At 41.5% G+C, this 53,163-nt stretch carries 58 protein-coding genes, 1 tRNA gene and 3 pseudogenes; 44 read left to right on the forward strand and 18 right to left on the reverse strand.

Going from position 1 to position 53,163, the window contains the following annotated elements:
- The first annotated feature begins 297 nt into the window (after nucleotides 1–297).
- Nucleotides 298–1,746, forward strand: a complete 1,449-nt coding sequence (locus EWV60_RS02590; protein WP_287230711.1) for a tetratricopeptide repeat protein — start codon at nucleotides 298–300, stop codon at nucleotides 1,744–1,746.
- A gap of 150 nt (nucleotides 1,747–1,896) precedes the next feature.
- On the opposite strand, the gene EWV60_RS02595 is transcribed toward EWV60_RS02590, so the two are convergent.
- From EWV60_RS02595 to EWV60_RS02605, 3 genes are all read right to left on the reverse strand, one after another.
- Nucleotides 1,897–2,337: a DUF4164 family protein gene (locus EWV60_RS02595; RefSeq protein ID WP_287230713.1), complete on the reverse strand. Its 441-nt coding sequence runs from the start codon at nucleotides 2,335–2,337 to the stop codon at nucleotides 1,897–1,899.
- A 320-nt stretch (nucleotides 2,338–2,657) separates the two neighbouring features.
- Nucleotides 2,658–3,248 carry a PAP/fibrillin family protein gene (locus EWV60_RS02600; RefSeq protein WP_002747500.1) on the reverse strand — a complete coding sequence of 197 codons (591 nt, stop codon included), beginning with the start codon at nucleotides 3,246–3,248 and terminating at the stop codon, nucleotides 2,658–2,660.
- Between the two features lie 179 nt (nucleotides 3,249–3,427).
- On the reverse strand, nucleotides 3,428–3,991 hold the full coding sequence (locus tag EWV60_RS02605; RefSeq protein ID WP_287230717.1) for a bilin-binding protein: 564 nt from the start codon (nucleotides 3,989–3,991) through the stop codon (nucleotides 3,428–3,430).
- Nucleotides 3,992–4,140: 149 nt separating this feature from the next.
- On the opposite strand from EWV60_RS02605, the gene rseP reads away from it, so the two are divergent.
- From rseP to EWV60_RS02620, 3 genes are all read left to right on the forward strand, one after another.
- Nucleotides 4,141–5,232 (forward strand): RIP metalloprotease RseP, encoded by a 1,092-nt coding sequence (gene rseP, locus EWV60_RS02610; protein ID WP_287230719.1) that lies wholly within the window; start codon nucleotides 4,141–4,143, stop codon nucleotides 5,230–5,232.
- Entirely contained in the window at nucleotides 5,232–5,888 is a 657-nt protein-coding gene (nth, locus tag EWV60_RS02615; RefSeq protein WP_024970627.1) for an endonuclease III, read from the forward strand. The genes rseP and nth overlap by 1 nt, the downstream gene beginning before the upstream one ends.
- Nucleotides 5,889–6,090: 202 nt before the next feature.
- Entirely contained in the window at nucleotides 6,091–6,699 is a 609-nt protein-coding gene (locus tag EWV60_RS02620) for a rhomboid family intramembrane serine protease (RefSeq protein WP_287230723.1), read from the forward strand.
- Here EWV60_RS02620 and EWV60_RS02625 read toward each other — a convergent pair.
- Nucleotides 6,696–7,022 (reverse strand): hypothetical protein, encoded by a 327-nt coding sequence (locus EWV60_RS02625; protein ID WP_002735315.1) that lies wholly within the window; start codon nucleotides 7,020–7,022, stop codon nucleotides 6,696–6,698. The genes EWV60_RS02620 and EWV60_RS02625 overlap by 4 nt on opposite strands.
- A gap of 161 nt (nucleotides 7,023–7,183) precedes the next feature.
- Between EWV60_RS02625 and EWV60_RS02630 the strand changes: the two genes are divergently transcribed.
- Nucleotides 7,184–7,726 (forward strand): NADPH-dependent FMN reductase, encoded by a 543-nt coding sequence (locus EWV60_RS02630; RefSeq protein WP_287230728.1) that lies wholly within the window; start codon nucleotides 7,184–7,186, stop codon nucleotides 7,724–7,726.
- On the opposite strand, the gene folB is transcribed toward EWV60_RS02630, so the two are convergent.
- Complete coding sequence (folB, locus tag EWV60_RS02635; RefSeq protein WP_002735328.1) at nucleotides 7,713–8,069, reverse strand: dihydroneopterin aldolase; 357 nt, start codon at nucleotides 8,067–8,069, stop codon at nucleotides 7,713–7,715. The two genes, EWV60_RS02630 and folB, sit on opposite strands and share 14 nt — an antisense overlap.
- Nucleotides 8,070–8,228: 159 nt before the next feature.
- Here folB and EWV60_RS02640 point away from each other — a divergent pair, with 159 nt between their 5' ends.
- From EWV60_RS02640 to EWV60_RS02660, 5 genes are read left to right on the forward strand one after another with little or no spacing between them, the layout of a single operon-like run.
- Entirely contained in the window at nucleotides 8,229–9,149 is a 921-nt protein-coding gene (locus EWV60_RS02640; protein WP_002735442.1) for a glycosyltransferase family 2 protein, read from the forward strand.
- Nucleotides 9,150–9,163: 14 nt separating this feature from the next.
- Nucleotides 9,164–10,123, forward strand: coding sequence for a GDP-mannose 4,6-dehydratase (locus EWV60_RS02645; protein WP_287230731.1), 960 nt, complete (start codon nucleotides 9,164–9,166; stop codon nucleotides 10,121–10,123).
- Nucleotides 10,124–10,125: 2 nt separating this feature from the next.
- A complete protein-coding gene (locus tag EWV60_RS02650) occupies nucleotides 10,126–10,935 on the forward strand; it encodes a glycosyltransferase (RefSeq protein WP_287230733.1) in 810 nt (269 codons plus the stop codon).
- Nucleotides 10,936–10,964: 29 nt separating this feature from the next.
- Nucleotides 10,965–11,942, forward strand: a complete 978-nt coding sequence (locus EWV60_RS02655) for a glycosyltransferase family 2 protein (RefSeq protein WP_287230736.1) — start codon at nucleotides 10,965–10,967, stop codon at nucleotides 11,940–11,942.
- A 33-nt stretch (nucleotides 11,943–11,975) separates the two neighbouring features.
- Complete coding sequence (locus tag EWV60_RS02660) at nucleotides 11,976–12,530, forward strand: phycobiliprotein lyase (RefSeq protein ID WP_002755752.1); 555 nt, start codon at nucleotides 11,976–11,978, stop codon at nucleotides 12,528–12,530.
- Nucleotides 12,531–12,672: 142 nt separating this feature from the next.
- On the opposite strand, the gene metK is transcribed toward EWV60_RS02660, so the two are convergent.
- Complete coding sequence (metK, locus tag EWV60_RS02665) at nucleotides 12,673–13,923, reverse strand: methionine adenosyltransferase (protein WP_024969368.1); 1,251 nt, start codon at nucleotides 13,921–13,923, stop codon at nucleotides 12,673–12,675.
- 325 nt (nucleotides 13,924–14,248) lie between these two features.
- On the opposite strand from metK, the gene pcrA reads away from it, so the two are divergent.
- The 6 genes from pcrA to EWV60_RS02695 all read left to right on the forward strand — a co-directional run bounded on the left by pcrA (nucleotide 14,249) and on the right by EWV60_RS02695 (nucleotide 19,424).
- Entirely contained in the window at nucleotides 14,249–16,570 is a 2,322-nt protein-coding gene (gene pcrA / locus EWV60_RS02670) for a DNA helicase PcrA (protein ID WP_002755756.1), read from the forward strand.
- Between the two features lie 377 nt (nucleotides 16,571–16,947).
- Nucleotides 16,948–17,382 (forward strand): CAAD domain-containing protein, encoded by a 435-nt coding sequence (locus tag EWV60_RS02675; protein ID WP_024969366.1) that lies wholly within the window; start codon nucleotides 16,948–16,950, stop codon nucleotides 17,380–17,382.
- An 890-nt stretch (nucleotides 17,383–18,272) separates the two neighbouring features.
- Entirely contained in the window at nucleotides 18,273–18,506 is a 234-nt protein-coding gene (locus EWV60_RS02680; RefSeq protein WP_002737131.1) for a hypothetical protein, read from the forward strand.
- Between the two features lie 116 nt (nucleotides 18,507–18,622).
- The gene (locus EWV60_RS02685; protein ID WP_002737783.1) at nucleotides 18,623–18,826 is read left to right on the forward strand and encodes a type II toxin-antitoxin system HicB family antitoxin; all 204 of its coding nucleotides are present in this window, start codon (nucleotides 18,623–18,625) and stop codon (nucleotides 18,824–18,826) included.
- Nucleotides 18,823–19,029 carry a type II toxin-antitoxin system HicA family toxin gene (locus EWV60_RS02690; protein WP_002737289.1) on the forward strand — a complete coding sequence of 69 codons (207 nt, stop codon included), beginning with the start codon at nucleotides 18,823–18,825 and terminating at the stop codon, nucleotides 19,027–19,029. Before EWV60_RS02685 ends, EWV60_RS02690 begins: the two co-directional genes overlap by 4 nt.
- A 107-nt stretch (nucleotides 19,030–19,136) precedes the next feature.
- Complete coding sequence (locus tag EWV60_RS02695; protein ID WP_079210089.1) at nucleotides 19,137–19,424, forward strand: shikimate dehydrogenase; 288 nt, start codon at nucleotides 19,137–19,139, stop codon at nucleotides 19,422–19,424.
- 54 nt (nucleotides 19,425–19,478) lie between these two features.
- Here the strand turns inward: EWV60_RS02695 and EWV60_RS02700 are convergent, their stop codons facing one another.
- From EWV60_RS02700 to EWV60_RS02720, 5 genes are all read right to left on the reverse strand, one after another.
- Nucleotides 19,479–20,720 (reverse strand): P-loop NTPase fold protein, encoded by a 1,242-nt coding sequence (locus EWV60_RS02700; RefSeq protein WP_123231150.1) that lies wholly within the window; start codon nucleotides 20,718–20,720, stop codon nucleotides 19,479–19,481.
- The gene (locus tag EWV60_RS02705) at nucleotides 20,717–22,630 is read right to left on the reverse strand and encodes a tetratricopeptide repeat protein (protein ID WP_287230748.1); all 1,914 of its coding nucleotides are present in this window, start codon (nucleotides 22,628–22,630) and stop codon (nucleotides 20,717–20,719) included. The genes EWV60_RS02700 and EWV60_RS02705 overlap by 4 nt, the downstream gene beginning before the upstream one ends.
- Nucleotides 22,631–23,150: 520 nt before the next feature.
- Entirely contained in the window at nucleotides 23,151–24,776 is a 1,626-nt protein-coding gene (gene groL / locus EWV60_RS02710) for a chaperonin GroEL (RefSeq protein WP_002755764.1), read from the reverse strand.
- Nucleotides 24,777–24,822: 46 nt separating this feature from the next.
- Nucleotides 24,823–25,134: a co-chaperone GroES gene (groES, locus tag EWV60_RS02715; RefSeq protein ID WP_002737272.1), complete on the reverse strand. Its 312-nt coding sequence runs from the start codon at nucleotides 25,132–25,134 to the stop codon at nucleotides 24,823–24,825.
- 684 nt (nucleotides 25,135–25,818) lie between these two features.
- Nucleotides 25,819–27,087 (reverse strand): DNA methyltransferase, encoded by a 1,269-nt coding sequence (locus EWV60_RS02720; RefSeq protein WP_287230751.1) that lies wholly within the window; start codon nucleotides 27,085–27,087, stop codon nucleotides 25,819–25,821.
- Nucleotides 27,088–27,269: 182 nt separating this feature from the next.
- Between EWV60_RS02720 and EWV60_RS02725 the strand changes: the two genes are divergently transcribed.
- From EWV60_RS02725 to EWV60_RS02735, 3 genes are all read left to right on the forward strand, one after another.
- Nucleotides 27,270–28,541 carry a dihydroorotase gene (locus EWV60_RS02725; RefSeq protein WP_287230754.1) on the forward strand — a complete coding sequence of 424 codons (1,272 nt, stop codon included), beginning with the start codon at nucleotides 27,270–27,272 and terminating at the stop codon, nucleotides 28,539–28,541.
- A gap of 84 nt (nucleotides 28,542–28,625) precedes the next feature.
- Nucleotides 28,626–29,798, forward strand: a complete 1,173-nt coding sequence (locus tag EWV60_RS02730; RefSeq protein WP_287230756.1) for a DNA-methyltransferase — start codon at nucleotides 28,626–28,628, stop codon at nucleotides 29,796–29,798.
- A 14-nt stretch (nucleotides 29,799–29,812) separates the two neighbouring features.
- Entirely contained in the window at nucleotides 29,813–29,989 is a 177-nt protein-coding gene (locus EWV60_RS02735) for a PDDEXK family nuclease (protein WP_004160009.1), read from the forward strand.
- Nucleotides 29,990–30,303: 314 nt separating this feature from the next.
- On the opposite strand, the gene EWV60_RS02745 is transcribed toward EWV60_RS02735, so the two are convergent.
- On the reverse strand, nucleotides 30,304–30,516 hold the full coding sequence (locus EWV60_RS02745; RefSeq protein ID WP_002737353.1) for a DUF2839 domain-containing protein: 213 nt from the start codon (nucleotides 30,514–30,516) through the stop codon (nucleotides 30,304–30,306).
- Nucleotides 30,517–30,672: 156 nt separating this feature from the next.
- Between EWV60_RS02745 and EWV60_RS02750 the strand changes: the two genes are divergently transcribed.
- The 5 genes from EWV60_RS02750 to EWV60_RS02770 all read left to right on the forward strand — a co-directional run bounded on the left by EWV60_RS02750 (nucleotide 30,673) and on the right by EWV60_RS02770 (nucleotide 36,502).
- The gene (locus EWV60_RS02750) at nucleotides 30,673–31,908 is read left to right on the forward strand and encodes an LL-diaminopimelate aminotransferase (protein WP_287230761.1); all 1,236 of its coding nucleotides are present in this window, start codon (nucleotides 30,673–30,675) and stop codon (nucleotides 31,906–31,908) included.
- A gap of 95 nt (nucleotides 31,909–32,003) precedes the next feature.
- Nucleotides 32,004–32,840 carry a metallophosphoesterase gene (locus tag EWV60_RS02755; RefSeq protein WP_004160005.1) on the forward strand — a complete coding sequence of 279 codons (837 nt, stop codon included), beginning with the start codon at nucleotides 32,004–32,006 and terminating at the stop codon, nucleotides 32,838–32,840.
- A 461-nt stretch (nucleotides 32,841–33,301) separates the two neighbouring features.
- The gene (locus EWV60_RS02760) at nucleotides 33,302–35,131 is read left to right on the forward strand and encodes a tetratricopeptide repeat protein (RefSeq protein ID WP_287230765.1); all 1,830 of its coding nucleotides are present in this window, start codon (nucleotides 33,302–33,304) and stop codon (nucleotides 35,129–35,131) included.
- Complete coding sequence (locus EWV60_RS02765; RefSeq protein ID WP_287230766.1) at nucleotides 35,131–36,228, forward strand: glycosyltransferase family 4 protein; 1,098 nt, start codon at nucleotides 35,131–35,133, stop codon at nucleotides 36,226–36,228. Before EWV60_RS02760 ends, EWV60_RS02765 begins: the two co-directional genes overlap by 1 nt.
- Before the next feature lie 187 nt (nucleotides 36,229–36,415).
- Nucleotides 36,416–36,502, forward strand: a tRNA-Ser gene (locus EWV60_RS02770).
- Nucleotides 36,503–36,630: 128 nt separating this feature from the next.
- Here the strand turns inward: EWV60_RS02770 and mfd are convergent.
- Nucleotides 36,631–40,140: a transcription-repair coupling factor gene (gene mfd, locus EWV60_RS02775; RefSeq protein ID WP_287230769.1), complete on the reverse strand. Its 3,510-nt coding sequence runs from the start codon at nucleotides 40,138–40,140 to the stop codon at nucleotides 36,631–36,633.
- 599 nt (nucleotides 40,141–40,739) lie between these two features.
- On the opposite strand from mfd, the gene EWV60_RS02780 reads away from it, so the two are divergent.
- From EWV60_RS02780 to EWV60_RS02825, 10 genes and pseudogenes are all read left to right on the forward strand, one after another.
- Entirely contained in the window at nucleotides 40,740–41,687 is a 948-nt protein-coding gene (locus EWV60_RS02780; RefSeq protein WP_287230772.1) for a metal ABC transporter solute-binding protein, Zn/Mn family, read from the forward strand.
- 10 nt (nucleotides 41,688–41,697) lie between these two features.
- Nucleotides 41,698–42,393, forward strand: coding sequence for a metal ABC transporter ATP-binding protein (locus EWV60_RS02785; protein WP_002744560.1), 696 nt, complete (start codon nucleotides 41,698–41,700; stop codon nucleotides 42,391–42,393).
- A 209-nt stretch (nucleotides 42,394–42,602) separates the two neighbouring features.
- A complete protein-coding gene (locus tag EWV60_RS02790; protein ID WP_271937630.1) occupies nucleotides 42,603–42,830 on the forward strand; it encodes a type II toxin-antitoxin system HicA family toxin in 228 nt (75 codons plus the stop codon).
- A gap of 2 nt (nucleotides 42,831–42,832) precedes the next feature.
- On the forward strand, nucleotides 42,833–43,054 hold the full coding sequence (locus EWV60_RS02795; protein WP_061431100.1) for a type II toxin-antitoxin system HicB family antitoxin: 222 nt from the start codon (nucleotides 42,833–42,835) through the stop codon (nucleotides 43,052–43,054).
- A gap of 175 nt (nucleotides 43,055–43,229) precedes the next feature.
- Nucleotides 43,230–43,465 (forward strand): annotated as a pseudogene (locus tag EWV60_RS02800) (DUF1214 domain-containing protein).
- Between the two features lie 50 nt (nucleotides 43,466–43,515).
- Nucleotides 43,516–43,674, forward strand: coding sequence for a hypothetical protein (locus EWV60_RS02805; protein ID WP_159251811.1), 159 nt, complete (start codon nucleotides 43,516–43,518; stop codon nucleotides 43,672–43,674).
- 14 nt (nucleotides 43,675–43,688) lie between these two features.
- Nucleotides 43,689–44,057: a hypothetical protein gene (locus EWV60_RS02810; RefSeq protein WP_287230781.1), complete on the forward strand. Its 369-nt coding sequence runs from the start codon at nucleotides 43,689–43,691 to the stop codon at nucleotides 44,055–44,057.
- A 191-nt stretch (nucleotides 44,058–44,248) separates the two neighbouring features.
- Nucleotides 44,249–44,533 (forward strand): hypothetical protein, encoded by a 285-nt coding sequence (locus EWV60_RS02815; protein WP_287230784.1) that lies wholly within the window; start codon nucleotides 44,249–44,251, stop codon nucleotides 44,531–44,533.
- Nucleotides 44,534–44,994: 461 nt separating this feature from the next.
- Nucleotides 44,995–45,261: a DUF4258 domain-containing protein gene (locus tag EWV60_RS02820; protein WP_287230785.1), complete on the forward strand. Its 267-nt coding sequence runs from the start codon at nucleotides 44,995–44,997 to the stop codon at nucleotides 45,259–45,261.
- Complete coding sequence (locus EWV60_RS02825; RefSeq protein WP_002792612.1) at nucleotides 45,251–45,454, forward strand: DUF2283 domain-containing protein; 204 nt, start codon at nucleotides 45,251–45,253, stop codon at nucleotides 45,452–45,454. The genes EWV60_RS02820 and EWV60_RS02825 overlap by 11 nt, the downstream gene beginning before the upstream one ends.
- A 390-nt stretch (nucleotides 45,455–45,844) precedes the next feature.
- Here the strand turns inward: EWV60_RS02825 and EWV60_RS02830 are convergent, their stop codons facing one another.
- Both EWV60_RS02830 and EWV60_RS02835 read right to left on the reverse strand, forming a co-directional pair.
- Nucleotides 45,845–46,804, reverse strand: coding sequence for a hypothetical protein (locus EWV60_RS02830; protein ID WP_287230787.1), 960 nt, complete (start codon nucleotides 46,802–46,804; stop codon nucleotides 45,845–45,847).
- Nucleotides 46,805–46,822: 18 nt separating this feature from the next.
- Nucleotides 46,823–47,977: an AAA family ATPase gene (locus EWV60_RS02835; protein ID WP_287230789.1), complete on the reverse strand. Its 1,155-nt coding sequence runs from the start codon at nucleotides 47,975–47,977 to the stop codon at nucleotides 46,823–46,825.
- 257 nt (nucleotides 47,978–48,234) lie between these two features.
- Here EWV60_RS02835 and EWV60_RS02840 point away from each other — a divergent pair.
- The 6 genes and pseudogenes from EWV60_RS02840 to EWV60_RS02860 all read left to right on the forward strand — a co-directional run.
- Nucleotides 48,235–48,330: pseudogene (locus EWV60_RS02840) on the forward strand (DUF29 family protein); the annotation flags it as partial.
- A 180-nt stretch (nucleotides 48,331–48,510) separates the two neighbouring features.
- A complete protein-coding gene (locus EWV60_RS02845) occupies nucleotides 48,511–48,768 on the forward strand; it encodes a DUF4160 domain-containing protein (RefSeq protein ID WP_002792623.1) in 258 nt (85 codons plus the stop codon).
- On the forward strand, nucleotides 48,722–49,060 hold the full coding sequence (locus EWV60_RS02850; RefSeq protein WP_002737024.1) for a DUF2442 domain-containing protein: 339 nt from the start codon (nucleotides 48,722–48,724) through the stop codon (nucleotides 49,058–49,060). Before EWV60_RS02845 ends, EWV60_RS02850 begins: the two co-directional genes overlap by 47 nt.
- 173 nt (nucleotides 49,061–49,233) lie before the next feature.
- Nucleotides 49,234–49,356, forward strand: a pseudogene (locus tag EWV60_RS23350) (DUF1214 domain-containing protein); the annotation flags it as partial.
- Nucleotides 49,357–49,545: 189 nt separating this feature from the next.
- Nucleotides 49,546–49,746 (forward strand): hypothetical protein, encoded by a 201-nt coding sequence (locus EWV60_RS02855; protein WP_287230796.1) that lies wholly within the window; start codon nucleotides 49,546–49,548, stop codon nucleotides 49,744–49,746.
- A 98-nt stretch (nucleotides 49,747–49,844) separates the two neighbouring features.
- Nucleotides 49,845–50,246 (forward strand): hypothetical protein, encoded by a 402-nt coding sequence (locus EWV60_RS02860; protein ID WP_287230798.1) that lies wholly within the window; start codon nucleotides 49,845–49,847, stop codon nucleotides 50,244–50,246.
- 311 nt (nucleotides 50,247–50,557) lie between these two features.
- On the opposite strand, the gene EWV60_RS02865 is transcribed toward EWV60_RS02860, so the two are convergent.
- The 3 genes from EWV60_RS02865 to EWV60_RS02875 form a co-directional block, all read right to left on the reverse strand.
- On the reverse strand, nucleotides 50,558–50,944 hold the full coding sequence (locus EWV60_RS02865) for a type II toxin-antitoxin system VapC family toxin (protein WP_287230801.1): 387 nt from the start codon (nucleotides 50,942–50,944) through the stop codon (nucleotides 50,558–50,560).
- Entirely contained in the window at nucleotides 50,934–51,167 is a 234-nt protein-coding gene (locus tag EWV60_RS02870; protein ID WP_002755783.1) for a hypothetical protein, read from the reverse strand. The genes EWV60_RS02865 and EWV60_RS02870 overlap by 11 nt, the downstream gene beginning before the upstream one ends.
- A gap of 67 nt (nucleotides 51,168–51,234) precedes the next feature.
- On the reverse strand, nucleotides 51,235–51,441 hold the full coding sequence (locus tag EWV60_RS02875) for a hypothetical protein (protein WP_287230803.1): 207 nt from the start codon (nucleotides 51,439–51,441) through the stop codon (nucleotides 51,235–51,237).
- A gap of 32 nt (nucleotides 51,442–51,473) precedes the next feature.
- Between EWV60_RS02875 and EWV60_RS02880 the strand changes: the two genes are divergently transcribed.
- From EWV60_RS02880 to EWV60_RS02895, 4 genes are all read left to right on the forward strand, one after another.
- The gene (locus EWV60_RS02880) at nucleotides 51,474–51,707 is read left to right on the forward strand and encodes a hypothetical protein (RefSeq protein ID WP_004159839.1); all 234 of its coding nucleotides are present in this window, start codon (nucleotides 51,474–51,476) and stop codon (nucleotides 51,705–51,707) included.
- Nucleotides 51,704–52,045 (forward strand): type II toxin-antitoxin system PemK/MazF family toxin, encoded by a 342-nt coding sequence (locus tag EWV60_RS02885; protein WP_287230807.1) that lies wholly within the window; start codon nucleotides 51,704–51,706, stop codon nucleotides 52,043–52,045. Before EWV60_RS02880 ends, EWV60_RS02885 begins: the two co-directional genes overlap by 4 nt.
- 128 nt (nucleotides 52,046–52,173) lie before the next feature.
- Entirely contained in the window at nucleotides 52,174–52,581 is a 408-nt protein-coding gene (locus tag EWV60_RS02890) for a GIY-YIG nuclease family protein (RefSeq protein ID WP_287230809.1), read from the forward strand.
- Between the two features lie 3 nt (nucleotides 52,582–52,584).
- A complete protein-coding gene (locus tag EWV60_RS02895) occupies nucleotides 52,585–52,791 on the forward strand; it encodes a hypothetical protein (protein ID WP_002736760.1) in 207 nt (68 codons plus the stop codon).
- Nucleotides 52,792–53,163 lie beyond the last annotated feature (372 nt).

Here is a 53,163-nt window from a genome sequence, read left to right on the forward strand (position 1 = left end):
TCCATTTTTTTGCTTACCTCCACCTTAATTCCTTCTTTCAAAACTATACCTATCAATCGTTTCCCCTTTTTTTAAGTTTCTTCTCTTTTTGTTAAGAAAGATCTGACTAATGGATAGCCTTGATAAGGGAGGTGCGGATCCCCCTTTGATCCCCCCTTGATAAGGGAGGTGCGGATCACTCCTTGATCCCCCCTTGATAAGGGGAGTGCGGATCACTCCTTGATCCGTAGGGTTGATTCATGAATCAACCCTACCTAATGGGGGTATCTGACAGTTTTTAACAGCTATCCACTTATTATGAATAATGAAACATCTTCAATTATTGACCAAAATGAAAGAGAATACGAAGGTTTAATCGTGTCTCTAGAGGCAAATCAAGAGAGATTAAATATATTGATTTGTGTGTGTGATCAGGAAAAATTGCGAGAAGAAATCATCGATCGCTATAGCAAAGAATTAGAACCAGTAATCCCTTGTTATCGGATTGATTTAGATCAAAAAGAACCGAGTTTAAGAGCAGCCATTGCTAGTTTAGTCTCCAGAAAACCAGAGTTATTACAAAGCAAAAATGCCGTGATCACAACCACAGGAGTGGAAAAATTACACTCGATCGAATGGCAACAGGAAAAATCGGAACTAGATAAATTTTTTGGTTATCTGCAATGGACAAGGGAAGGACTGCGAGAATTTCCCTATTCCATCGTTCTTTGGGTAACAAGCACAGTGGAAGTAAATTTACGCAAAAAGTCCCCCGATTTTTGGAGTTGGAGAAAAGGAGTTTTTCGCTTTATTTCTCCTCCAAGTAACTTTTTACCTTGTCAGGAAATTTTACCAATTTTACAATCTTTTGACGAAATTAATATAGACAAAGATATTCCTTTTATCTCTAAAGAAGACTTGTTAGAACTAATCGAGCAAATCGAGGTAAATAAAGGCAAAAAAGAGCCAAGACTAGCGAGTTTATATGCCAGTTTAGCTAAGATTTATAACCTTCGTTTATTATATCGATCGCCATTGGTAGATTATCGTCAGGAACAACAGCTTGCGATCGAGTATTATCAAAAAGCGATCAATTTACAAAAAGAGTTAAATCTAGAACTTGATTTAGTTGCGAGTCTCGACTCATTAGCAGGTATTTACTATTTTCTAGGAGAATACCAAAAAGCGATCGAGTTTTATCAACAGTCCTTAGCAATCTTTCAGAAAATCGGAGATCGCTGGGGAGAAGCAGATTCTTACAATAATTTAGGCAATGCTTACCGTTTCCTAGGAGAATACCAAAAAGCGATCGAGTTTTATCAACAGTCCTTAGCAATCTTTCAGGAAATTGATGATATAAGGGGAGTAGCGTATTGTTACAATAATTTGGGCAATATTTACAATTACCTAGGAGAATACCAAAAAGCGATCGAGTTTCATCAACAGTCCTTAGCAATCAAACGGGAAATCTCTGATATAACAGGAGAAGCTTATTCCTATCTAGGTTTGGGGAATGTTTACGATTCCCTAGGAGAATACCAAAAAGCGATCGAGTTTTATCAAAAGTCCCTAGAAATCTTTCAGGAAATAGGGTATATCATAGGAGAACCAAAGACTCTGTTGAATCTGGGAGTTACCTACTATAAACTCAAACGTATATCGGAAGCGAAAGAAGCATATCTTCAAGCGCGGGAATTATATCAAGCATTGGGGTTAGCAGGATATGTTCAAAAGTGCGATCAGGCAATTCGGAGATTAGAAACCTGAAAATATCCCTTAATCGTTGCTTTTTTTCTGGGGGTGGTTAAGTTTCCTTTAGTTGTAAATTGGTTAGACATCCCTTATTTTTAACCTGAGTTTGACATCTGCTAATTTCCCCTCATAACTACCCTAAAGTGAGAAATTATAGTAATATTTCTAAGGATTACCAGAAACGAAAGAGCGCCATGCTGCTGTGCCGATCGCTCCTCCTAAAAGAATAATTAACGTCCAAACTTGATTTTTTTGGGTTCCTTCCACCTTTTCTAGTCTTCTATCCATCCCATCGACTTTCTCAGTTAGTTTTGCTTGTCCTACCTCTAGCTTAGTTAGCCGTTCGTCGATCTTATCAAATTTCTGGTTAAAATCCTTCTGTAGGCTGTCAAATTTCTGGTTAACATCTTGTTGCAAGGTGTCGATTTTTTGGTTAACTTCCTTCTGTAGGCTGTCAAATTTCTGGTTAACATCCTGTTGCAAGGTGTCGATTTTTTGGGTGACATCTCTTTGTAGGGTATCGATTTTTTGGTTAACCTCCTTGATGCTGTCTTTAATTTCCTTGAGGACAGATTCAAGACTATAAGTAACGGTTTCGTTAGACATTTTGGTAACATACTTGGGAGTAATGATAGTACAATAATTTGATTTTAATCCTAAATCTGGTTATTAGAAACTGATTACCTATTGCCTAGTATTTAGTCTTATGGTAATAAGTAGCTGGTTATAATTAAATTAAAAATGGATTTTAGGTTCGATCCCCCCTTAATCCCCCCTTGATAAGGGGGGTGCCGATCCCCCCTGCCCCCCTTGATAAGGGGGGTGCCGATCCCCCCTTAATCCCCCCTTGATAAGGGGGGTGCCGATCCCCCCTGCCCCCCTTGATAAGGGGGGATCTGACAACTTTTAACGCCTACCTACTTAAGTTAGGTTTTTTCCTTAGCGAGAATAAAGACGCTGCCCTCGCTGCCGCGGCCGATGCGGAGATCTTCATCGAGATAGGTGATATCGAGCCAACCTTTTTGTTCACGATTATTGAAGGAAAAATCGAGGGGAGGAAATTTTTTGCCACTTTCGATCGCGTCGATAAATTCTTGGGGAGAATGATAATTGAGAAAACGTTGCAGACCGAGGATCGAGCGCTCAAATTTGACCATGACCCGACGCTCGGATGTGGGTTCAAAGGTAGCGGCGACGATCACTGCTCCTTCTAACCAAGGTACGCCCGTAATTTCAGCAATATTGTAGAGTTTGGCCTTGTTCAGGTCAAGATATTGATAAATTTGCCCCAATTGAAAAAAAGGTAGGCGATCTAGTCCCAGAATGTCGCGGCTGCTGGTGAATAGTAAACGCCAATTGCCCCCTAATAGTTGTTTAACTTCGAGGGGATGAGGATGGGGATTGTGGTCCTCCAATTGTTCGATCGCCGCTAAAATCCGCACGCGGTCGCTTTCCGTGGCCAGGAGTCCGCGATTTCTACCAGCGATCAATTCTAGTAATTTCGCTTTGGCATCCATAGAATCTCCCTCATTTTATAAAGTACCTCGACCCGCCAGGCACTCGATCGAGGTTTTTGGCGGCCAGAAGAGGCCTACCCGCGCCGATGATTTCATGGGTTCAACGGAGTTTTAACCTCGGTGAGCGGCATTTTTAACTGTTGGCATCACTATTTTAACACGGATTAAATGCCTCGGTTTTAAAACTTTTTCATAACCGCAATTAAGTGATCAAAATAGGGAGTAATTGCGGTTTTTTCTGAGTCGCTAAAATAATCTAAACTGTATTGTTTTAAGGCTTCTAACCCCGAAATCATCGCCCCTAATGGTACTTGCAATTCTTGGTAAAGAAGACGCATATTTTCCAATCCCTCGGCACTGGTGTAGGGAATCTGCTGTCCGACGACACCGTAGGTAATACAACGTAAAAAGTTCCAGAAATCACGCCAACAAGCTTCGGCACGGTGGGGTGGATGAAGATCGCCTCCGGGTTGAAAAATGGTGGGAAATTGGCTTAATAAAGCCTGACGAGCGTTATCGACGATGCTATTAGCATTATCCCGCAGTTTTCGAGCTTGCTGACTAGAAACCAGTAAATCAGGCTCTAAATTGACGATAGTATCTAAATCACTATCATCGAGATAGCGAGTTTGATCATCCGCTTGTTGCCAAACAGCGATCGCTGCTTGCTGATAGGGCCAATTGGCGAAACTGATGATTCTCGCTTTTGGGATTAATTGCTGGGCGCGCTCACTCAAAGGCATCGATCGCTCTCCGTTGGGTCAGATTAGGCGGTTAAGATCACTTTTAGCATAAATGATCGAAAAATTAGCGATAACTAAAGATTTTTTGCAATCTGCTTGGGAGGATCGCTTACAATAAACAAAAGCTAAGTCATTATATTTTGATCATCATGTCAGTTTTAATAGCGATCGGTGTACTTGCCCTATTAATTGTCGTTCACGAATTAGGTCATTTTGCCGCTGCTCGTTGGCAATCTATCCATGTTAGTCGCTTTTCCATCGGTTTTGGTCCAGCTTTAGCTAAATATCAAGGTAAAGAAACAGAATACGCCCTCCGCGCCATTCCTTTAGGGGGTTACGTTGGTTTTCCCGATGACGATCCCGATAGTCAAATTCCTAATAACGATCCTGATTTATTACGAAATCGTCCTGTTTTCGATCGAGCTATCGTCATTAGTGCCGGGGTAATTGCTAATTTAATTTTTGCCTATTTTTTGCTTGTTACCCAAGTCGCTACGGTGGGTTTTCCCAAAATTAACTATCAAGAAGGGGTAATTATTCCAGAGGTTTTCACCTCGGAAAATTCCGTCGCTAAACAAGCGGGAATACAAGCAGGGGATATCGTACTTGCTATCAATGATCAGCCCCTTGGTGCTTCTCAGAATGCCATTATTGACTTCCGTGACATTATTCAATCTTCCCCCGATCAACCCCTAAAATTAACCATCAAACGCCCCACAGAAACTCTCGATTTAATCGTTACTCCGGAATTGGGAAGTGATGGTCAGGGTAAAATTGGGGTGAGATTGGCTCCTAACGGTGAAGAAACTCGCCTGAAAGCCGATAGTTTTGGTCAAGCTTTTAGCTTGGGTGCGGGTGAATTTCAACGATTAATTGTATTAACCGTGCAAGGTTTTGGGCAGTTAGTTAGTAACTTTAAAGACAGTGTTCAACAGGTAGCAGGACCGGTTAAAATTGTCGAATATGGAGCAGCAATCGCTCGTAATGATGCGGGTAATCTTTTTCAATTTGCCGCCCTAATTAGTATTAACTTAGCGGTGATTAATATTCTGCCTTTACCTGCTCTTGATGGTGGTCAGTTGGTATTTTTATTAATCGAGGCTTTAGTAGGTAAACCTCTCCCAACTAAACTGCAAGATAACATCATGCAAACAGGTCTAGTTTTACTCTTAGGATTAGGAGTTTTCTTAATCGTGCGCGACACGGCTAACCTAGCAGTTTTTCAGGATTTATTCCAGTGATGGCCCCTCGAAAAAAAACTCAGCTTCAACTGCGCGCCCTAGAGATTTTAAGCAACTTAAAGCAATTATATCCAGAGGCAACCTGTAGCTTAAATTATCAAACTCCCGTGCAGTTATTGGTGGCAGTTATTCTCTCGGCACAATGCACTGATGAGCGTGTAAATAAGGTAACTCCTGCTTTATTCGCCCGTTTTCCCGATGCTAAATCCTTAGCTTTTGCCGAGCGAGAGGAGTTAGAAACCCTGATTCGTTCCACGGGATTCTATCGCAATAAAGCTAAAAATATTCAGGGTGCTTGTCAAAAAATCCTCAAGGATTTTCAGGGGGAAGTACCCAAGACAATGGCGGAATTATTAACTTTACCCGGGGTAGCTAGAAAAACCGCTAATGTGGTACTTGCTCACGCTTACGCGATTATTGAGGGGGTGACAGTAGATACCCACGTTAAGCGCTTAAGTAATCGTTTGGGTTTAACTACTAATAACGATCCGGTGAAAATTGAACGGGATTTAATGGCTTTACTACCTCAACCGGATTGGGAAACTTTTTCTATTAGTATTATTTACCACGGCCGGGCGGTTTGTAAAGCAAGAAATCCCGCTTGTTTTTCCTGTCAATTAGCCCCTCTTTGTCCCACAGCAAACAGTAAACAGTAAACTGATAACTCACACCTGATAAGTAGGGAGGCACAATTATTTGTAGGATGGGTTAGCGGTAGCGTAACCCATGCAGGCGTTGGGTTTCATGCTTCAACCCAACCTAAGTTCATCTTATATTTAATTCCACCCACCTACTTAACTGGTAACTGAATCACTGATAACTGATAACTGATAACTGATAACTGATCTGGGGGCTATAATGGGAAAAAATAGCTCATCCATCAATCTTATGAGTCAAGGATCACGGCAAGAAATAAAAACCCAAGCAATAATCCTCGCTACTTTTGTGGCGATTTTTTGGCTGTTAGAGATTTTAGATCAATTTGTTTTTCGGGGCAGTTTAGACAATTTCGGGATTATGCCCCATCAAGTCATCGGATTGCGGGGTATTCTCTTTGCACCTTTCCTACACGGTAACTTTCCCCATCTTATTGCTAATACGGTTCCTTTTCTGATTCTCGGTTGGTTGGTGATGTTACAGGAAACCAGTGACTTTTTTATTGTGACCGGGTTGACTATGCTGGTGGGGGGGTTAGGAGTCTGGTTATTTGCCGTTCCCAGATCCATCCATATCGGGGCAAGTATCTTGATTTTTGGCTATTTAGGTTTTTTATTACTGCGGGGCTATTTCCAGAGAAATATTCCTTCTATACTCTTGTCAATTCTAGTCTTTTTACTCTACGGTGGCACAATTTGGGGCGTTTTGCCTTCCCGTCCGGGGATTTCTTGGCAAGGACATTTATTTGGCTTTCTAGGCGGGGTTTTAGCCGCCAAATTAATCGCCACCGAAAAGAAACATTATTCCTAAATGGGGGAACCTTCTATCTCGCTACATACTTCGTAAAAATCGGTGACAGGAGGTTTCGCAAATAGAGGAGCCATGGATTTCAGCAATAATTCATGGTCTTCGCTTTTATTGGCCTCCATATCATCGATTTTATCCCAGATGATTACGGCAATTCCTTCGTCGGTTCCGGGTTTTTGCAACAGAAAAGCCCCCTGGAATCCCGTAGAATAGGTGGAAACGGCCTTTTCGTAGAGTTTTTGGGCCTCGGAAAAACACCCCGGTTTAAATTCACCAATAGCCACATAGGCATATTTATGTTTGAGAAAATCGAGAAATTCTGGCATGGCAATCAGGGGAAATGGAATAAATCTTTCTTTCTATTCTCATTAAAACTTAGATCGATCGCTCTCTCCGCCCCATCGACATATTTTTTTAACTAAGCTTCCCCAATTGTCTCTTTTTTTTGTTAGCTTATATGTAGTCGTTATGAGTTCGTATAAATTCTATGATCAAAATCGTTGGTATTAATGGCAGTTTACGCAGCGGATCCTATAGTGCGATGGCGTTAGAAGTTGCTATCAGTCGAGTAGGGGCGTTAGGAGTAGAAACGGAGATAATTGACCTGAGAAAACTCTCTTTACCCTTCTGTAACGGGGGAGATGACTATTCTGACTATCCCGATGTGGCCCAAATGCAGCAAACGGTTAAATCGGCTGCGGGATTAATTTTGGCGACACCGGAATATCATGGCAGTGTCAGTGGTGTGATGAAGAATGCCCTAGATTTAATGAGTTTTGAGGAGTTATCGGGAAAGGTTGCCGGGTTAATCAGTGTTTTAGGCGGCCAATCCAATAGTAACGCCCTCAATGATTTAAGAATCATTCTCCGTTGGGTTCATGCTTGGGTAATTCCCGAACAAATTAGCTTAGGACAAGCGTGGAAAGTCTTCAACGAAGAAGGAAAAATCCTTGACGAGAAGCTTTCCCAACGTTTTGACGCTTTTGCTGAAAGTTTAGTCGATAATACGCGTAAACTCAAAGGGATCTAGTAATATCGATGGTGATTTTACCTGTGAAATGGGGAATTGGGGCGGCGGGTTTCGATAATTGTACTCTTACCTGTCGCACTCGATCGAGTTGTAGAATATCCTCAGCGATGACTGTGGCCAATTTTTCCACTAGGGCAAATTTGCCGGTTTCAATCTGGTGTTTGACAATTTCGATCGCCTGTCGATAATCTAGGGTATCTTCAATTGCGTCACTTTTGCCAGCAATGCTGATATCAACTTCGAGGGATAAATCTACCTCAAACCATTGACCTAAAACCTGTTCTTCAGCCAGATATCCTGTGTAACCGTAGGCACGAATTCCTGTAACGTGAATAGTATCCATAGATAGTTAAATTAAAAAACTGGTAGCGTTGGTCACAAATTGACGAGAAACTCTATAAGTAAAAAGCAATCTCGGAGTCTCGGAGTCTCCTCAAGCATTTTTACATTTTTGCAAAGGAATGTTAAGTTTTAGGGTATTGAATGAGTAACCTTGATAGCCATGGCTCCTAAAATAGCAGGGATTATCTGTACCCACAACCGCGATCACTACCTAGAAGGAGCGATCGATAGTCTTTTGGCGCAAACCTGCCCAGATTGTGAGATTTTAGTGGTTGATAACGCATCTACCGATAAAACCCGTCAAGTGGCCGAGTCGCGTCTGGGAGATGGGCGGCTAAAATATGTTTACGAACCTATTTTAGGGCTATCTACCGCCAGAAATCGCGGAGCGAAGGAAACTAGAGCGCCGATTTTAGCTTATTTGGATGACGATGCGATCGCTAGTCCTCAATGGTTGCAAATTCTGTTAAATGCCTACGAAAATAACGAAAAACTGGCAGTAGCAGGGGGAAAAGTCACTCTTATTTGGCCGCAAGGCTACAGTCAACCCAATTGGTTATCCGATCAGTTAGCAGGGGGTTTAGGGGCTTTCGATTTGGGCGACAATGTGGTATATATCAGCCAAGCGAATTTAACTCCGCGAGGGGTTAATTACTCAATTCGGCGAGATTTCTTGGGGAAGATTGGCGGTTTTGACCCTAATTTGGGAAGAATTGGCAAAAAACTTCTCTCTAACGAAGAATTATACACTACAGAACTGGCACTGGCCCAGGGATGGCAAGTGGGCTATTTTCCTGCAGCATTGGTGGAACACAATGTGGCTCCAGAAAGAATCAATCGTCAATGGTTTATGAGTCGCAGTTGGTGGCAAGGCATCAGCGAACACTACCGGGAAGAAGTGGCAGGAAGGACGGGATTGGCTCAATTTGGGCGAGGAGGTGAGCGTTTGGTGAGAGGATTGGTTAAATCTGTCAAATTTATCAATGATCCTGCTAAAAGCTTTGATAATCTGCTCTATGCCTATGGACAAATCGGTTATTTAAGCGAAGCCACCAAGGCCATGTTAACCCCTCAAAAGTAAATTATTGTAAATAAATGGGTAAAAAAGCCTTAATTTGTGGTATATCGGGGCAGGATGGAGCCTACCTAGCCGAATTACTGTTAAAAGCAGGCTATACGGTTTCTGGCACCTCCCGGGATGCTCAGATGTCCTCTTTTAGTAACCTGAAACGTTTGGGAATCAAGGAACAGGTAAAACTAGAATCAATGTCACTGAATGACTTTCGCAGTGTCCTACAGGTGTTAATTAAAATTCAGCCGGATGAGGTCTATAATTTGGCTGGACAAAGTTCTGTGGGTTTATCTTTTGAGCAGCCGGTGGAAACCTTAGAAAGTATTGCCACTGGAACCTTAAATCTTTTAGAAGCAATTCGATTTACTGGAGCAAAAATTAAATTATATAATGCCGGATCGAGTGAATGTTTCGGGGATATCGGCGATAATTATGCCGATGAAAATACCCCTTTTCGTCCTCGCAGTCCCTACGCTGTGGCCAAATCGGCGGCTTTTTGGGAAGTGGCTAATTATCGAGAAGCCTACGGAATTTTTGCCTGTTCAGGCATACTTTTCAATCATGAATCTCCCCTGCGTCCCGAGCGCTTTGTTACCCAAAAAATTATCGCTGCCGTGGCTAGAATTGCCCAGGGAAGTCCCGAAACTTTACACTTAGGAAATATGGATATTGAAAGGGATTGGGGTTGGGCGCCGGAGTACGTTGAAGCGATGTATTTAATGCTGCAACAGGAGCAACCCGATGATTACGTCATTGCCACGGGAAAAAGTTCAAAACTAGAGGATTTTGTCGCCACAGCTTTTGCTACTGTTGGTTTAAATTGGCAAGATCATGTAATTTCCGATCGAAGTTTATTAAGACCAACAGATTTAGCCATTAGTCGCGGTAATCCCCGCAAAGCTAAGGAAAAATTAGGTTGGCAAGCACGATACAAAATGACCGATATTGTCCGCATGATGGTGGAAAATCGTTTAGAGAAATAGCTATGAATATCTTAATGATTAGTTCCACCTTTCCCTATCCATCTCGCAAAGGAGGAACTCAGGGCAGAACTTTTAATTTACTCAAGTATCTAGGCAAAAATCATGATATTACTGTCATCGTTCAGTCTAATGCTGATGTTAGGGATGAGGAGGTAGATAAGTTAGGTAAATTTGTTAGTGAATTGGTAGTTTTTACCCGTCCTCAAGATGCCAAAACTGGAATAATTGCTAAACTCCAAAGATTAGCTCAATTGCTGCAACAAGAGATGCAAAACTGGATAGATAGGGCAGTTAAGAGTCAAAAATTCTCAGTAATTACCAGTGAACATAGTGTTAATGAAATTTATATTCGTCCTCAAGGACAAATTACTTACCCCGATACTACTTTAACTCTAGTCGGTGGTAATCCATCCCTAGAAGTGCAAGAATTAACTAAGTTAAAAGGAGTAATTGTAACGGGACGAGTACCATCAATGACCACCTATCTTCATCAGGCAACTATGGCAGTTATTCCCCTAAGAACAGGTTTTGAAATTTATTCCAAAACCCTAGAATCTATGGCTGCAGGGGTGCTGGTGGTGGCCAGCGATCGAGGTTTAGAAGGATTAACAGTGGCAGTAAATAATGTTCCTTTAGCATCCTTAATGGCTAATAGTATTGAGCAATATTGTACGGCGATTAGCAGTCTTTTTGAATCGGCAGAGTTGCGAGAAAAATTATCTAGAAATGCTCGCAAATTAATCGAATATAACTATACTTGGCAGCAAGCAGCAGGTAAGTACGAACAAGTTTTGACTGCTGACATTTGTTAGGTAATTTCTCTAGTTTTTTGTCAATTAATATGCTATCAAATCAAATACCAGTGAGAATATCTGTTGTTGTCCCTCTGTATAACGAACAAGAAAATATCGACGCTCTCTTTCGGCGACTTTTAGCGGTTTTAGAGGCACTAAATACCAGTTATGAGGTCATTTGCGTTAATGATGGTAGTCGTGACAATACTCTCAAAAATCTCGTGGAATATCATCAACTTTACCCACAAATTAAAGTGGTTAATTTATCGCGTAATTTTGGTAAAGATATCGCCATGTCAGCAGGAATTGATTACAGTCAAGGAATGGCAGTTATTCCTATTGATGCTGATTTACAAGATCCGCCAGAATTAATTGCCGAAATGATCGAAAAATGGCACGAGGGTTATGATGTGGTTTATGCTTCCCGTCGGGTTAGAATTGGCGAAAGTTGGTTTAAACGTTTCAGCGCAGAAGGTTTCTATCAAGTCATAAATAAATTAAGTCGGGTTTCTATTCCTCCTAATACTGGAGATTTCCGTTTAATTGATCGCCGAGTGGTAGAATCAATTAAAAAGATGCCCGAACGTCAAAGATTTATGAAAGGAATATTTGCTTGGGTGGGATATAAACAGACATCAATTTTATTTGATCGAGAACCCCGGTATCAAGGACAAACTAAATGGAATTACTGGAAATTATGGAATTTTGCCATTGATGGTATTACTTCTTTTAGTTTTTTACCTCTGAAAGTCTGGACTTATGTAGGATTGATCATTGCACTTGTTAGTCTTGTTTATGCTAGTTTTTTAATCCTCAGAACTATTATCTTCGGAATCGATGTACCCGGATACGCTTCTCTGATGGTTGCTGTCTTATTTTTAGGAGGAATTCAATTACTCACCCTTGGTATTATTGGCGAATATATTGGCAGGGTTTATGAGGAAGTAAAGGGTAGGCCACTTTATCTGGTTCGAGATTGTTATGGTTTTGAAAATAGGGAACAAATTAGTGATAAAATAACTTAAAATTAAGATACTGACAAGAGGAGAATTAAATCTATGAATACCGAAGTTTTTCAGCAATTTTTTGCCTATTGTGTCGGTAGTTGGCAAACTGAAAGAACCTATCATTATCTAGCTGCTCAAGAAGTGGAACGTTCCCGCACTGAATTTCTCATCCAACCCCTCACCAGGGAGATTAAACAGAAAGTTCTGACAGATAATCACTATGCTGATATTGCTGATTTAGAAACTATCCCCGGGTTTAATTTAGGTTTCTATACCATCTCGGAAAAAGGGGAAGAAGTACGACAAAATCTTAATCTTTTATTTGTGGTTAAAGCAGAAAATAATGGTTATTTAGAAGGGGATTATCTTCGTGATCGCGCCTACGAAGAAGCAAGACCAATTATCTCCGCTTTTCGCTTTGATTCCACCACCAGAGAGTTATTAATGACCACCAATTATACTCGCAGTGTTTCCGTGGATTCAATTACTTTAATTAATCCAGACCTGCGAATTCGCAAAATTATTAACTATCAACGTCCCCAGGAGGGGGAACCCTTAGAAAAAGTTCTCTTGGTCGGTTTTGGCGTTGAGTGTAAAGTCAGTTAAAAAAAATATTTCTTTTCCCCCCCCTTGATTCTCCAGTCAAGGGGAGATTTTATCAAGATTTTGTCCTTTACATCAAAAAAGGAATAAGGAATAGAGCCTTAAACTCTACTCCTCAATCAAAAATTGCAGTTAATTTCTAACCCTATACTACCACAGAAGTCAAAGCTTCTTTGAGGATAGCGGCTTTATCGGTCTTTTCCCAGGGTAAATCGAGATCATTGCGACCAAAATGACCATAAGCGGCCACATCTTGGTAAAAACGATCGCCTCTTTCACTGGGTAAACCGCGCAGATTAAAGGTTTGGATAATACCGGCCGGACGAAGTTCAAAGTATTTATTGATTAAGTCCAGAATCACATCATCAGCGACTTTGCCAGTGCCAAAGGTTTCCACGAAGAGACTCACCGGACGAGCTACCCCAATCGCATAACCCACTTGAATCTCGCACTTATCGGCCAAACCAGCAGCGACGATATTTTTGGCCACATAACGGCAAGCATAGGCCGCAGAGCGATCGACTTTGGTAGGATCCTTACCGGAGAAAGCACCGCCACCGTGACGAGAATAGCCACCGTAGGTATCGACGATAATTTTCCGTCCCGTTAATCCCGCGTCGCCTTGGGGTCCACCAATGACGAATTTTCCGGTGGGATTAACCAGATAACGGGTGTTGGCATCGGGTTTAATCTCTAAATCGCTGAAAACTGGCTCTACTACCGCTTTCCAGAGATCACTTTTAATCTTTTGTTGGACGAGATCATTATCAGTGATATCGCCGATAGTAGCATCGTGTTGGGTAGAAACAAGGATAGTATCGATACCCACGGGACGACCATTTTCATAAATGACCGATACTTGCGTTTTACCGTCGGGACGCAGATAGGACAGTTCACCGGTTTTTCTGACTGCCGCTAGACGGCGAGCGATGCGGTGGGCTAAACTAATCGGTAAGGGCATAAATTCGGGGGTTTCATTGCAAGCGAAACCGAAGACAATACCCTGGTCTCCCGCACCAATTTTATCGAGTTCATCATTGCTGAGAAGTTCGCGATTTTCCTGAGCAGCCGTGACCCCCTGGGAAATATCGGGAGATTGTTCGTCTAGAGCGACTAAAACGGTGCAACTATTCGAGGAAAAACCGTTATCGGCGTTGATATAGCCAATTTCAGCGATTTTCTTGCGAACTAAATCGACGAAATGAACCTGTGCTTTCGAGGTGATTTCACCGGTAATCAAGACTAACCCTGTATTGACAACCACTTCAGCCGCTACACGGCTGTGGTCATCTTGGGATAACAGAGCATCGAGAATGGTATCAGAAATCTGGTCACAAATTTTATCGGGATGTCCCTCTGTAACCGATTCGGAGGTGAACAAATAACGTTTAGACAAGTGATGTCCCTCACATGGTAGTACATTTGAACGCAAAAAGATTCCAAGAAATCTTTGATAATACAGTGTAACAGGGAATTTGTAGAGATCGAATATTTTCAATAAGAAACCGCCCGAACATTGTCCGGACGGAGTGTGGTGTGAGGAGTGAACGGAAACTTTCGTCTCCGCTAATTCCATTGTAGAGGACAACTTAGAATCTTGAACGACTTGAAACAAACTGGCCCAAAAAATTTTTATCTCTCGAAGGGGTTGACTAATGAGCGATACCTGTCTCGATGATGTAGCCTGAGTAATAGAGGTCGCAGAGCTATATGCCAAGATTATGACAGTCACAGCCGATTATTTAGAACAACTCAATCCTTCTCAGCGCATTGCTGTGGAGCATTTTTGCGGCCCCTTGTTGGTGGTTGCTGGAGCAGGATCGGGAAAAACTAGCGCTTTAACCTATCGTATCGCCCATTTGATCCGTCATCACGGGGTCGATCCGGAAAATATTCTCGCGGTCACTTTTACCAATAAGGCGGCCCGGGAAATGAAAACGAGAATTGAAAAAACTTTTGCTCAACAAAAAGCACAGGAAAAATACGGTCAAAGATTAGAACTTTTGGAAGAATACGAACAGAAAAAACTCTTTTCTCAAGTTTATCGGAATTATACTAAAAAACTCTGGATTGGAACTTTTCACAGTCTTTGCGGTCGAATTTTGCGCTATGACATTAATAAATATCAGGATGAATATGGTCATAGTTGGCAAAGGAATTTCTCAATTATGGACGAATCTGATGCCCAGAGTTTGGTAAAAAATATCGTCACTAAACAAATGAATTTAGACGATAAAAAATTTGACGCTCGCAATCTACGTTATGCGATTAGTAATGCCAAAAATTTAGGTTTAACACCCACAGATTACGCCAGAGAAAACCCTCATTTTCGGGGAAAGGTCATTTCTGAAGTTTATCAGGCTTATCAGATGCAATTGGCACAAAATAACGCCCTAGATTTTGATGATTTGATACTGGTTCCAGTCCGTCTTTTTCAGCAAAATGAATCTATTCTCGGTTATTGGCACACGCAATTTAAGCATATTTTAGTCGATGAATACCAGGATACTAACCGGATTCAGTACGAGTTAATTAGGCTTTTGTCCACCAATGGTGAAACGAAAAAAAGTGAGTGGAATTGGACGGATCGATCGATTTTTGTGGTGGGTGATGCCGACCAATCTATCTATAGTTTTCGGATGGCGGATTTTACTATTCTGCTCAATTTTCAAGCGGACTTTGGCGATGGTTTACCCGATGATGATACTCGCACGATGGTGAAATTACAGGAAAACTATCGTTCACGGGAGAATATTCTACAAGCGGCTAATAAATTAATTGAAAAGAATAGTCAAAGAATCGATAAAGTCCTTGTTCCCACTAGAGAAGGGGGCGAGATTATCTATGTTTTTAAAGCCAGGGATGAACAGGAAGAAGCGGCTTTTGTTATCGATAAAATTCGAGAATTTACCCAAGAAAATCCCGAATTAAATTGGGGTAGTTTTGCCATTCTCTACCGAATTAATGCCCAATCTCGTCCCTTTGAAGATGGGTTAATTCGCAATAATATTCCCTATAATATTGTCGGGGGATTTAAATTTTATGATCGACAGGAGATTAAAGATGCGATCGCTTATTTACGAGTGATTGCCAATCCTGCTGATACCGTTAGTTTACTGAGAATTATTAACACTCCCCGACGCGGTATCGGTAAAACCACAATCGATAATTTGCTCAAAGCTGCCCAAGAATTAGGAGTACCTTTATGGGAAATTATCAGCGATGAAACTTCCGTTAATACTCTCGCTGGTCGTGCGACTAAAAGCATCAATAAGTTAGCTAAAATTATCCAAAACCTGCAAGAAAAAATCACCGATTTATCCGCTAGTGAAATCCTAGACCAAATCATGGAAAATTCGGGATATATTGATGAATTAAAACAGCAGGGAACCGAGGAAGCTGATACCCGGATCGAGAATATTCAAGAATTGTATAGCGCTGTGGTACAATTCCAAGAGGAAAACGAAGAAACCAATCTCCAGGAATTTCTCGCTGGTGCTAGTTTAGCCTCGGATTTAGATAATCTTCAGGAAGGTCAAGAAAAAGTCTCGTTAATGACCCTTCATTCGGCCAAAGGTTTAGAGTTTCCTGTCGTCTTTTTAGTCGGTTTAGAACAGGGCATTTTTCCCCATAATCGTAGTTTAAACGATCCCATTGCCCTTGAGGAAGAACGCCGTTTGTGTTATGTGGGGGTGACTCGGGCCCAAGAACAATTATTTTTAACCTACGCAAAAGAAAGATACGTCTGGGGGAATAAAGAGATGAAGGTAGCTTCCCAATTTTTGCAGGAATTGCCCCCAGAATTGCTCACAAGCAACCTGAAACCGAAAAAGACCCCAAAAGTGGTTCCTATGGAAAAAACTGTCTCTGATCAAAGAAAATGGCAGGTAGGCGATCGAGTGTTACACTCTACTTTTGGAGAAGGAGAAGTGACCCATATCCTCGGTACGGGCAAAAAAATGAGTCTAGCGGTCAAATTTTCGGGTTTAGGTCAGAAAATCATCGATCCTCGCACCGCACCCATGCAACTTATCCAGGAATAGGTAATCATCTGTAGGGTGGGTTAGGCGAAAAATAAGTTATAATTTCACTAAAAATTGAGTATTCGCCGTAACCCACCGGCTTTTTACTACCTATTTCCTCACTGATAACTGATTACTGTTCACTGATAACTGACATCCCCCTAATTCCTCAACTCCGATCGCTACCTGCTGTTAAAATAGAGAATTGCGGTCAGACTGACGATAAAATTGAGAAGCTAAATCCTTGATTCTTAATAGTTGTTGAGAAACTTTCCGCCTACTATCGCAATTATCCGATAATATGGGCAACAGCGAGTTAGTCTATTCAGTCTGTTAAAATTGACCCCCGTTGGTCGTATTCGCGCACTGTCTAACCTTTATGATGAGGATCAGTTAATATGGAATCAATGCAACCCACCGAAACACAAAATCCGATTAGAACAGATTTACCCGGGTCTCTGAGCAAACCCAGCAGCAGCAGCACCGAACAGATTTGGTCTGAATATGTAGAACCAGTGTGGGATTCGGTAATGTCCTATCTGGCTAATGTCCCCGATTATATCGGTAGTTTCTTCTCTGGATACAAAAAACCTTTAATCGTTCTGGGGGCAATTTTAGCGAGTTTTGTCACCGTGAAAGTTACCCTAGCGGTTTTAGATGCGATCGATGATATTCCCCTCCTTGCTCCTATCCTACAATTAGTTGGGATCGTTTACACTGGTTGGTTTGTCTGGCGCTATCTGCTCAAAGATGAAAATCGTCGCGAGTTATTAGCCGAAATTGATGCACTAAAAGCGCAGGTTTTTGGCAGTCACAATAACACTTTATCTTAAATGTCGGGGTGAAGACCCTCGGTTTTACCGACGGGATGAAACCCCGACCAGTATAGAAACAGCGAAGCACAACTAAAACTCTGCTGTTTTAAGATAATTTGTGCTAAAGTGAAAGCAAGCGGAAAGTCAGATGTGTAGTCGTGGCACGCGAACTGACCGTTGTAAAAAGGCTAGTGTCACCAACTCAAAAAGGTTGACCCAATACCTCACTGCCCTCTAACAAAAAATATGGCATAGGTGGGAGATAAAATAATCAAATAGGGTAGGGCATACCCGAATTTAAGCTTGGGGAGTAGTCCACAAGAGTGCTTGCCTTATAGGTGTAGTCGGACTAGACATGAAAATGTAAGACCAAAATTAGCATTGCTAGTAGAGGCAAGATTCAGCCCAAGAATCCCTCGGTTTTACCGATGGGAGTGTCAAAGAATCAAGCATAGATAACCAAGGAGTTGAGCGGAAACACTCAACTCTTTTGTTTTTGCACAAGAGCTTATACTATAGCGTTTTTCAGTCTAGTGAGGTACAAAAGTTATGGGTTTTAGGCAAAAGGCAAGAGGCAAAAAGCAATAGGGAGAATAAATAATCAGTTTTTAATAGCCCGATTTAGTATTAGCCACTTTCTCAGGAAATTCAGTTACTTTTGCTTTGATCTATTGATTATTAGTCGAAATATCCACCAACGCTGGGGGCAGTGGGTTTTTCTTTGTTATAAGAGAGAGGAAACGGCAACGATTATCAGCCTACAATATTACTAGGCGATCGAATGTTCCCCAAAATTCAGATGAGTCAATTAAAATCAATTTCTGGGAAAAGGTTTGCCAAAATTTGAGAACCTCATTGAAAATTCAAGGTAGCCATCACATTTACTGTATTACTCGTTAAGACTGTCTATGAACCATCGTCAACAATTAATTCAAGAACTCGAACAAGCACCTGATGATCTAATAGAAACCGTGTTAGATTTTTTACATCGAGTTCAGGCAACAGGCAACAATCATCCTCTGGCAAAGTTTTCAGGCATTTTAAGCGATTCAGAGGCACAAGAACTACAACAAGCCATTAAAACAGAATGTCGTCAGTTGGTAAGGATTGCATCACCTACAAAAACAGCCTACAATATTTAGACTAAATCCAGTTATTGAAGACTGATTATTTACACAACCCCGTAGAAATGTTAGATTTTAGGAGTGGTAATAATTATCTATCCATCCCTCCCATTGATCGATCTAGGAGATAAGCAATGAAAATGAAAGTTATCGTTCACGAGGCGGAGGAAGGTGGCTTCTGGGGGGAAGTCCCGGCGCTCCCCGGCTGTGCCACCCAAGCAGAAACTTTCGAGGAACTACTAGAGAATTTACACGAGGCGATCGAAGGTTGTCTATCCATAGATGTGGAATCCTTGCCGACCGATCCGAAAACTCGTATTCTAGAAATAGCGATATGAAATCGATTTCTGGGAAAAAGTTCGCCAAAATTTTAGAGCGTCACGGATGGGAATTATTGAGAATTCAAGGTAGCCATCACATTTACTGTCAGCCAGATAATCCCACCCGTATCTCTGTGCCGATTCACGGAAACCAGGATTTAAAAATCGGATTACTCAAGCATTTTTTGAAACAAGCGGGACTTTCTGAAGAAGATATTTGATCAATGCGATCGTTGTAATTCCGTCACTCCCGAAAGATCGCAGAATTACCAATAACGATTATCAGCCTACAATACCACTAGGCGATCGAATATTCCCCGAAATTCAGATGAGTCAATCCCCCGTCACCGATTCCCTAGAAATTATCCTGACAAATATCACGGAAAAATTAGACTCTTTACAGAAAGATTTCACCGATCTAAAAGTAGATATGGCCGAGGTGAAAACCGAACTCAAGATTATTGATAGGCGATTGGAAAAAGTAGAGGGAACACAGGACGCTTTAATTCAGGATGTATCCGACCTTAAGGGAGCAAAATCGTTGATTATTCCCGTGGTAGTGGCAGTATTAACCAGTATTCTGACTCTGCTGGTGCGATCAATCCCAAATCCTTAAAGGATTTTTCTGGGAACGGCGATCGATTTTTGCTGGTGTATTTTCGTTTTCCCTTCAATCCGCCGGAGGGAGAAGGATCGGCTCGAAAACCGTCACATCCTCTTGATTTAACCTTTGAGCTAGATCAGCTTCTTCCAATCTTTCTAGAAAGGGCAAAATATCACTAAATGCCCGAAAACCTAAACTTTCAAGCTCATCGATGGTGATCGAATCGTCGGAGATATTACCTTTGCGTTGCAAAAGCAGACGAATTCTTTCCTCTTTGGCGTTTAAGGCCGCTTGTTGTCGGAAATCCTGTTCGGCTGCTTTTAATCCTTTTTCGAGAACTTCCATCGTGATCGTTTTAACCTGAAGATCGGCCGCGGTGGAGAGTACAATATTTCCCAAGCGGTTGAACAAACGGGGTCTGCCGAGAGAAACCTTGCAAAAACGTCTTGCCGCATCTGGTAAAAAGGGAAGTACACACCTGTCATCTTTCGGATCGGTACAATCGTTGTTAATTCTGGCACTTTTGAGATAGTTAATTAACATCTGGTATGTGGTATCGGCATCTAGTTCTTCTAGTGGCAAATGCAAGTCAAATAAACCGCGTTCACTGGTTAATAAATCTCCCGTCATCCCGATGGGGTGGGCCGTCAGCATAAACCAAGCCCGACCTTTTAACATTCCCTGCGCGTCGTGCATCATTTGCCGTACCACACTAGGATTTTGTTTATCTAGATCATCGATCGCGATCAGAATCCCCTGCGGATATATTTTTTGCGCCCGCTCTAACAATGTATCGAAGCTCACAGTCGGATATTGAAATTTCGTAATCGGTAAATCTTTCTCGGTAAGTTTACCCGTAAGGATTGCATTAGCCCCCACTTCCGCCCCGCGTTCTTTTAACACTTTGGCGGTGGGAATTCCCATCTGATGGAGTTGACGCTGCGCCCAATCGTCATTTGGCATCGCTCTAGCGAGGGCGATCAGTGCTGTAGTGGCGATATCTAAACCTGCGGGTAGAGATATATAGGTAGTCAACATTTGCGGACGATTGCGGCGCATAACCGACAATACTTCCAGTAAAAAAGCACTTTTGCCGATTCCTAAACGACCGGAAACCAGAATCCGACGACGCTCGCGACTTTGGAACAGATTAAACACCCGTCCCAATTCTTTTTGTCGCCCGGTAAAAACACGATCGAGGGTATCGCTGTTTAAATCGATCGGGCTTTCGGTAAAGGGGATTTCCTTCAGTCCTAACCGTTGGATATTGTCAAAGGATTGCTTAAAAAGATCATCGGCACTTGTCATAAATATACCTCGCTGGTTTGTCGTTCGATCGCCCGTCGAGAAGCTTGATAGATAATGTCTATCTCCTCCACTTTATCGGGATCGGTCTGTGGTAGTTGTTGGTAGATTGCCTTCGCTCGATCGAGTTCCTCCATTCCTTTCTCTAGATGTCCTTGGGATACGAAGACATTCCCCAATCCGGTGCGACTTTTAGCGATTCCGGGTAAATCCTGTAAATATTCGTACCAACGCAGGGCATCGCGATAGTAGAGACGGGCTTTCTCTCGATCGGACAGAACTTCGTAGGCGCGGCCGGTGTGGTAGAGCGCGTTCGCATGGGCTAGGCGATCGTCACTGGTACTAAGTTGATTGACGCTATTTAACAATAGTTGTAACCCTTGCTGCCATTCGCCATCCCGCACCAGACGACTACCGAGAATGGTTTGGGTAGTGGGCAGCGCCTTCCAGATATCTTTTCGATCGTAATGTTCGGGACTAATCAGATCTAGGGCGGTTTTATAAGCTACTAAAGCCTGTCGGAGATCGTCGAAATTTTTGTCGCGATCGTACCTTTGAGAAAGAGCTATTCCTAATCGGTATTGAGAGTCAATAAAATCTTGACAACCTGCGGGGGAGACTTCTAGAGCTTCTTGAAGTAGAGCGATCGCAGTATCGAGATCGCCGGGGTTATCCCGTTGCATCAAAGCTTCTGCCAAATCCCCTTGATTCCCCGCCCATGGCACGGGAAACGCGGCGCGAGTAGAGATTTGAGCGGCTTGATTGTAGAGATCGATCGCCTGTTCTAAATTGTCCTTCCGCTCTCCTAAAACTCTCTCGCGATAGGCATTGGCCAAATTATGCTGACTTATCGCCCAATTTTCGGGGAAATTCTCGCGGGTATAGACTTCTAACGCTTGCCCGTACAGTTCGATCGCTTTCTCTAGATTTTCCGCCCGATCGCCCAGTATTCGATTACTGTAAGCGCTGGCAAGGTTATTGAGGGTTCCCGCCCAATCGACGGGGAAATTCTTGCGGGTTTTAATTTCTAAAGCTTGCCCGTACAGTTCGATCGCTTTCTCTAGATTTTCCGCCCGATCGCCCAGTATTCGATTACTGTAAGCGATAGCGAGGTTATTGAAGGTTGCCGCCCAATCGACGGGGAAATTCTTGCGGGTTCTAACTTCTAAAGCTTGCTCGTACAGTTTGATCGCCCTTTCTAGATTTTCAGACCGATCGCCCAGTATTCGATCACTGTAGGCAAGGGCAAGGTTATTGAGGATTGTCGCCCAATCTTCGAGGAAATTCTCGCGGGTTCTAACTTCTAAAGTTTGCTCGTACAGTTCGATCGCTTTCTCTAGATTTTCCGCCCGATCGCCCCGAATTCGATTACTGTAAGCGATAGCGAGGTTATTGAGGGTTGCTGCCCAATTTTCAGGGAAATTCTCGCGGGTTCTAATTTCTAAAGCTTGCCCGTACAGTTCGATCGCTTTCTCTAGATTTTCCGCACGATCGCCCCGAATTCGATTACTGTAAGCGAGGGCAAGGTTATTGAGGATTTGCGCCCAATTTTCGGGGGAATTCTCGCGGGTATAAATTTTTAGGCTGAGATTATGAGCGGTAATACTTAATTCTAAATTTGTTGCTCGATCGCCTAACGGAAACTTGTAAATGGTGACAGCAAAATTCTCGAAAAGGCTGGCTATTATTTCTCGCTCGTCTATTGATTTATCGGCGATTAAGCTTGTGAAGACTAAAGGTAAAGCGTCTAAAAGTAAATCATCTAATTTATTAATATTTGCTTTTAAAAATTGCTGTAGCTTCGTTTCATATTTGGGATTTTTTCGACAAAAATCCCCAAAAGCAAGGAGAAAATCCTTAAATTTTCTCGTGGGAGTTGGCGACTGACCGAATCCTTTCGCTTTTTTCGACATCGTGGTATAAGTTAAGTAGCTGGTTATAATTAAATTAAAAATGGATTTTAGGTTCGATCCCCCCTGCCCCCCTTGATAAGGGGGGTGCCGATAGACGGGGGGATCCCCCCTTAATCCCCCCTTGATAAGGGGGGCATCTGACAACTTTTAACGCCTACCTACTTAACAATCCAGATTTGTTCCGCATGGCGGGCTGTAAATCGGGATACCCGATCGAGCTATCAATATTTTACCGCAAGGAAAAAGCGCCGGGGATAAAATTGTACTTTCCCTAACCTGAAGTGATATTTTTTCATCAAAAAAAACTCGATCGCTTAAATGCGATCGAGTCAAGAAAAAACAGACTAATTAGGGCTTGCTGAATAAAGGTGAAATGTAGGCAAGGTAAGGGTTTTGTGGCTTTTCTCGCGAAACAGGTGCAAGATTTTGAGAGAATCGTGCTTCAAAACCTTGCGTCTTCATCCACCGATAGGTTATTGCCCGAATGCTTCGCCCGTACTTTTTCAGCAAACCCTAATTATTAATAGTCGAAGTCACCACCGCCGGCGGGAGGAGCGGATTTTTCTTTTTCCGGTTTATCCACAACAATACACTCGGTAGTTAAAACCATACCGGCGATAGAAGCGGCATTTTGTAGGGCAGAACGAGTCACTTTAGCGGGGTCAACGATACCCGCCTCAAACATATCGGAGAACTCACCGGTAGCGGCATTATAACCGACATTAAAGGGCTTCTCTTTCACCCGTTCGGCAATAACTGCACCGTTTTGGCCGGCATTTTCAGCGATCCGTTTTAAGGGGGCAGCAATGGCGCGAGAAACGATTAAAGCACCGGTTAATTCTTCATGCTGGAGGGTTTCTTTAGCCCAAGTTTCCAATTGGGGAGCCAAGTGAGCTAAAGTAGTACCACCCCCGGGGACGATACCTTCTTCTACGGCTGCTTTAGTGGCGTTAATTGCGTCTTCTAGGCGCAATTTGCGGTCTTTCATTTCCGTTTCGGTAGCGGCACCGACTTTAATCACTGCCACACCCCCGGCTAATTTAGCCAGACGTTCTTGCAGTTTTTCTTTATCGTAGGAAGAATCGGTTTCCTCGATTTGACGGCGAATTTGCTCACAACGGGTTTTCACTGCCACGTCGTTGCCTTCGGCGACGATGGTGGTGGTATCTTTGTTCATGGTGATACGACGGGCCGTACCTAAGCTGTCAATTTTGGTGGTTTCCAGTTTTAAACCCGCATCTTCGCTAATGACTTGACCACCGGTTAAGACGGCGATATCTTCTAACATCGCTTTTCTGCGATCGCCAAATCCGGGAGCTTTCACCGCAGTGACGTTAAGAACACCGCGCAGACGGTTAACCACTAGGGTTGCCAAAGCTTCTTTTTCGATGTCTTCGGCGATAATTACTAGGGGTTTACCTTGACGGGCCACTTGTTCGAGAATGGGAACCAAATCCTGTACTAAACCGATTTTTTTGTCGGTAATCAGAATAGCGGGATCCTCAAAAACGCATTCCATGCGTTCGGTGTCGGTGACAAAGTAGGGAGAGATATAACCTTTGTCAAAACGCATCCCTTCGGTGATTTCTAGTTCGGTGGTCATCGATTTCCCTTCTTCTAGGGAAATTACGCCTTCTTTACCGACTTTATCCATGGCCGAGGCGATCATTTGACCGACTTCATCATCGTTACCGGCAGAGATAGCACCCACTTGTGCGATCGCTTTGGAATCTTCTACGGGTTTCGCGTGTTTGGCGATTTGACTGACGAGGAAATCGGCAGCTTTATCGATCCCTTTTTTCAGAGAAATCGGGTTAGCACCGGCGGCGACGTTGCGTAAACCTTCTTTAACGATAGCATGGGCGAGAACGGTGGCGGTAGTTGTACCATCACCCGCTACATCGTTGGTTTTTGAGGCGGCTTGGCGAATTAAAGCCACACCGGTGTTCTCGATATGGTCTTCCAGTTCGATTTCTTTAGCGATGGTGATGCCATCATTGACGATTTGGGGTGCGCCAAATTTCTTTTCGAGGACGACGTTACGACCTTTGGGGCCAAGGGTGACGGCTACCGCTTCGGCCAGAAGATCCATGCCTTTTTCTAAGGCGCGACGAGCATCTTCGTTGTAGATAATAGATTTAGCCATAATGTATCGTTATTCGTGCAAAATAGGGGTTTTCAAGGGTAAATGATTAGGAAACGGCGGCAAGAATGTCTTTTTCGGAGAGGAGAACGAATTCTTCGCCACCAAGTTTGATATCGGTTCCGGCATATTTGGAGTAGAGAACTTTGTCACCCACACCTACTTCTACAGGGGTACGGCTACCGTCATCGTTGCGTTTGCCGGGGCCGACGGCCACGACTTCCCCGATTTGGGGTTTTTCTTTAGCGGCGTCGGGAAGGAAAATACCACCGGCGGTTTTTTCTTCGCTGGGACTAACTTTGACGAAAACTCGATCGCCTAGGGGTTTAACAGTTGTTACGTTGATGCTGACTGCAGCCATGGAATATCCTCCGTTTCTCTTGTATTTGGGTAAGTGTCTTTTCCAGATTAGCACTCTTACCTTCCGAGTGCTAATTTACCGAAATAGAAGGCCCCCTGACAACTGCTCGATCGGTACGGGTTCCCGAACTATGGTGTTAAGCTAGGGTTTGCGGCAAAAAGTTTGTTGGTGGGGTTAGGAGCCGGTGGTCGGGAGAATTAAGAATAAGCATTAATCGATTAAATGCTCCATTTAGGCATTTTATGCAGTTTTATGTCTATTTTTGTCATTTTTGAACTCTCAAGAATTAATTATGCAAGAACTCTATTATCAAAGCGCAAGTCCCTAAATGTTTACCCAAGCTGCAATCGCCGAACCTCAAGGGCGATCGCTATCTCAACGATCGAAGCCTGTTGTTTACATAAGTAGTCGTGCAAAATTAATTTCCTAGTCGAGACAGGAGACGGGAGACGGGATAAAGCTATTAGGGATCGGATTTGAGTTTTCAGTTCTCTGTTTGCTCACCACCACAGAAGTCTGACGGAGTAGTGGCTTAGATGTGTAATTAATTGTGCTTAGATACATAGTTTTTTACACATAATATAGGGGTTCTCGTACCTGTACGGCACACTTAAAGTTTTGCTGATTAAGCTTTTCAAGATCGAGAATGTACCTTTTGTGAATGGGAAACGCTATAAACTAGACCTACCTTTTCTCTAAGATTAGTAAATATTCGGATTTCATGCCATCAGGATTTTTATTCTTGCGAGATTTGAATAATTGTCTGGTTTTAATTCTATCCTCAAAGACGGTATTAAAAATAAAGCCATTTTCCTGAAAATATTCCCCTAATATTCGCCAAGTTTCTACTTCCACTCCATCCACTTTCGGATTACCCACAAAAATGCAAGCTTTCCCAGCTTGTTTTAATTTTCTGGTGGCATTTTCTAAAGCGTTGATGGTGTGACAAAAATAGGAATCGAGTATTTTATGTAAATTCTCTTTCTCTAAACTCGATCTCACTTGATTTAAGGTTTCGGTTTCGATTAATCTGGTAGCCTGTCGGTAGGGAATTTCTAGCTTAGAGATTTTTTGTACTTCTTTTTCTGTATATCCTAACCAATATAAATCTAGTTTTGCTGTTCTGATATATTCCTGTGCTTGCAGATAGGGGGGTGAACTAATTAAACAATCTAACTCTAGATTTTGCTCGATCTCAAAAGTGGCACTATCTACTCCCCCATAAAAAAGCACTTGATTACAATTATGCCAAGTTACGGTAATATATTGATTGACGCTGGTTAAAGTTTCAAAACTCATATCTTTAATCGTTCGTTTTAATTCCTCTTGCCAATCTCTTTGTAATAGTTCTTGTATATCTGATTTTTTGTATTTCGATTGAAATAATTTTGGTTTCGTATGTTCTGCATAGGAAAACTGTTTACTAACTTTCACTAAAACCGCTTGAATGATCTGGGAATACAAATCAGGTTCTAGATTTTTTTGACCTGCCCAAAGTTTCTGCAAAACTGCTAAAATATCCTCTGGATACCAATAGTTTAAATTTGACCACTGAGGGATAAATTTATCCTTGCTGGCAAAAACTTCTAAGATTTTTTTATCTAACTCTGAGTAACTCAATGGTTCTTGTTGTTCCGTGATCTTAATCGGGATAATATGGTTTAAAAGATAATTCAGGTCAGTTAAAACTGCATTTCTTTGACAAAGTTTAGCCTCTAAACCCACCGTACCTGAACCCGCAAAAGGATCGATAATCCAATCATCCTTTTTACTGTAATTATCAAGGCAAAATCTCACCACTTGGGGAATAAATTTGGCAGGATAATAATAGATGCTGTGGGTTAGATAACTGGTGCTGGTGATTTCTGGCACTAAATCTCGAAAAGAAACTAATCGCGGGGTTCCCTGATTAATTTCTTCTAAATTATTAGAATCGAAAAGTTCTAGTTGCATGATTCGGCTATCAATTCTCCCTAGGGTAGGCCAGCCAATTAAAATAAAGATTAAAACCGTAGTTGATCAATATTCTAACTTATCGTCCCCCAACCTAACCGACAACTCAGCTTTTTTGCTTTTTACTTTTTACTTAACGTGATATACTGCCAAAGGAAAAAATGACGTTTTAATTAGTCTGCGTGAATAGCCAATCCTCGACAATTATAGAACAGGTTAGAGTCCTTGACCCCCTGACACAAACCGATCGCATTGCCGATGTCTGGATTGAGGAGGGGGTAATTAAAGCGATCGAATCCCAGCTTCCCCCAAGAGAAAATAGTAACTATATTTCTGGTCAAAACTGTATTTTTGCTCCTGGATTAGTCGATCTCTACAGTCATTCCGGGGAACCTGGCCACGAAGACCGAGAAACCCTCGCATCTTTGCTCAAAGCGGCCACGGCCGGAGGCTGCACCCGGGTGGCAATTCTCCCCAATACTCTCCCCCCTCTCGATCACCCCGCACTCATTAGCACATTACAGGAAAAAAGTCAAGGGTTTTTTGACTCAAAATCGACTCGTCTGCATTTTTGGGCAAGTCTCACCCTAGGAAGACAAGGGCAAAAAATGACCGAATTAGCCGATTTAATGCCTGTAGCGGTGGGTTTTACCGATAATCGCGGTCTAGAAGATTTGGGACTGTTGCGGCACTTATTGGAATACCTAAAACCCTTCGGTCAAAATATCGCCCTTTCCCCCGTAAATCAGCAATTAAAGGGTAATGGAGTCATGCGCGAGGGAGAAACCTCAATTCGCTTCGGTTTACCCGGAGATCCTGCTATTTCTGAAACCACTGCTTTAGCCACAATTTTAGAAATCGTCGGCGAAATTAATACACCTGTTCACATCATGCGAATTTCTACCCGTCGAGGAGTGGAATTAATTCGCGAGGCAAAAATGCGGGGATTGCCGATAACCGCTAGTGTGACGTGGTTGCATCTCCTCTTAAATACAGGATCGATCGCCAGCTACCATCCCAGTTTACACCTCGCTCCACCCTTGGGCAACGAAAGCGATCGCAAGGCGTTAATTGCGGCAATTAAAGAGGGAATTATCGACGCAATCGCGATCGATCATCGTCCCTATACCTACGAAGAAAAAACCGTCTCTTTTGCAGAAGCACCCCCCGGCGCGATCGGGTTAGAATTAGCTTTACCGCTACTCTGGGAAAAATTAGTAATAACCGGACAATTATCAGCTTTACAATTATGGCAAGCGCTTAGTCTCAATCCCTGTCATTGTTTACAACAAAAACCGGCATCTCTCAACCCGGGTAATCCCGCGGAAGCAATTCTTTTTCATCCCCAAGCAAGCTGGAAAGTAACGGCAAATAATCTTCAGTCCCTCAGTCATAATACTTTCTGGTTAAATCAAACAATTACGGGAAAAGTCTTAGAAATGTGGAATTTTTAAAGGGTGGCCAATTTCTATCTTGAGACTCTCCTAGTTTTTTGGATAATGATCAGCTAGAATTCTAGAGAGAACTAGAGTAATGACATGGAAAAAGAACTGGTATCGGACAAGCGCGGTTATCTGCTTCGCACGGTGGCAGAAGCTAAAGAAATTGTCCTTAATTGGTTGCGAGAAATAAATTTAGTTAATGCGATTAAATTAGGTTTACCAGAAGTGGATGACAGATATCATATTTGGCGAGTTCCTTTATGTAATGAACAGAAAAAAACCGTTGGGGAAGTGGTGATCGATGCCTACACCACCGAAATTTTAGCCGATAGGACAACCCGGACTGAAATTATTATCGCTCGTCTGTTAAAACAGGATGAATCTAAATTAGAAACCCGCAAGAAAACCAAAAAAGAATATAAGCTTTCCTCTCTGAGAAATACCATCGGATTTGGTGATTGTAGTGAACTTTTGGAGGAAATGCCAGCAGAAAGTGTTGATTTAATCTTTACCTCACCACCCTATTTTAATGCTCGTCCGGAATATTCGGAATTTGAAGAATACGAAAGCTATCTATTGAAGCTGCGACAGGTGATCAGAAAATGTCATCGAGTTTTGAGTGAAGGACGTTTTTTTGTCATTAATATTTCTCCCGTGCTGTTGCGTCGTGCTTCGCGTAATCAAGCTTCTAAACGTATTGCTGTTCCCTTTGATTTGCATCGAATTTTTATTGAAGAAGGTTACGATTTTATTGATGATATTATTTGGCTAAAACCAGAGGGAGCAGGGTGGGCAACTGGTAGAGGGCGCAGATTTGCCGCCGATCGAAACCCTCTCCAATACAAAACCGTGCCAGTGACTGAATACGTTTTAGTCTATCGTAAACACACAGATTTACTAATCGATTGGCATATTCGCAATCATCCCGATCAAGAAGTAGTAAAAGCCTCAAAAATTGCCGATGGTTATGAACGCACTAATGTTTGGAAGATTAACCCAGTCACTAACTCAAAACATCCCGCCGCTTTTCCCGTAGAATTGGCAGAAAAAGTGATTAATTATTACTCTTTTAAAGGTGATGTGGTTTTAGATCCCTTTGCTGGTTCAGGAACCGTGGGACTAGCGGCCGCTTCTTTAGATAGACGTTTTGTTTTATTCGAGAGTAATTTTAATTATATTGAACTGATAAGAAAGCTAATTACTGAAGGTAATCCGACTGATTTAGATTCAATTATTTGGCTTAATTGTCCGCTAGAAAACCAACAATAAGCAAAATAAACCCCATGACAGCCAGTAAAAGTCACGCTTATTTTACTCCCAAAGACTATCTAGAAATAGAGAAAATTAGCCCCATTAAACCTGAATATATACAAGGGCAAATCTTGGCAATGGCTGGGACAAGTAAAGCCCATGTTATCATCACAGGTAATCTTTCGGCCCAATTAATTAGGGCTTGCTGAAAAAGTTTTTCGTGGGGGTAGGGTGTGGGGTGTGGGGTGTGGGGTTTTACCTATTTTCAGGGCGTTCGGCGAAGCTCAGTCGAGCCGTGGTCAATTACCTAATTTTCAGAAAAAAAGTACCTGAATTTTCCCCCCAATCACTCCAAAGGTCGGCACTTTTTGAGGGAAAAAAAGTCTAAAAGCGTTATCCAACAAGGTTTTTAGATTTATTCAGCAAACCCTAATTAACCGTAACCTTTCAGGGGGGAACAGAAGCGCTGTATTGGCTAAAAAAAGAAAAAGCTACCACCATCAAAGCGCAAGTCCCTAACCAGTTATTGGACATTCCACCAACCGAAAGCTGGCCCGACAAAGCGAATAACCACCCAAACCCCGGCTAAAACTCCTATACCAATCCAGGCACCCCTAGTGGTTAACTTGTAAGCTTGGGCTGCTTGACTTTTGGTAATTGGTAGCCAAGGCAGGATATTTTCTTCCTGTCCATACTTATCACCCAGGGCCGATTGACGACGTTTTGATTCACCCATACTAATGTCAATTATTAAGAGGTTTTTCTCTGATTGTATATCGAAAGACAACAGGCCACACCCAATCCTAGTCCATCAAGGAGGGCGATCGAAACTGACGGCTGATGACCGACTATTATAGAATTAAAGGTTGCGACTGAAACGAGAATGATAATTATGGCAACCATTAACAGTAATTACTTAAAACTAAAAGCGGGTTATCTTTTCCCGGAAATTGCCCGACGAGTCCAAGCTTTTGCGGCAGCCAATCCCGATGCTAATATTATCCGTCTGGGGATTGGGGATGTCACCGAACCTTTGCCCCTAGCTTGTCGCGAGGCCATGATTAAAGCAGTGGAGGAAATGGGCGATCGCTCTAGCTTTAAGGGTTACGGGCCCGAACAGGGTTATGCTTGGTTAAGGGAGAAAATCGCCGTCCATGATTTTCAGGCTCGCGGTTGTGAGATAAATGCCGATGAAATCTTTATTTCCGACGGTTCTAAGTGCGATACGGGCAATATTCTCGATATTTTTGGGGATAATAACTCGATCGCCGTGACCGACCCAGTATATCCCGTTTACGTCGATACTAACGTTATGGCCGGACACACGGGAGAGGTCAACAAACGCGGCGAATACGAGGGCTTGATTTATCTGCCAATTACCGCCGAAAATAACTTTACTGCCCAGATTCCGACGGAAAAAGTCGATTTAATCTATCTCTGTTTTCCCAACAATCCCACCGGGGCCACAGCTACCAAAGAACACTTGACAGCTTGGGTTAATTATGCTAGGGCCAACGGATCGATTATCTTTTTTGATGCAGCCTATGAGGCCTTTATCACCGATGCCAGTTTACCCCATTCCATCTACGAAATCGAGGGAGCGCGGCAATGTGCGATCGAATTTCGCTCTTTTTCTAAAAATGCCGGTTTTACCGGGACCCGTTGCGCTTTAACCGTGGTTCCCCAAAGTCTGATGGCCAAAGCGGCCGACGGCAGCGATGTGCAACTCTGGAAACTGTGGAATCGTCGGCAATCGACCAAATTTAACGGCGTTTCCTACATTGTCCAACGGGGGGCCGAGGCGGTTTATTCCTCGGAAGGACAAGCACAAGTACAAGAACTTGTCAAGTTTTATTTACAAAATGCAACAATTATCCGAGAAAAATTAACCGCCGCCGGTTTAGAAGTCCATGGTGGCGTAAATGCGCCCTACGTTTGGGTAAAAACGCCCCAGGGTCTATCAAGTTGGGATTTCTTCGATAAACTGCTACATACCTGTAATGTGGTGGGGACTCCCGGATCTGGCTTTGGGGCTGCCGGAGAGGGTTATTTCCGGCTATCGGCTTTTAATAGTCGTGCCAATGTCGAGGCCGCTATGGAGAGAATTATCAGTAAATTTCCAGGCTAATCCTCAAGAGAGGGATGTTTGCGGAAGCGTCCCCCAGCAACCCCATCGGCAAATAATTGATAGACTGGTAACTACTCACCGACAACGGCTCACCGATGCGACCCTTTTGGTTAGAATCCTTACAGGTAGAAAGATTAACGATCGCAATTGCTGGCCTACCGGCACATCTGCAAGGGATCAAGTTGGTGCAGTGGTCAGATCTGCACTGCGATGAAGAGCATTTGCCTGAAGCTGTCCTGCAAGAAGCGATCGCCATTACTAATCAGGAAAAACCCGATCTCATCTTCCTGACGGGGGACTTTATTACCTATAGTCCCCAGCCAATTTTTGCCCTAGCAGATAGCATAAAAGCTCTCAAAAGTCAAGGGGGTATTTATGCTTGTTTAGGAAATCATGACAGTTATCTTCCCAACGCAAGGGAAACGGTCAGATCAGCCTTAACTAGCGTGGGAATTCGGGTACTCTGGAATGAAATCGTCACACCCTACGGCGAAAATTTTCCCATCGTCGGATTGGCCGATTATTGGTCTGGGGAATTTTTACCGCAAATCCTCGAGCAAATTTCCCCCGATATACCCAGACTCGTCCTTTCCCATAATCCCGATACAGCCATGATTTTAAAGGATTGGCGCGTGGATTTGCAGTTATCCGGTCATACCCACGGAGGTCAAGTGACTATACCGGGTATCGGTTCCCTACCGATAATTTTAGAGGAACTTAGGCGATCACTACCCGAACCCTATCGTCCATGGGTTCCCCTTTATCGGGAGTTTAGCAAAGTAGTCCGATACTGGCAATGGTCCGAGGGATTTCATCGAGTCGGGGACAATCAATTATATGTGAATCGAGGCTTAGGAACCTATTTCCCTGGTCGTCTTTTTTGTCCCCCCGAAGTGACAGTAATCACTTTGGTCAACAGGAGTCAGTCTTGAATCAGTTATCAGTTATCAGTTATCAGTTATCAGATTTAAGTTTTAAGTTTTAAGTTTTAAGTGTGCAGCATTAAATCAGCTGTTGACTATCTAAATTACTCGTTAAGACTATCGGTTAATTTTTTTTCCAAAAAGCTTGACAAAACCCCACGACTTGACAGATAATTTCTTATATAATGGGAATCCGTGCCAGCCTGCGACCCCCCCTTTTCAAGTCAAATAAAGCCCAAAAAAATTAACCCCAAAAAGTAGTCGGTGAACTGAAAACTCACATCTGATAACTGATAAGCTGCTGACTATATAAATTACTCGTTAAGACTGTACTGGAGTGCCGGAGTAGGGAGAGGAAGTTTGAGCATTTGTACTAAATTTTCCAATATGCAGTTTAAATTCAGTACAGCTTAGAAGCTTACTACTGTCTTTTCACTGATTACTGTTTACTGATAACTGAAAAAACACTTATGACAGAAAATAGAGATAACTTCAACGAAACTTATAATGCACTAATTGAGCGCATTGTCAATCTAACTTTAGAAGGAAAAATTAGAGCTAAATCACAGGTTTATAACCTTTTGTCCGAGGGAGTAAAAAATGGCACAGGAGAAATTTTTGAGCGTTGTTTAACTGAAAAAATTATCATTACTCGCTCACAGTTAGAAACAAAAATTAAAGCGACTAGGGTTTTGCGGGCCCTGGAAACGATCGAAAGTGAATGGGAAAAATATCAAAAAACCAATCAGCAAAATTCTCTCACTGCAGCGGCGATCGATAGTCTGGTGAAAATCGATCGAGAGGATCGTTTACTAACTTTAGTGAATTTAATTGATCCCAATCAAAGTAATGCTTTAACCCTAGAACAATTACAACAGTTAGCCAAGCATTTACAGGCAGTTTCTCAGCAGCGGGGAGAAGCGGATTTATGGCAAATTGCCACGGGGATTAATCTGGGGTTAAATACTTGGTCAAATTTATCGAATGATCTCACCAGTTGGCTCTACGAACAAAATCGCCATCTTGGTTTTACTAATGATAATGAGCGAGTGACTCCCTGGCAAATTTGGGCAAGTAAAGTTAATCCCTCTTGGTTAAAACGAGTCTTAGAAAGTTTAGCTAATCAACAAGCTTTTGATTCTCTCACCCAGGATTTAACTTTAACCGATTGGGTAGAAACTGCTATTGTTTTTCAATATATCCAGAGGGGACTAATTAACTTTTTTGATCAGCGTATCTATAGCGAAAAACTGGGAGCAAAATTATCAATTTCTACCTTTCTCACCTTTGCTTTAATTTGGTCGCTGTTAACCAATAGTTTCGAGCAAGTTAGTAAAAATTCTCTCTATAGTCGCGGCTGTTTTCAGATGGCTTTACAAATTCTGAGAACCTTTGCTCAACGGGATTATTTTCCTTTATACGGAGGAATTTTCGCCTCCTTTTCTGGCAGTTATCTCAAGGAGGCATTAGATTATTTATCAATTCCTCTGCGTTATGTGGAAGGTACGGGAGAAAAGGCGAGAATTTTAACTTTAATTGCCTATTCTAATCGCATTCGCGGCGACTATCCACAGGCCAGAGAATGTCATCAACAAGCTTTAGAAATTGCTCGTCAACAACAGGACTCTGCTTGTGAAATAGCTAATTTAAACCATTTATCTCGTCTCAATGCTATCCAGAAAAACTATACAGAAGCGATTAATTTAAGTCAGAGAGCTTTAATTTTAAGTCGTCAACAGGGTAATAGTTTAGGACAGGCTAACGCTTTAGCTAATTTGGGTTATAGTCAGGTACAGGAAGCGCAACAGTTAGAGAGATATGATCCCGAAATTTATCAAAGTTCGATCGAGTATTTAAAACAGGGATTAAAGTTAGCGGAAAGTCTCCAAGATTGGCAGAGTAAATCCCTTTGTTGTAGCAGTTTAGGTTTAGCATATCTTGTCCTTGAAAGAACCCAAGAGGCGATTAATATTCTCCTACAAGGATTAGAATCTGCCAAATACTACGGAGATGTATATCTGCAAGGTTTATTACTAACTTATTTAGGGGAAGCTTACTATCAAGACAAGAATTTTGAACAGGCAATTTATATGGGTTCTCTAGGAATGTATTGGCTACACGAAATCGGTGCAGTGGAATGGCGACAAGCTGCTAGTCTATTAACAGTTATTCGCGGTAAAAATATCGCAGCTTTTGAACAGACTTTCAGTCAGGAACGTTCCTCCCTGATTAAATCTATTGGACTGGAAGGCTACCAATATATCTCAGAAATCCTCAGCAAATATCAACAGAGTAATTAGTGAATACAAAGCATAACCTATTAATTAATCTCTCGGTACTTTTTCCCCAACCCACGGGAATCAGTACCTACATTCTTAACCTCTTACCCTACCTGAAAAATTTAGAACCAACCCTACTAACAGCTAATAGTTATCCCGACTTTAACTGTTATTCTATCCCCAAAGGTCTCGGCCCTGATCGAGGAGCGAAAGGTCATTTAAAACGCTTACTCTGGACTCAGTGGCAGTTACCGTCAATTTACCGACAATTAAAGGCCAATTTACTCTTTTCTCCCCTTCCAGAAGCGCCGATAAATTCTCCCTGTCGCTTTGTCGTCATGGTCCACGATTTAATTCCCCTACGGTTTCCCAGTTTTACTTCCCCCTTAACCCAATATTTCCGTTATTATGTGCCGCAGGTATTACAACAGGCAAAACATATTATCTGTAACTCTCAGGCAACGGCCAAAGATATCACTGAATATTATCAAATTCCCGCCGATAAAATTACTTCAATTCCCCTAGCCTATGATCATCATCACTTTCGTCCTATGGAAGATAATAAGCCAGAACATCCCTATTTTCTCTATCTCGGTCGTCCCAATCCCTATAAAAATTTACCGCGTTTAATCGCCGCTTTTGCCCAACTGCCCCCAGATTTAACAGATTATCATCTTTGGATTGCCGGCAGCTTTGATCGCCGTTATACCCCCAATTTACAACAACAAGCGCGGGAATTAGCAGTCAGCGATCGCATTAAATTTCTCGACTATATCCCCTACGATCACCTACCCAAAGTTATCAGTCAAGCCACTGCTTTAGTCTTCCCCAGTCTCTGGGAAGGCTTTGGATTGCCCGTTTTAGAGGCTATGGCCTGCGGTACACCCGTCATTACCTCAAATTTGTCATCTTTGCCCGAAGTCACGGCAACAGCGGCAATTTTAATCGATCCCTATCGAGTCGAGTCCCTAGCCGATGCCCTAAAAATTATCGCTCAAGATCGACAATTACAGTCAAAATTAAGTCATCTAGGCAAAAAACGGGCCGATGAGTTTAGTTGGCAAAAAACTGGTCTAGCTACGGCAGCAATCTTAAATCAATATCTAGGATGTGCTTAGGGACTTGCGTGGGAATAATATCCCAATCGATCGGAGGGCGCAAGCTTTGCGCCCCTACAGTAACGGATTTTGTCCACAATGTAGGGGCGAACTGCGTTCGCCCAAAAGGTACATTTCGTCGGAAAAAGAAAAATAATTTGACAGATCGGCAGCATTTGCTGTAGGATGGATGATCGTGACCTAAATTGGAGAGATGGCCGAGCGGTTGAAGGCGCAGCACTGGAAATGCTGTTTAGGGGTAACTTTAACGAGGGTTCGAATCCCTCTCTCTCCGTCCCCAAAGCACCTCCTAGATATGAGGTGCTTTTTATAGCAGTTAGAGTATAGGAGTCAGGAGATTACTCTTATTGATTATCTTTTCCCCATCACCCACTCTCCTATACTTTTTAAACAGGATTTAGTCTAATTCCCCCTCGGTAAACCATCTTTACACTTAGCTAACCACTCCAATAAACTATCTAACTGCTGTGGTGGTTTTACCGCTCCTAAACCCCTGACTGTCACCTGTTTGGGACTATAAACAAAGCGTGATTGTATATGTTGGGGTAGGTGTTCTTGTAATAATTTCCACGCTGGTTCCTCCATGGGAGTTTCGAGGATAATATGCTGTTTTCCATCGGGTTTAATGCGCGAAAAACCGAGGGATTTAGCCAGATGTTTTAACTCGATTACCTTAAATAATTGTGCCACTGGGGAAGGAATTGCCCCGTATCTATCCACTAAATCCGCAGCAATTTGTCCTAAAGTTTTCTGAGAATTAGCAGTAGCGATCGCCCGATAGACATCCATTTTCTGCTCCGGATCCGATATATAATCATTAGGAATAAATGCCGTCAATTTCAGATCGATTTGGGTATCCTCCACTTGAGGAATTTCTTGACCTTGAATTTCCCGCAAAGCTTCCTGTAACATTTCCATATATAGATCAAAACCAATCGCTTCCATTTGTCCCGATTGTTCCGCACCCAATAAGTTACCAGCGCCGCGAATTTCCAGATCTCTAGTCGCTAATTGATACCCCGATCCTAACTGGGTAAATTCTTGAATTGCCTTTAATCTTTCCCGAGCGGTTTCTGTTAGTTCTCCCTTAGCTGGATAAAGTAACCAAGCGTGCGCTTGTACTCCCGATCGCCCCACCCGTCCCCGCAGTTGATAGAGTTGCGCTAAACCGAATTTTTGGGCATCTTCAATGATAATTGTGTTAACTCTGGGAATATCTAACCCCGACTCCACAATAGTCGTACAGACTAAGATATCCGCTTCCCCATTATTAAATGCTAACATGGTGGTCTCTAATTCAGCCTCATCCATACGACCGTGACCAATGGAAATTCTAGCACCCGGAATCATCCCTTGAATTGCTGCCGCTTTTTCTTCAATTCCCTCGATTCTGGGTACTACATAAAAAATCTGTCCCCCCCGATCCAATTCATTGCGAATTGCCGTTCTAATCACATCAGAATTATAACTAGAAAGGTGGGTTTGGATGGGACGACGAGAGGGGGGAGGTGTGGTAATTAAACTCATTTCTCGCACCCCAGAAAGGGACATATAAAGAGTCCGGGGAATCGGTGTTGCCGTCAAGGTTAACACATCAATATTACTTTTAAAAGCCTTAATTTTTTCCTTTTGATTGACACCAAAACGCTGTTCTTCATCGATCACCAATAATCCTAAATCTTTAAACTCCACCGCTTTACTTAATAACAACTGCGTCCCCACCACTATATCCAATTCCCCCGTTTTCAAGCGCTGGACGATATCTTTTTTCTCGGAATTGGTGCGAAAACGATTTAATAAACCCACATTAATAGGATAGGGAGCAAAACGTTCTTTTAGGGTGTGATAATGTTGTTGGGTTAAAATCGTTGTTGGTGCTAATAAAGCCACCTGTTTATGACCCGTGGTGACAGCTTTAAAAATAGCACGAATCGCCACTTCTGTCTTACCAAAACCCACATCCCCACAGACTAAGCGATCCATCGGGCGATCGCTTTCTAAATCCCGTTTCACATCCTGTATCGCTTTCAGTTGATCAGCAGTGGGTTGGTAGGGAAAAGAATCCTCTAACTCCCGCTGCCAGGGATTATCCATCGGATAGGCAAAACCCGATTTTTGGGCGCGTTGGGCGTAAATATTGATTAAATCAACCGCTAACTTCTTAACCGACTTCCTGACGCGGGCTTTCGTTGCTTCCCACGCTTTGCCAGAGATTTTATGTAATTCTGGCTCTTGATTACCTGTATGACGATAACGGGAGAGATTATCAACAGAATCGGCAGGAACCCGCAATAATCCATCGGCATACTTAATAACTAGATAATCTCGACCTTGCACTACTCCGCTAATTGTGCTTTCCTGCTTTTCTAGTTTGATAAACTGTCCGATGCCATGGTGTTTATGTACTACAAAATCGAGGGGACGGAGTTTATTCACATCCACCTGTACCGAGGCTGCTTGCCGACGTTTGCGGACGTAACCAGCAGTATTTAAAAGATGTTGCCCGAAGAACTCTCGATCGCTAACGACGACTATGCGATAGGTGGGTAGGATAAAACCTTCTAATTCAGCTAATCCTGAGTATTTTAGGGCTGTAGCGGTGTTTTGAATGATTAAGCGCTCGATCGCCCCAAAATCGAGGGGATTGGGGATAAATTGGGCTGGACAGTCGTGTTCCTGTAATAACGAGACTGTACGGGAGGGTTGGGCAGATATTAACCATGTAGCGTACTTATTTACTTTAATACCGCTATAAATCTCTCTTTTTCCCCGTAAAATTTCCGCTAGTTTGGCGAATTGCCCCGGATTGGTGGGAATCGGACGACTGGAGAGATTAAGACTATTTTCGGAGAGGTGATCGTCTATTTCTGAGAGGTAGAGATGGGGAAATTTAACCGATATTTGCAGAGATTCGCCAAAAGAACGGTGAATTTGCGGTAAAGCTGGTTCTATCTCTTGCCAGCGTTCCCCAATATATTCTATCCAGCGATCGCTTCTAGCTTGACAGCTTTCCAGTTCATCAAAGGCAATAAGAGTATTTTCGGGGAGATAATCCAATAAAGAGGCAGGTTGACGGAAGGACAAGCCTAAAAATCGCTCAATTCCCTCTGGATAAATGCCATTAGCCAATTTTTCTCGCTCTTCAGCCTCCAAATAATCGGCCACTGTGGGGGGAAGAGAAGGGGCAATGATCGCTGCGAAGCTAGTGGGAGTAAGAAGCAGATTGGGGATAGAATCGAGGGATCTTTGGGTGCCAGGGTCAAATTCTCGCAATTTTTCCAATTCATCGCCGAAAAATTCTAACCTGACCGGTAATTCGGCCGAAACTGGGAAAATATCAACGATATCGCCGCGACGACTCCATTGCCCTTCGGTTTCTACCAGTGAAACCCGTTCATATCCTAATCTAGCTAGGGTTAGATCGAGGTTTTTGGCTTCTATAACCCTTCCTACCGCAAAATTATCGCTATACTGCTCGAAAACCTCTCTAGGGGGTAAATGGGGCTGCAGGGCCTTTTCGGTGGTAACGATCGCAATTCCGGCCTCTTGATGACTGATTAGAGCTTGTCCTGAGCTACGTCGAAGGGCCGATAATACCTGCATCTGTCCCCAAATCATCTCGGATTCCCGATTAAATCTCTCGTAGGGGCAAGCTTCCGAGGTGGGATAAAAGAAAACACCTTTCCACGTCATCGCTTCTAATTGTGCCGCCCAACGTGCCGCTTCTTCCAGATTGGCACAGATAATTAAAAGATTTTTTCCTTGACAACGGGCGAAAGCTGTGCTGATTAATCCTTTCGGTAAGCGGGCAAGGCCGGTTAGGGTTAAATTGCCGTTTTTCTCCAGTTTTTGGATAAGTTCGGCAGTTAATGGCGATTTTTCAATGTTGCGAATAACGGAGGCAAAAGTCATTTTTTAGTGATCGGCACTCGGTTTTTGGTTAGGGTTTGCGGCAAAAAGTTTTTCGTGGGGGTAGGGTGTGGGGTGTAGGGTTTTACCGATTTTGAGGGGGTCAATTACCTAATTTTCAGGGAAAAAGTCCCTGAATTTTCCCCCCGATCACTCCCATGTCCGGTACTTTTTGATTTCCCAAAAAGTCTAAAAGTCTTACCCAACACGGTTTTTAGATTTATTCAGCAAGCTCTAGTTAAGCTCTCCTGAATTTATACTGCCTATTGGGAGTTCTAGTACAAATGCTCAGGCTTCCTCTCCCAACTCCGGCACTCCGGTGCAGTCTTAACGAGTATCAGTTTCCAGTTTACCCACTACTTTTTGGGGTTAATTTTTTTGGGCTTTATTTGACTTGACCAGAGGGGGGTCGCAGGCGCACGGATTTTCCATTATCTATATAATATCATGTCAAGCGTTAGTTAGCAAGAGAAAATTTTTAATTGGGAGCGAAAGATCGAAGGACGAAAAACCAGTACATCTATACCGAAATATTTTCAGAATGATAACGATTCTCACCGACTGTGATAAGATCAGAATCATAATCAGACTCAGTTAATCCGATGGGTAAAAAATTCCAGTTAACAGCGATCGCTTTAACCCTGACTATAGCCAGCTTAACAGCTTGTAGTGGTCCCTCGGTCAAGGAAGAGGAAGCAAAGACACCCTTACAGGTGACAGTGAGTATCGTACCGCAGGAATATTTTGTCAAACGTATCGGCGGTGATAGAGTCAGTGTTAATGCCATGATTCAACCCGGGACAGATCCCCACACCTATGAACCAAAACCCGAACAATTAAAAACCACAGCCCGATCGCAAGCCTATTTTAAAATTGGTGTATCCTTAGAAGATGCCTGGAAAGATCGCTTAAACAGTGTTAACCAACAGATGTTAATCGTCGATACCAGTCAAGGGGTAGATAAAATCCCTTTGACAGCAGAACATAATCACGATCATGATCATGATCATAATCACGATCATGATCATGCCAAGGCAAAAACAGAGCAAGCTGGAAAAAACACCCTAGATCCCCATATTTGGTTATCCCCAAAACGAGTCAAAGCACAGGCAAAGACTATTTATCAAACCCTAGCACAACTCGATCCCGGTCAGGAAGCTATCTATCGGGCTAACTTGGAAAAATTCAGTCAGGAATTAGACGCATTAGATCAAGAAATTCGGCAAAACTTGGCAGGGATTAAAAACAAAAAATTTATGGTATTTCATCCCGAATGGGGCTATTTTGCCCAAGATTACGGTTTAGAGATGATTGCGATCGAAATCGACGGTAATGAACCCAGTGCTGCCCAGTTAAGTCAACTAATCAAACAGGCCAAAAAAGAGAATATTAAAGTTATTTTTACTCAACCAGAATTTAGTCAGAAAAGTGCCGAAACTATTGCTAGGGAAATTGGGGGACAGGTAATCCCTATCAGTGCCTTTGCTCAAAATTGGAGTGAAAACCTGCGACAAGTTTCCCAAAAAATGGCCACAGTTTTAAATCAGTAATTGCTTGTATATGTCAACGATCATTACCATTAATAATCTCTGGGCCGGCTACGAACAGGAACCTATCCTCGAAGATATTAATTTAACCATTGAAGAATTAGATTTCCTGGGAATTATCGGCCCGAATGGAGGAGGAAAAACTACCCTCCTTAAGGTTTTACTGGGATTAATTAAACCTTGGCGGGGAGAGGTCAGTATTTTGGGGCAAAGTGTCGAAAAAGGTCGGGAATTAGTCGGTTATGTGCCGCAGTTTGTCGAGTGCGATCGCTCATTTCCCATCACTGTGGGTGAGGTGGTAAAAATGGGGAGATTGAGCAGCAAAAAACTCTGGCAAGGCTATAGTAAAAAAGATGAGGTAAGGGTAGATAAAGCTTTAGATAGTGTGGGAATGTTAGCGTTGAAAAAAAGATCGATTGCTGAACTTTCGGGAGGACAGCGCCAACGGGTTTATATCGCTCGCGCTTTAGCGGTAGAACCCCGTCTCTTGATTTTAGATGAACCCACTGCCAGTGTCGATCCCCAAATGCGTGCTAGTATTTTTTCCCTGTTGCAAGAATTGAATGAGTGGATGACCATTTTAATTATTTCCCATGATCTGGGAACCCTATCTACCTATGTTAAATCGATCGGTTGTCTCAATCGTCGTCTCTATTATCACGGCCAAAAATCTCTCACTACCGCCATGCTAGAACAAGTGTATTGTTAAGTAGTCGTGCAAAATTAATTTCTTGGTTAGGATAGGCAAAAGGCAAAAGGCAAAAGGCAAAAGGCAAAAGGCAAAAGGCAAAAGGCAAAAGGCAAAAGGCAAAAGCTTTATCGAAATGTGTAATTAATTTTGCTTAGGTACTTAAAAGTTTTCTCCTTTTGGGTTAAAATGGATTTCTGCTCAAGCTCATTGTTGAATGGCATTCACTCGTGTCTAAAAGGGATAAACTACTAGAACTACTCAAGAATAGTCCTAATAACGCAAGATTCAACGATATTTGTCAACTGCTAGAATTAGAAGGGTTTTCCCTTGATCGAATTACAGGTAGCCATCACATTTTTAAAAGAAATGATATTATTTTGATCATACCTGTTCATAATAAAAAAGTAAAATCTGTTTATATTCGTCGAGTCCTTGAAATTATCGGAGACAACTAAAGATGAATTATCCAATTATTATTTATCCCTGTGAAGAAGGCGGTTTTGTCGCTGAAATTCCAGCACTATCTGGCTGTTTGGCTCAGGGTGAAACCTTAGAAGAAACCCTAAAAGAATTACTGATGGTAAAAGATTTATGGTTAGAAACAGCCCAAAAATATAATCAAAAACTTCCCAACTTAGAAACAGAGATAGCGAAAATCAAAGCATTAAGCACTGTATAGAGCATTTTTGGGGTAATTGCGATCGCCAATTGCTGTCTTGACTTAAAAAATAGTTACTTAACGCGCTTTTTTGCTTTTAATCATGACGAATTTGTAATTATTCTGCGTTACGCTAAAACATCCTAGCGTGCTACTATTCTGGTCAGTGATTCTTTACAGTCACCAGACGCGATCGATGATTCAGGCGGATCAACAGTTTCCCAGGTCGGTAGTCAGACAAAGGGACTTTTGGTTAATGCCGATGGTTCTGTAGATATTTATTTCGGGCCGAAACCGCTTGCGGGTAAGGAAAATAATTGGGTGCAGACAAATCCGGGCACGGGTTGGAATAGGATTCTTCGGCTTTATGGCCCGCTTGAGCCTTGGTTTGATAAGACTTGGCGACCAGGGGAAATCGAGTTGTTAAAATAGTCCTATCCAGAATATGGCTGGATCGCCGATCTGTTGCTTGGGTTGAGGTGATGAAACCGAACATTAGCTTTTTTCTCCCTAATAAAATCGGCGATCGCATTCCATCAGAGAAAGTGATCGCAGTAACCGACAATGAGGTTATCATTGGGTTGTGTTCGTTAACCCAAGTTACAGGATCGGCGATCGCACCGTTAATTAAATTTAAATAAGGTGACTTAGACTTATGTTTGAAGATAATATAGTAGTTCTCAAAGAATTTAATAGATTAATAAATTCTACAGAAAATGTGTATTTAGATATATTAAGCGAGGCTCTTCCTTTTATTGTATCTAATTTTCCTGGTGGCGAAATGGCATTAAAAGTTTGTAAGTCTTTATCTAAGTTACAAAATTCATCAATTAAAGCTTTTCTTTTAGAAACAGGGAATCAAGATATTAGAACTGCCATAAAAATTATAACAAATGACTTGGATGGAAAAAACTTTGACTATGAATTAATACAAGCGTTAACACTTTTAAAAAGAGGAAGAGACACTTTTTTAAATCTTATAAAGAATATAAAACTTGGGATTGGTTTAGGAGAATTGATCTAATTCGAAATAACTATGCTAAAGCTTTTATAGCGAGTAATTTTATTGCCTTTTGCTATAAACTACTAAATGATAATACAAAATCAGATAAGGCTTTTGATGAATCTAAACTATATTTTTACTATCATCTTTATCATTATTCAAAAGAAGCAAGAGAGAAAATAGAAGGATATACAATAAAATCTGTAGCATTTGTGATTGAAGGCGTACCGACTGTTATCAGTAGTATTTCAAGCTCAAAGAAGATAAAAAACACCGAGGAAAAGGCTAAAGAAGCTGTTATATCATACTATGAATTGATACAAGCAGAAGAAGAAAACTTTATCAAAATATCTAAATCTGTATTTGGAAAAAATTTAACTAAAGAACTTGGCAATAATTCTTTCAGAACGGAAATAAAAAGTCGAAATAGCAAGTCATGGGCTGGAGTATATGCTCAACTTTATACACGTTGGAAACCCCCTATAACTTATTGGTAACAATTCTAAGTGCGATCGCCGTCGTCTTGTTGATTAAACTTTAAAATTGCCATTGCTTGGGATAGGAACGTAAAGGGCGATCATTTTTTGTGATGATGAGTGCGATCGCTTTTTGAGAATGAGGAGAGGCGATCGTTTTTTTTGGGATGAGAAGGGGCGATCGCCTGCCCTGAGATTAATCTCTCAACAAAGCTCGAAAACCAGCTTGCTGAAAATGAATATCCGTTGTTAATGCTTCCGTTATTCTACGCTCTTCCATTACAATAATCTTCGGGACTTGGTATGGTTCGATAGGGGGGCATAAATCGACTCAATCCTTATCTGGCAAGAGATTTAATTGATTAGTTCGCTCCAGATCGCCAACAATTGACAAAAATTGCGGCAATGTCTGTCTCTATAAAGGTTTCATTCCTTATAACCCCGTCCATTGCATAAGACAAACCGAAGAACCCGAAATCCTCGTGAACTTTATTTTAAGTCACCATGCCGAAGAAAAAATTATTCAACGCCAAATCTCTTTAAAAATATTGCAGGACATCCTCAATAATCCTGAGCAAATTTTAGAAGAAGATGGACTCAAAGTTTATCAAGGTACGTTTGTCGCCATTAACAATAAAACTTATCTTCTGAGAATTTACATTAATGACTTAGTTGAGCCTCAAAAAATTGTTACACCATATGTAACCAGTAAACTTAGAAAATATAGGCAGCTATCAAATGAAAGCTAAATATGATGCTGAAGTTGACGTTTTAACAATTACCTGGCATGACACACCCGTAGAAGAAAGTGAGGCAATCAGTCCGGGGGTTATTCTTGACTATGATCAAGCAGGTAATGTAATCGGGATTGAAATTCTTAATGCTTCTCGAAAAATCGAGAATTTTTCTCCGAATGTGCAGGTAGCTATTTCTTCTCGATAAAGGTGATCGCTGATCCTGTAGTGCGATCGCTGATCTTGTAAGTTGGGTTGAGGTAACGAAACCCAACATTGCCTTTATTTCTTACCTGAATTTTTTGGGTTTCACTTCTACATTTTATTCCATACCAATATCACTATCAAAGATCAGCTTTTCTGAAGCTCCTCACATCTGATCATAAATTCCTTCTTCAACATAACGATGAAAACTGGAGTGTTGCCAATCTTTCGGAGCATTTACTAATCCATGATGCACGGTATTCGAGATGATTAACAAAATCTCAATAAAAAAACCCTTGACAAATCCCCGCCCTTGACAGATACTTATATATATGATGGGAATCCGTACCTTCCTACAAACCCTCTTTTTTTAGGTCAAATAATGCGATTAAATTTATTCCTGCTCCCTGGGGTTGAGTTCTAGCTTCAGCAGTTTTAGGAGATGGGAAATATGGCAGCTTGGATTATCGCTATTGTGAGCATAAAATCTTCCTATTTGTAGTGCCAGTTGTTCTCTATATCTTTCTGGGGGTGATGTATGGTCCTCTGGAGGTTCAACTTCTAACCAATATTGCTTCGCTTTTTTGATAGTCAACAGAGCCAGCACTAATTCCGATTGGCTATTGTCGTGGCTAACTTGATATTGTTTTTGCCAAGATAGCTGTAATTTCTCCACTTCCGATAGTTCTAGGTTTTGACAATGAGAAATTCTCCCTTTAACTCTGGAAAAATTATTTTTTAAATCGGCATCATCCTTAATTTTATCTGCCATATCAAGATAAATATTTTCTAGCCTAGCAGCGGAATTTTGATAAACAGCCGAATGTTCGCTAAGAATTGATTGAATATGAGTATCGGGAAAAATAAAATAGCACTCTTTATGAATCAATCCCGTCACCCAAATTCTATGCTGTCCAACCCGATTGACTTTAATCAGTGATTTTTTATATAAGTCCTCAAAAATTTGCTCTAAATCCTTAAATGGATAGGAATCATCTAAACGTTTATTTTGTAAGTCTAAATCGACGATAGCGAACAGTTGCTGAGGATTTAAATAAGAAGCTTCTGGGTTCTCTTCATGCAAACGCAAAAGATTAAAGTAAGTATTTAAAACATCATTTCTATCACCACAGTTAAAAAAAGTCGGTATCTGTTGTCTCCAATCCCTAGGAACACAGGCTTTATAAAAATTAGCATCGGGAAAATCTTCCATAGCTCGATAGGATTGAGGAGATAACCTGCCGGCAGTTTTTTTGATTTCCCCTTCACAGAGGATGACAAATTTATTACGAATTTGACGGTTTGCCAGAATAAATTGACAATGTTCTAAAAGTTCCGTTTCCTTAAGACTCATGGGTTAGTTTCTCCATCTTTATTTCAATAGTTTTGGTTCTATCTCTTTAACATGAGCGGGAGTTAAAGCTTGACAGAGTTCATAGGAATGAGTGGCTAAGATATATTGATTGCTAGGTTCCCATTCCTGCAAGTCCTCAATAATTCTATATTGCCAGTCGGGATGGAGAGCAATCTCAATTTCATCCATCAAGACAATCGCATCTTTTATCCTACGATACTTTAGCCACAGATAGATACTTAATCGCTTCAGTTCCCCATGACTCAAATCCTCTGGATATAATTCTTCTCCGTTTGTGTCTCCTTTGAATTTAAAGGTAATCCCCGATATATCTTTATCTAAATTAATTTCTTTGTCGGATAAAATTGAATTTAATTTTTGTCTTCTTAGTTGATAATTATTTCCATATTCACCAGTTTCTATAGCTTGGGCAAAATCTTGATCACGAGCCATGATAAAGTAATTAATCAATAGCTCAACTGGCAGAAAATCGTAGGTAAATAAGTTGCTAAGTTTCTTTTTAATATCTGCCATGGCTAAATAATAGTTACTAGAGTCTGGATTCCCTTGATTTATCTGAAAAAGACTCTTGTTAGTAGCTTTGGGTAAAAAGATAAAAACTTGCGTTGAAGGTGCGGCTAAAAATATTTTTGAGGATAATTCTTTCATGAATAATTGAAATTCTTCTTGGGTGGCTTGACTAAACTTACACAACAAAAATATCTCTTGATTCTTCTGGTTATTGGCTCGACAAAGATATATTAATTGACCATCAAGATCAGATACACAGCCTTTTATATAAACATCCCCAAAATGATATACTAATTGACCGTCAAGATTAGATACCAAGTCTTTTATATAAGCATCTCTGCAAATAAAAAAATCTAGTTTCACTTCTTCCCGATTGTCGGTTAGAATTTCAAACATAGCTAGGGTCTTCTGGTCTAACTCATCTTCTAGTTGACATCGATGGAGTACATTTACCACATATTCTATTTTTTCTGGATCACCAGAACAATGAAGCAAGATAAAAATTAATTGTAGAAGGGTACTTTTGCCGCCGCCATTTTGACTACCGATAGGGAATATCTGAGGAAAAAAGTCTTTCTCGAAACTAATATCAATATTCTTTAACACTCGAAAGTCAGGAACCTGAACCCGTAGTAACCGCATTGTTAAAACTCCTGTAATCCTATCCTCTTGCTCATCTGCTTATTGTAGCTCACAGGGAAAAGTGAAACAATCTCTTCTCCTAACGGCCAAATTCCGGCAGATTTCCTCAAAAAAACCCTTGACAAATCTCCGCACTTGACAGATACTTATATATAGAATGGGAATCCGTGCCTTCCTACAGACCCTCTTTTTTCAGGTTAGATAAGCGTCAAGAAAATAAAAATCTAATACCTGACCAGCGCTAAAGAGGATAGGTTATGACAACTAAAGACTTATACGAACAAGACTATCCTGCTTGGTTAGAAGAAACGGCCAAACAACTGCGACAAAGACAGACAGATGTATTGGATTGGGGAACCAACAGAGACAAAAATTATTATTATTAGTTGTAAATTTCATTATGACTAGGCTCAATGTAATCGCTGTTATCTTGTTGATTAAACTTTAAAATTGTCATTGCTGGAACGCCAAGGGCGATCGCTTACAATAGGGGGAAAACTTTTAGAAAGCAACCTTTATTACTATTCTTACTCATGCCCACTCTATCAAGCTTCTATGGAATAAAAATCACCATGAACTATAACGATCACAATCCGCCTCATATCCATGCCGAGTATCAAGATTATGAAGCGGTTATAATGATTCACACAGGTGAAGTTTGTGGTCAAATGCCTAAAAGAGGACTAAATTTAATATGGGAGTGGCTTGATCTACACCAATCTGAACTATTGGAGAACTGGGAAAATGCGCGTCAAAGAAAACCTCTTAACAGAATCGATCCCCTTCCCTAAAAAGGAGCTATTTCTTCATGTTATCTGTGTGGAATATCTGGATAAGTATCAATTAAAGCTAACCTTTAATAATGGAATAGAAGGGATTGTAGATTTAGAACAAGAATTGTATGGGGAAATCTTTGAACCCTTAAAAGATAAAAGTTTATTTCAAAAAGTATATGTAAATAGTCGGACAATAGAATGGCCAAACGGAGCAGACTTTGCCCCTGAATTTTTATTTGAAATTGCTCTCGACAAGCAACCGGTTAGTATGGTCGGTGATCCTGTAGGGTACGCTAATGAAATGTAACGTACCAAATTGTTTTCTTAACAATAATTATCTGATTTGCGATTATTTTGGACTTTAGTGCGATCAGGTTTTCTTCTCATGGTGTGATCGCTTTTTGATCAGGAGGGGCGATCGCTAATTGCCGTCTTGACTGAAAAAATAGTTACTTAACGCGCTTTTTTGCTTTTAATCATAAGGAAAATAATTGGGTGCAGACGATTCCTGAAACGGGTTGGAACAAGATTCTTCGACTTTATGGCCCGCTTGAGCCTTGGTTTGATAAGACTTGGCGACCAGGGGAAATTGAGTTAAAGTAATCCTATTGAGAATCTGGCTGGATCGCCGATCTGTTGCTTGGGTTGAGGTGATAAAGTTCGGCGATCAAACTTTGTCAGAGAGAATGATTGCAGTAACTCGAAAATTAGATTATCATTCCCCATAGTTGCGTTCCTTAATCCAAGTTACAAGATCTGCGATCACACTCACCTAACTTTTGAACTGATATGATGATTACAATTGATACGATAAAACATGTGTTTTCTGCGGTTAACACCGCTAAGGCAGTGGCTCAATATTTCGGATTAATTGAGTCTCTTGGAGTAAAAGTTGACAAGCTCGCTTCAGCGAAGCTTGAAACAGCGTTGCGCGAACTTAGACACGCTAGAAATGCAAACTCTACAAAAGAGCAGCAGCAATTCTCATTTTAAGGTTTCATGACATTAAAACCCTTGCACATAGAGGGGTTAATAATTCTTAACGAATCTCTATATCGCTGAAACAACGCAAAATCGTTTCAAAATGAGAATTGCTGAAAGAGCAGAAATCTTCTCTGCGAGCAGCTAGAACTTATTTTAGTGAAGCACTATCGCTGGAAAAAAAGGATGATAGAAAGGCTCTTGCATTTTTAGGACTGGGAATGTGCTTCGCTCAACTTGGCGAGGAGAAGAACTCTCTCAATACTCTGATTGAATTTACAAGCCAACCATTTGATAAACAATCGCTTCAAGAAACTCAGATATTGATAGCATACGAACTATTGGATCAAACGCGGCCTGGCAATGACAAGATCCCAAGTCATATTGTTACCGAGAAGGAAAATGAGAAGGGAGAGCTAACCATTGCTGTAGAGTGGCAATTTTATGATGAGTCGGACAATAATAGCTATAGCAATCCCGATGACTGGGGTGGGTGGTTTATGATGATGTAATCATGCGAAGAGTGCGATCGCTGATCTTGTAGTGCGATCGCTGATCTTGTAGGGTGCGTTCCTTAACGCGCCTTTTTGCTTTTAATCATGATGATTTTGTAATTATTATGCGTTACGCTACGCTAACACATTCTACTGTGTTGTTTGCGATCTGAAGTCTGATCGTTTTTTGATGAGTAGGGGCGATCTCTTTTGATGATGGGGAATGGTGATCGCTTTTTGAGAATGAGGAGAGGCGATCGCTTTTTGGGGAATGAGGAGAGGCGATCGTTTTTTTTTGGGAGGAGAAGGGGCGATCGCCTGCCCTGAGATTAATCTCTCAACAAAGCTCGAAAACCAGCTTGCTGAAAATGAATATCCGTTGTTAATGCTTCCGTTATTCTACGCTCTTCCATTACAATAATATCGTTTCTTTGACAATATAGTTGAAAAGCTTTTTGATAAAGAATTTCCGATAAGGGAATAACTGTCACTGTTCTGTCCTTTTCTAATGAGGACAATAATGTAATTGACTTAGAGCGATATTTTTGTTTAGATAAAGCATTGCCAATCTCTAAAATAATGGCTCTGGTTGTAACTAAAGGTGTTTTTGAAGTTTTTAATTGTTGGGCAATGGCAAGTGCTTTATGATGATAATCGTCCGTAAATGAAGATAAAGCGATCGCATAACTTGTATCGAGAAATTTCTCAGGGTTCATGCTCTTTTTCTTCACCATATAAATATTTATCTAGATTTTCTGACCAATCAGAGGGGCCGTCTAGTTGTAATGATTCTGCTGTCTCTAAAAAAGAAGTGAGTTCATTATTTTCATCCGATAAGTTATCAACAATAATGCGGACACGAGTATTAGCCTTCAATGTAACGGGTTGCTCTGGATGAAAGACCTTTCCGTCAAATAATGCGTTAATAGAATTAAGCATGATCTGTTGGTGAAATGATTTTTACTTGAAATATCTATATTATAAATGTAACACACCAAATTGATTGTTATTCGCTGTCATCTTGTGGATTAAACTTTAAAACTGCCATTGCTTGGGATAGGAACGCAAAGGGCGATCGCTTTTTGATGAGGAGGAGGGGCGATCGCTTTTGGAGAGGAGGAGAAGCGATCTTGTAGGTTAAGTTGAGGTAAGGAAACCCAACATTACTTTTTCCCAAATTACCACCCAATATCTGAGTTATAATCAATACCATCAATTCTACACCTTAATCAAATAATTTAACTTATGTCTGCTACAATTCGTGAAGAACTTCACCAACAGATTGACCGATTACCTGATGACATTGTTGAAAAAATTGCCAACTTTACCCGATTAATTTCCCCTGAGCCAAACAACATTTCAGAATATACTAATTGGCAAGATGAAGACTGGCAAAAATTTTCATTAGAGCAATTTTTCAAAGAAGAAGATGAAATTGAATATTCCCTAGCAGATGCTCAAGAAATTTATCAACCATGAAACCAGGTGATATTGTTCTAATTCGTTTTCCTCAAGCAGACTTGAAATCAGGAAAACTACGTCTAGCTTTAATTATTGCTATTTCACCAAGTCGCCATCGTGATTTATTACTTGCTTTAATTTCTTCTCGTCTTCATCAAGCTACTCTAGGATTTGATGAAATTATTAATACCTCAGATTCTGACTATATTACTACTGGACTTAAAGTGGCTTCTTTAATTCGGCTAGGACGATTAACAAGTGTCGAATCATCTGTAATCAATGCACGTTTAGGAACTATCTCACCAGAAAGACTAATACGCATTAAAAATCTTTTAATCAATTGGCTAAGAAAATAAAATTATTGTGATCGCCGTCATCTTGTCGATTACACTTTAAAACTGTGTTCATTTTTGCTTTTGAAAGTGCGATCGCTGATTCTATGGGGTGCATTAACGAAGTGTAATGTGCCTTTTTTTGTGGCATGATGAGTTCGATAATCGATAATCTGCCTTCCGTGCCAACGAACAACTTTGAAATACAGAACCAAGCAAGAAACGTCTTAGATGCAATTGCGTTTACTCCCTTTGAGCAATGCCAACCCTTGAGCCGTGATTTTAGCGAAATTCCCGATCTTCCTGGTATTTACGCAGTCAGACATAGATATCAGGGATTGCTTTACATTGGTAAAACCAAAAGCTTACGAGGTCGTTTTAAAGGTGGACACAAAGCTTTTTTGTGGGCTTGGCTCGATCAATATACAAGTGAAGATGTACGAATTGCGGTGCAGACAATACCTTACTCAAAAAACCCTGCGCTACTATTAGAACTAGAGGCGATCATTTTAAGGGCAACTGAGCCACCGTATAATGTTCAAATTCCTATGGAGTCCTAACCCATGCAAGTGAAACTTTCGGAGCAAATCTCGTCTGCGGATGCGGAAAATATTTTAAAGTGCTTACCAGACTGGATTCAGGATGCCCTGATTGCTCGCGCTACTGAAATTGATTATCCCGTTGAAGCAATCCTTGAGATGGCGATCGCTAGTTTTCTAGACACAGAGGCATTAAGTTTTGCCGACTGTAAGCCAGGGCGAGGTCAATAAGTGCGATCGCTCTTGTAGTAACGCACTAAATTGATTGTTATTCACCGTAATTATCTGATTTTTTGGATTTTTATTAATGCGATCGCCGAGCTTGTAGCTGATCTTGTAGTGCGATCATTTTTTGATGATGGGGAGGGGCGATGGTTTTTGGGAGGAGCAATTTTTGGGGAATGGCGATTTGGATGAGGAGAGGCGATCATTTTTGGGGAGGAGGAGGGGCGATTTTGAGGAGGAGGGGCGATCGCTCCCTAATCAGTATTGTAAAGTTTTGTAAAAAATATATGCAAATGACTGCAAACAACTGCTAATATGGTTAGTACAAGTTTACATTGCAGTTCACATGAAACTATCAGATTATGCTAAGAAAAAAGG

Source organism: Microcystis sp. Msp_OC_L_20101000_S702, assembly GCF_007095705.1.
GTDB lineage: Bacteria > Cyanobacteriota > Cyanobacteriia > Cyanobacteriales > Microcystaceae > Microcystis > Microcystis ichthyoblabe_A.

Bases quoted from the DNA above. Each gene is read 5' to 3' on its own strand.
- EWV60_RS02655 (WP_287230736.1), top strand. From the start codon at position 10,965: ATGCTATCAAATCAAATACCAGTGAGAATATCTGTTGTTGTCCCTCTG.
- EWV60_RS02660 (WP_002755752.1), top strand. From the start codon at position 11,976: ATGAATACCGAAGTTTTTCAGCAATTTTTTGCCTATTGTGTCGGTAGT.
- folB (WP_002735328.1), bottom strand. From the start codon at position 8,069: ATGGATACTATTCACGTTACAGGAATTCGTGCCTACGGTTACACAGGA.
- EWV60_RS02875 (WP_287230803.1), bottom strand. From the start codon at position 51,441: ATGGTATTGATTATAACTCAGATATTGGGTGGTAATTTGGGAAAAAGT.
- EWV60_RS02630 (WP_287230728.1), top strand. From the start codon at position 7,184: ATGATCAAAATCGTTGGTATTAATGGCAGTTTACGCAGCGGATCCTAT.
- EWV60_RS02700 (WP_123231150.1), bottom strand. From the start codon at position 20,720: ATGACAAGTGCCGATGATCTTTTTAAGCAATCCTTTGACAATATCCAA.
- EWV60_RS02645 (WP_287230731.1), top strand. From the start codon at position 9,164: ATGGGTAAAAAAGCCTTAATTTGTGGTATATCGGGGCAGGATGGAGCC.
- EWV60_RS02750 (WP_287230761.1), top strand. From the start codon at position 30,673: ATGGCAACCATTAACAGTAATTACTTAAAACTAAAAGCGGGTTATCTT.
- EWV60_RS02600 (WP_002747500.1), bottom strand. From the start codon at position 3,248: ATGGATGCCAAAGCGAAATTACTAGAATTGATCGCTGGTAGAAATCGC.
- EWV60_RS02835 (WP_287230789.1), bottom strand. From the start codon at position 47,977: ATGCGGTTACTACGGGTTCAGGTTCCTGACTTTCGAGTGTTAAAGAAT.
- EWV60_RS02870 (WP_002755783.1), bottom strand. From the start codon at position 51,167: ATGCTTAATTCTATTAACGCATTATTTGACGGAAAGGTCTTTCATCCA.
- EWV60_RS02650 (WP_287230733.1), top strand. From the start codon at position 10,126: ATGAATATCTTAATGATTAGTTCCACCTTTCCCTATCCATCTCGCAAA.
- EWV60_RS02595 (WP_287230713.1), bottom strand. From the start codon at position 2,337: ATGTCTAACGAAACCGTTACTTATAGTCTTGAATCTGTCCTCAAGGAA.
- EWV60_RS02755 (WP_004160005.1), top strand. From the start codon at position 32,004: ATGCGACCCTTTTGGTTAGAATCCTTACAGGTAGAAAGATTAACGATC.
- EWV60_RS02825 (WP_002792612.1), top strand. From the start codon at position 45,251: ATGAAAGCTAAATATGATGCTGAAGTTGACGTTTTAACAATTACCTGG.
- EWV60_RS02705 (WP_287230748.1), bottom strand. From the start codon at position 22,630: ATGTCGAAAAAAGCGAAAGGATTCGGTCAGTCGCCAACTCCCACGAGA.
- EWV60_RS02760 (WP_287230765.1), top strand. From the start codon at position 33,302: ATGACAGAAAATAGAGATAACTTCAACGAAACTTATAATGCACTAATT.
- EWV60_RS02880 (WP_004159839.1), top strand. From the start codon at position 51,474: ATGTCTGCTACAATTCGTGAAGAACTTCACCAACAGATTGACCGATTA.
- EWV60_RS02605 (WP_287230717.1), bottom strand. From the start codon at position 3,991: ATGCCTTTGAGTGAGCGCGCCCAGCAATTAATCCCAAAAGCGAGAATC.
- EWV60_RS02830 (WP_287230787.1), bottom strand. From the start codon at position 46,804: ATGAGTCTTAAGGAAACGGAACTTTTAGAACATTGTCAATTTATTCTG.
- pcrA (WP_002755756.1), top strand. From the start codon at position 14,249: ATGACAGTCACAGCCGATTATTTAGAACAACTCAATCCTTCTCAGCGC.
- EWV60_RS02890 (WP_287230809.1), top strand. From the start codon at position 52,174: ATGAGTTCGATAATCGATAATCTGCCTTCCGTGCCAACGAACAACTTT.
- EWV60_RS02805 (WP_159251811.1), top strand. From the start codon at position 43,516: ATGAAACCGAACATTAGCTTTTTTCTCCCTAATAAAATCGGCGATCGC.
- EWV60_RS02640 (WP_002735442.1), top strand. From the start codon at position 8,229: ATGGCTCCTAAAATAGCAGGGATTATCTGTACCCACAACCGCGATCAC.
- rseP (WP_287230719.1), top strand. From the start codon at position 4,141: ATGTCAGTTTTAATAGCGATCGGTGTACTTGCCCTATTAATTGTCGTT.
- EWV60_RS02795 (WP_061431100.1), top strand. From the start codon at position 42,833: ATGAATTATCCAATTATTATTTATCCCTGTGAAGAAGGCGGTTTTGTC.
- EWV60_RS02865 (WP_287230801.1), bottom strand. From the start codon at position 50,944: ATGAACCCTGAGAAATTTCTCGATACAAGTTATGCGATCGCTTTATCT.
- EWV60_RS02735 (WP_004160009.1), top strand. From the start codon at position 29,813: ATGACAGCCAGTAAAAGTCACGCTTATTTTACTCCCAAAGACTATCTA.
- EWV60_RS02730 (WP_287230756.1), top strand. From the start codon at position 28,626: ATGGAAAAAGAACTGGTATCGGACAAGCGCGGTTATCTGCTTCGCACG.
- EWV60_RS02885 (WP_287230807.1), top strand. From the start codon at position 51,704: ATGAAACCAGGTGATATTGTTCTAATTCGTTTTCCTCAAGCAGACTTG.
- EWV60_RS02845 (WP_002792623.1), top strand. From the start codon at position 48,511: ATGCCCACTCTATCAAGCTTCTATGGAATAAAAATCACCATGAACTAT.
- EWV60_RS02745 (WP_002737353.1), bottom strand. From the start codon at position 30,516: ATGGGTGAATCAAAACGTCGTCAATCGGCCCTGGGTGATAAGTATGGA.
- nth (WP_024970627.1), top strand. From the start codon at position 5,232: ATGGCCCCTCGAAAAAAAACTCAGCTTCAACTGCGCGCCCTAGAGATT.
- EWV60_RS02685 (WP_002737783.1), top strand. From the start codon at position 18,623: ATGAAAATGAAAGTTATCGTTCACGAGGCGGAGGAAGGTGGCTTCTGG.
- EWV60_RS02680 (WP_002737131.1), top strand. From the start codon at position 18,273: ATGAACCATCGTCAACAATTAATTCAAGAACTCGAACAAGCACCTGAT.
- EWV60_RS02855 (WP_287230796.1), top strand. From the start codon at position 49,546: ATGATTACAATTGATACGATAAAACATGTGTTTTCTGCGGTTAACACC.
- mfd (WP_287230769.1), bottom strand. From the start codon at position 40,140: ATGACTTTTGCCTCCGTTATTCGCAACATTGAAAAATCGCCATTAACT.
- EWV60_RS02625 (WP_002735315.1), bottom strand. From the start codon at position 7,022: ATGCCAGAATTTCTCGATTTTCTCAAACATAAATATGCCTATGTGGCT.
- EWV60_RS02690 (WP_002737289.1), top strand. From the start codon at position 18,823: ATGAAATCGATTTCTGGGAAAAAGTTCGCCAAAATTTTAGAGCGTCAC.
- EWV60_RS02720 (WP_287230751.1), bottom strand. From the start codon at position 27,087: ATGCAACTAGAACTTTTCGATTCTAATAATTTAGAAGAAATTAATCAG.
- EWV60_RS02695 (WP_079210089.1), top strand. From the start codon at position 19,137: ATGAGTCAATCCCCCGTCACCGATTCCCTAGAAATTATCCTGACAAAT.
- groL (WP_002755764.1), bottom strand. From the start codon at position 24,776: ATGGCTAAATCTATTATCTACAACGAAGATGCTCGTCGCGCCTTAGAA.
- EWV60_RS02675 (WP_024969366.1), top strand. From the start codon at position 16,948: ATGGAATCAATGCAACCCACCGAAACACAAAATCCGATTAGAACAGAT.
- EWV60_RS02895 (WP_002736760.1), top strand. From the start codon at position 52,585: ATGCAAGTGAAACTTTCGGAGCAAATCTCGTCTGCGGATGCGGAAAAT.
- groES (WP_002737272.1), bottom strand. From the start codon at position 25,134: ATGGCTGCAGTCAGCATCAACGTAACAACTGTTAAACCCCTAGGCGAT.
- EWV60_RS02850 (WP_002737024.1), top strand. From the start codon at position 48,722: ATGCGCGTCAAAGAAAACCTCTTAACAGAATCGATCCCCTTCCCTAAA.
- EWV60_RS02810 (WP_287230781.1), top strand. From the start codon at position 43,689: ATGTTTGAAGATAATATAGTAGTTCTCAAAGAATTTAATAGATTAATA.
- EWV60_RS02780 (WP_287230772.1), top strand. From the start codon at position 40,740: ATGGGTAAAAAATTCCAGTTAACAGCGATCGCTTTAACCCTGACTATA.
- EWV60_RS02590 (WP_287230711.1), top strand. From the start codon at position 298: ATGAATAATGAAACATCTTCAATTATTGACCAAAATGAAAGAGAATAC.
- EWV60_RS02785 (WP_002744560.1), top strand. From the start codon at position 41,698: ATGTCAACGATCATTACCATTAATAATCTCTGGGCCGGCTACGAACAG.
- EWV60_RS02620 (WP_287230723.1), top strand. From the start codon at position 6,091: ATGGGAAAAAATAGCTCATCCATCAATCTTATGAGTCAAGGATCACGG.